This is a genomic window from Pseudarthrobacter sp. IC2-21, from assembly GCF_034048115.1.
Lineage (GTDB): Bacteria > Actinomycetota > Actinomycetes > Actinomycetales > Micrococcaceae > Arthrobacter > Arthrobacter naphthalenicus.
In genome coordinates this window covers 285892-340647 of record NZ_CP139145.1, presented here as the reverse complement: position 1 = coordinate 340647, position 54756 = coordinate 285892, and the positions used below count along the sequence as shown (strand labels likewise).

The following is a 54756-nucleotide window of genomic DNA, read 5'->3' as shown; positions in this document are numbered from 1 at the left end:
GACGTGGAGCATGGATCCTTTGCCGGCACCGAGCGTCATCAGAGCGGTCATGGAGGCGCCGTCAACCCCGTTGATGGTGACGTCGGCGTTCATGGATGACAGCCCGCCGGCAACCTTGGCTGCCGGGCGGGCATGCATGCCGGCCTGGTTGATGAGTTCAAAGTCCCCGGTGAAGTCCGGTCCCGCACCGGTCACCGAGCCTTCCGCGACTTTGCTTACCGGCGATGCACCGGCAGCCCCTGAACCGTAAACATCCTCGGCCGCCTGCTTGACGGCCTGGGCGTCGGCCCCGGCCTGGGCGGCGACTGCGGCAGCCACCAGGCCCTCGACCAACGGCGCATCCGCAAGCAACACGGCGGCCGGGTCCTCCGCGAGTTCCTGTGCCGATTCCGCCGTCATCACGGCAGAGCCCAGATCTGTCAGGACCACCACACCCTCACCGCCGTTGGCCTGGTCCAGCGCGGACATGACCTTCTCCAGGCTTGTGCCGATCCTGCCATCCGAAGTTCCCCCCGCCGCGATCATCACAACGTCGGGCGCCATCTGGGCGGCAAGCTCCACGGCGCCGTCGGCGATCTTTTCGCTATGGGATACCACCACGAGGCGTACCGTCATGCAGCAGCCCCGACGGCGGCCCGGAGGATCAGGGCGCTGGAGGCAGCGCCGGGGTCGCGATGGCCGGCGCTCCGCTCCCCCAGGTAGCTGGCGCGGCCTTTGCGCGCCACCAGCGGGTCGGTCGCCACGGCGCCTGCTTCAGCGGCCTCGGCGGCGGCCACCAGCACAGCCAGAACATTGCCATTCCCGTCCGCGGCTGCCGCCTGGGCGGCTTCGACTGCAGGGGTCCAGGCGTCCACCATGGTTTTGTCGCCTGACTCGGCTTTGCCCCTGGCCACAATGCCGTCCCGGGCGGCCACCAACGCCGCGGCCAGCTTTGCGGGATCAACCTCGAGGGCATCGCCCAGTGCAGTGGCCGCCCGCAGGAAGGCCGTTCCGTACAGGGGGCCGGCCGCCCCGCCCACCTTGGACATCAGCGTCATGGCCGTCAGCTTCAGGGCTGCTCCGGGCGTCTCAGGCGGCGATTCCGCGAGTTTCTCCAGTACGGCCTGAAACCCTCGGTCCATGTTCTCGCCGTGGTCCGAGTCGCCTATGGGGCGATCCAGCTCAATGAGCCAGGCCCTGTTTTCGGCCATCGCCTCCGCGCACAGGGTCAGCCATTTGACGGCCCATTTAACGTCGAGCAGCATCGTTACACGCCCCAACGCAGCGCTGCCGTGTGGACGGGGGCGTCCCACAGTTGCGTCATTTCATCATCGAGCCGGAGCACCGAGATGGAGCAGCCCTGCATTTCCAGGGACGTGATGTAGTTTCCCACCAGCGAACGCTCCACAGTGGCCCCGCGTTCCTTGAGCACCTGCGCGGCGCGGCGGTAGACGATGTACAACTCGCTCAGCGGTGTACCGCCCATGCCGTTGACAAAGAGCAGGACCTTATCGCCACTGGCAAGGCCGAGGTCGCTGAGCACGGGTTCCAGCAGCCGGTCGGTGATTCCGTCCGCGTTCTCCATGGGGATCTTGTGCCGTCCGGGTTCGCCGTGGATCCCGATGCCGATTTCAATTTCATTGTCCGCCAGTTCGAAGCTCGGCGCCCCTGCGTGCGGTACAGTGCAGGCGGACAGGGCGACGCCCATGGTGCGCACATTGCTGTTGACGCGGTCGCCGATTTCAGCCACGGCATCCAGGCTGTCGCCCCGCTCGGCGGCGGCGCCGGCAATCTTCTCCACCAGGACAGTGCCCCCGACGCCGCGGCGTCCGGCGGTGTAGAGCGAATCCTCCACGGCGACGTCGTCGTTGACGAGGACAGTACGGACCTCCACGCCTTCGGCCTGCGCGAGTTCGGCGGCCGTCTCGAAGTTCAGGACGTCACCGGTGTAGTTCTTCACAATGTGGACGACGCCGGCGCCTGAGTTAACCCCGAGCGTCGCCGGAAGGATCTGGTCCGGTGTGGGTGAGGTGAATACCGCCCCCGGCACAGCCGCATCGAGCATTCCCAGCCCGACAAAACCGGCGTGGAGCGGTTCATGGCCGCTGCCTCCGCCGGAAAGGAGCCCGACTTTTCCTGACACAGGCGCGTCTTTGCGCGTGACGTACTTCGGATCGGCATTGACTGTGACGAGGTCAGCGTGGGCCAGGCCGAAGCCCTCCACTGACTCGTCTACTACCGAACGTGGATCATTGATGAGCTTTTTCATGGCAGAACTCCTGGGTGTGGGCTCGTGCTAGAGGATTGCACTTTGACCCTACTACCGCGGCATGTAACTCGGATAGCCTCCGGGTTCGGGCATAGGTAAGGGACAGCCCCCAATGACTGTCCCTTACCTGCAGGCCCCAAACTGCGGCCCGCTCAGTTTATCCATCAAATCGACTAAAACAAGGGTTTTCGTGGTGACATTACGCCGCACGACGCCGGCGGCCCGGCCCGGGTGCGCAGGGAACCACGACTTTGCGGGCGGTGGCCCTTAGAGGAACTTGATCATGCGCGTGTTACCGAGAGTGTTTGGTTTGACCCGTGCCAGGTCCAGGAACTCGGCGACGCCTTCGTCGTGGGAGCGGAGCAGCTCGGAGTAGACCGCCGGATCCACCGCTGACTGGTCCGCCATCACCTCAAAGCCGTGGCGCTTGAAGAAGTCCACCTCGAAGGTGAGGCAGAAGACGCGTGCGACGCCGAGCGCCCGCGCCTCCTCGAGGAGGCTTTCCACGAGGACGTGGCCCACGCCTTTGCCGCGCCAGGCGTCGGAGGCGGCCAGTGTGCGCACCTCGGCCAGGTCTTCCCACATCACGTGCAGGGCGCCGCAGCCGACGACGTCGCCGTCCGCCGATTCTGCGATCTTGAACTCCTGCAGGCTCTCGTAATACGCGACCGTCTCCTTGGCCATGAGGATCCGCTGTTCCGCCAGCGGAGCCACCAGTCTCTTGATGGCGTGGACATCGCCAGTGCGGGCAGGACGGATATGGAAAGTCTCGGAATCGGTCACACCGACAATCCTACGAGGCCAAGCAGCGACACCGGCAGCGATGCGGGTTGGGGCGCTCCCGCACCGGCGCCATTTGCCGCTTGCTGCTCGTACCTCGCTCTGACGCAAGCTACACAAATGACCCCGGCACGCTCGCTTTACAGAAACGCGCACCCGCGCACGAGGCGCCAGGTATCAGGGATTTATGTAGGCGCCGTCAAAGCGACGAAGGAGCAGGCGCCGGGAAATCTCTGATATCTGGCACCGGAATCGGCCACGACTGCCTTAACGCGCGAAGCCCCGCCGCTCCTTTGCGGAGTGACGGGGCTTCGGCGGTTACTGGTTAGACGCTCGGGGCGATTTCCGGGATGCGCGGCTTGGCGTTGCCGGCGAAGGTGAACTTGGCGTCGTCGCCTTCGCCGTCCACATCCACCACCACGATGTCGCCGGCGTGGATGTCGCCGAACAGGATCTTCTCGGAGAGCTGGTCCTCGATCTCGCGCTGGATGGTGCGGCGCAGCGGCCGGGCACCCATGGCGGGGTCGTAACCGCGGGTGGCCAGGAGCACCTTGGCCGCGGGCGTGAGCTCGATGCCCATGTCCTTGTCCTTGAGGCGCTTCTCCAGACGGCCCACGAACATGTCCACGATCTCGATGATCTCGTCCTGGGTCAGCTGCGGGAACACCACAACGTCGTCCACACGGTTCAGGAACTCGGGGCGGAAGTGCTGCTTGAGTTCCTCCGTCACGCGGGCACGCATCCGGTTGTAGCCGGTCTGCGTGTCGGTGCCGGACTGGAAGCCGGTGGCAACACTCTTGGAAATGTCCCGGGTACCGAGGTTCGTGGTCATGATGATCACGGTGTTCTTGAAGTCCACAACGCGGCCCTGGGAGTCGGTCAGGCGGCCGTCCTCCAGGATCTGCAGGAGCGAGTTGAAGAGGTCAGCGTGTGCCTTTTCCACTTCATCGAACAGGACCACGGAGAACGGACGACGGCGGACCTTCTCGGTAAGCTGGCCGCCCTCTTCGTAGCCGACGTAGCCCGGAGGGGCACCGAAAAGCCGCGAAACGGTGTGCTTCTCGGAGTACTCGGACATGTCCAGCGTGATGAGGGCGTCCTCTTCACCGAACAGGAACTCGGCCAGTGCCTTGGCCAGTTCGGTCTTGCCGACGCCGGTGGGGCCGGCGAAGATGAACGAGCCGCCGGGACGCTTGGGGTCCTTCAGGCCTGCACGGGTGCGGCGGATCGCCTGGGAGAGGGCCTTGATGGCCTCGTCCTGGCCCACTACGCGCTTGTGCAGTTCGTCTTCCATCTTCAGCAGGCGCGAGGACTCTTCCTCGGTCAGCTTGAAGACCGGGATGCCGGTGGAGTTGGCCAGCACCTCGGCGATGAGATCCTCATCCACCTCGGAGATGTCGTCCATGCCGCCGGACTTCCAGTGGCGTTCCTTCTCGGCACGCTCGGTGATGAGCTTCTGCTCCTTGTCACGGAGCGATGCGGCACCTTCGAAGTCCTGCGCGTCGATGGCCGATTCCTTCTCCATCTTCAGCTGGGCGATGCGCTCGTCCATGGCCTTCAGTTCCGGCGGGGCAGTCATCCGGCGAATGCGCAGCCGGGCACCGGCCTCATCGATCAGGTCGATGGCCTTGTCCGGCAGGAAGCGGTCCGAAATGTAGCGCTCGGCGAGGCTGGCAGCCGAGGCGAGGGCGCCGTCGGTGATGGTCACGCGGTGGTGCGCCTCGTAGCGGTCACGCAGGCCCTTAAGGATCTCGATCGCGTGCGCGACGGAAGGTTCCTTGACCTGGATCGGCTGGAAGCGGCGCTCCAGCGCGGCGTCCTTCTCGATGTGTTTGCGGTACTCGTCCAGGGTGGTGGCACCGATGGTCTGCAGTTCACCGCGGGCCAGCATGGGCTTCAGGATGGACGCGGCATCAATGGCACCTTCAGCAGCGCCGGCACCCACCAAGGTGTGGATTTCGTCGATGAAGAGGATGATGTCGCCGCGGGTGCGGATTTCCTTGAGGACCTTCTTCAGCCGCTCTTCGAAGTCACCGCGGTACCGGGAGCCTGCCACCAGGGACCCGAGGTCCAGGGTGTAGAGCTGCTTGTCCTTGATGGTCTCGGGGACGTCGCCGCGGACAATCGCCTGGGCGAGGCCTTCGACGACGGCGGTCTTGCCAACGCCGGGCTCACCGATCAGCACGGGGTTGTTCTTGGTACGGCGGGAAAGGACCTGCATGACGCGTTCCATTTCCTGCTCGCGGCCGATCACAGGATCCAGCTTGTTCTCGCGCGCAGCCTGCGTCAGGTTGCGGCCGAACTGGTCCAGTACCACGGACCCTGCGGGGGTGCCTTCGGGCTGGCCGGCCCCGACGCCTGCGCCGGTGGTTTCCTTGCCCTGGTAGCCGGAAAGCAGCTGGATTACCTGCTGGCGGACCCGGTTGAGGTCGGCGCCGAGCTTGACGAGCACCTGGGCAGCCACACCCTCACCCTCGCGGATGAGACCCAGCAGGATGTGCTCCGTGCCGATGTAGTTGTGGCCCAGCTGCAGCGCCTCACGCAGGGAGAGCTCCAGCACCTTTTTGGCACGGGGCGTGAAGGGAATGTGGCCGGACGGAGCCTGCTGGCCCTGACCGATGATCTCCTGCACCTGCTCACGCACGCCGTCGAGCGAAATGCTCAAGGACTCAAGAGCCTTGGCGGCAACGCCTTCACCCTCATGGATCAGACCCAACAGGATGTGTTCGGTACCAATATAGTTATGGTTCAGCATGCGTGCCTCTTCTTGGGCAAGCACAACGACGCGACGGGCACGGTCCGTAAATCGCTCAAACATTTCGCCACACTCCTAGCTACAACGTACTTTGATGCTACGTGCCCGATCCCGTCTTGTGGAGCGTGTTCGCCACAGGGGAAACATGACGCGTTCAACCTCCCGTAACCATGGCCCGCTTCGACCCGCTCAACGCCGTCAGCAAGGGGAACGTCATGGAATTCATCACTGCGCTCATGACCCTGGCGACCGTGACGCTGGCCGGCATCGGCGGTCTCTATTACCCGTACGCATGTTCCGTGATGCCCGGATTGCGTGGCACGGATGCCGGCCACTATTGCCCTTGCCTGTTACACCGCCACGTTGGCCATTACCGCACTCGTGAATATCCCCCTGAATAACAGGGCTTGCCGGCGCGGCGGCCTCGGAACACGCGGCGACCGGCAGGGAATAATTCGAACGACGGTGGACACGCTGCAATATTTACCGGACCTGGTGGTCGCTGGCGGCCCTGGTAGCCCCCTGTATTGCGTTGGCCATGCTTTGACCGGCACTTTAGCCGGGACATCCGTATTTCCGGGCCGAGGTCCGGAGGTGTTATTCAATTGGCAGCAAAGAACCCTGTTCCGCCGCGAGCCGAAACAGGGTTCTTTGCAATCTGAGTCAGGCAGGTTCCTACGAATTCGCCTTCTGGTAGGCTTCCTGGATTTCAGCTTGAATTCGGCCTCGGCTGTTGACCGTGTAGCCGTTGTCACGAGCCCACTGACGGATCTGTGCCGAGTCGTTGCCACGGCCTGTAACGGCGGCTTTGGTGCGTGTAGTGCGGCCGGCCGAAGTTTTGCGGGCGGCAGCAATAAAACGCTCCAGGCTGGAACGCAGTTCGGCTGCATTTGCGGCCGACAGATCGATTTCATAGCTGGCCCCGTCAAGGCCAAACCGGACATTCTCGTCCGCGGATCCCCCATCCAGATCATCTACGAGGATGATGTTTACTTTCTGTGCCATTTAAAGACTTCCTCTTTGAGGTTCGGGGTGTGCAGAAAAGCAGGATGTTTCTACAAAAAGTATGAACCTCATTATGGCACCACGTCAAAGTGACAATAGACCGCTGGGGATAATCACAGAAAGTACAGGTGGTTTACTTATCCGGATCGGCGTCCGGGCCGTCCAATGGCATATCGGTCCGCGCGTCGGCCTCGGCCTGGGCGCGCGCCTCCGCCTGCCGTTCGGACTTATCGGCATTAAAGATCGATTTCATGGCGAACCAAAAGATCAGCCCCACCACTAATGACGGCAGCAGTACAGCTACGTATTCCATAATCAGTGCCCTTCGGGCTTCAGGAGCGGGAAGAGGATGGTTTCCCGGATGCCTGCTCCGGTGAACAGCATGACCAGACGGTCGATTCCCAGCCCGATCCCGCCCATGGGCGGGGCGCCGTATTCGAGGGCGCGGAGGAAGTCCTCATCCAGTTGCATGGCCTCATCATCACCGGCAGCCGCGTGCCGCGACTGCTCGGTGAGCCGCTCACGCTGAATGACGGGGTCGATCAGTTCGGAGAAGGCGGTGCCGCGTTCCATGCCGCCGATGATCAGGTCCCAGGCCTCGATCAGCCGGCCGTCTGTGCGGTGCGGGCGGGCCAGCGGCTGGGCGGAGGGCGGGTAGTCATAGACAAACGTGGGGTTGAGCAGCGTGGGCTCCACGATTTCACCGAAGAGTTCCACGGCCAGTTTCTCGGCGTCCCACTTGGGGTCCACCTTGACCTCGTGCTTGGCGGCAATTTCGCGCAGTACCTCCAGCGAAGTGTCCGGCGTGACCTCCTGGCCAACGGCGTCGGAGAGCCCCGGGTAGACCGAAACCCAAGCCCAGTCGCCGTCGAGGTTGATCTCCCCGGCTTCGGTCTGGAGGGTGCGTCCGGCACCTACGGCGTCGGCGGCGTCGAGGATGATCTCCTTGATGCGGTCAGCCATGACGAACTGGTCCGCCCATGCTTCGTAGCACTCGAGCGTGGTGAATTCGGGGCTGTGGGTGGAGTCCACGCCCTCGTTGCGGAAGACGCGGCCCATGTCGTAGACGCGATCGATCCCGCCCACCACTGCGCGTTTGAGGTACAGCTCGGTGGCGATGCGCAGGGTCATCTTCTGGTCGAACGCGTTCATGTGCGTCTCAAACGGACGCGCCAGGGCGCCGCCGTGGACCAACTGCAGAATGGGAGTTTCCACTTCCACATAGTTGTGGCGGTGGAGGCTTTCGCGGATGGAGCGGGTAATGGCCGCACGGGTATAGACCATTTCGCGGGCTTCATCGCGCACCATCAGGTCCACGTAACGCTGCCGGACCCGGGTTTCCTCGTTCAGTTCCGCGTGCAGCACGGGCAGCGGGCGCAAGGCCTTGGAGGCCATGGACCAGGATTCGGCCATCACGGACAGCTCACCGCGGCGGGAGGAAATCACCTCACCCTTGATGAACACGTGGTCGCCCAGATCCACCAGGGCCTTCCACTCGGCGAGCGCTTCCTCGCCCACGTTAGCGAGGCTGAGCATGGCCTGCAGCCGGGTGCCCTTGCCGTCAAGGCCGCCCTCCTGGAGGGTTGCGAAACAGAGCTTGCCGGTGTTGCGCACAAACACCACGCGGCCGGTGACGCCAACGGTGTCGCCCGTGGTGTCATCCGCTTCGAGGTGCGCGTACTTTTCGCGGATTTCCGTCAGGGAGTGTGTGCGTTCCACGCCCACCGGGTACGCCTCGGTGCCGCGTTCGATCAGCTTGGCGCGCTTTTCCATGCGGATGCGCATCTGCTCGCTGGCATCGAGCGGCTCTGGGGCGTTCTTGGGGGTGGGGGTGTTTTGGGAAGTCACAATCCCCAAGTTTACCGGGAGTTGCGCCAGCCGGGTTCCGGCCGGCGCCCGGGCATAGACTCGGGCTGTGGAGTCCTGGAAACTAGAAACGGCGGACGGCGGACACCTGGAGGTGCATTCGTTCCTCACCCCTGCGGGACAAGACGCGACGACGGCGGGACCTCCCGGCGTCGTCATCGTCCACGGCACGCTGGTCACCGACGCCCTCTACCGCCCCTTTGCCCGGAAACTCAGCCTCCTGCTGGGACGCCCGGTGCACTGCTATAACCGGCGCGGCCGGGCGGGGTCCTCGCCGCAGCCGGACGATTACTCGGCTGATACCGAGATCGGCGACCTCGCTGCGGTGATGGAAAAGACCGGCTCCACGGATGTCGTGGCGCACAGCTACGGCGGTTTTGTAGCCCTCCAGGCTGCGCGGACGTTGCCGATCGGCAGGCTGGTGACCTATGACGCGGCGGTGTCGCTGTCCGGGAACCTCAGCCACCGGTGGCGGCCCGAGCTGGAGGACGCGGTCACCGCCGGCCAGCTGAACCATGCCTGGGCTCACCTGGTCCAGGGCCTGGGCACGGCCGGGCCGCTGTCCTACCTGCCGCTGGGCGCACTGCGGATGCTGAGTATCCTCTCCGCGAGGACAAACCTCGGAACAGAGATGCGGCAGCTGCTGCCCACGGCAGTGAAAGAGATGCGCGCAGTGCTGGCCGCCGACGCCGATCTGGACGATTTTGCGGCCCTCACCACCCCCATCCTGATGCTCAGCGGCGGCTGGAGCCCGGCCTACTTCGCGGAGACCGGGCGGCAGCTGGCGGCTGCGGTCCCGTCCATCGAGTTCCGCATAGTTCCGGGGCAGTTGCACGAAGGACCCATCCGGCCCGGCAAGGGACTTGCCGTGCGGATTGCCCGGTTCATCAATGCCAGCGACGGCCAGATCCAGAGACTGGGCCGGCGCCGGTAACGGGCCCGGACTCAGCCGGCGCCCAGCCGGGGCTCAGGACCGTCCCCCTAGGATGGGAACCGTGAAAGAGCAGGAAGTGCCCACGCACGACGGCGGCCGGCTGGCTTTATACAGCTACGGCACCCCGGACGCGCCGGGAGAACGCCGGGTGGTGGTCATCGGCGGCGCCTTCCTCACCGCGCTCATATACCGGCCGTTCTCCGTCGCCCTGGCCGATGGCCTGGGCGACGGCTGGGCCGTGGACGTTTACGACCGGCGCGGCCGCGGCAAGTCAACCGAACAGCCTCCCGGTTACTCCATGGCCACGGAAATCGCTGACGTCCGCACCATCATGGATGTCACCGGCGCCCGCAACCTGCTGGGCCACAGCCTGGGCGGCTCTGTGGCCCTCAACGCCGTGCAGGAGTTCGCGGGCACTCCGCACGAACCGGACAAGCTGGCGGTTTACGACGCGGCTGTGAACATCGAAGGCAGCATCGACACCTCGTGGCTGGACGATTTCGAAACTGCGGTCAACAGCGGGAAGTTGGGGCATGCCATGGCCCACCTGAAGAAGGGAATGCAGCCGGCCACGCCGTTGTCCAAAATCCCGGAACCTGTCCTGGCCGGACTCATGGCACTGGTGTCCCGGACCAAAGTCAACAAAATGGCGCGGGAGCTGATGCCTACCGGCGTGGGCGAGCTTCGCGCCGCGTACGACGAAGCAGAGCATGCCCGGGACTTCGCCGTGCTGCCCGCCGGCACCCATTTCATGGCGGGCGGCAAGAGCCCCCGTTATTACAAGGTCACGGCCCAGCGCCTTCACGCGGCAGTGCCCGGGAGCACTTTTGAGCTGTCCCCGAAGGGCTACCACGGCTCCATCCCTGCCGCCGTGAAGGAACTGGTCAGCGACATCGCCGGGTACTTCAAGGGCTAAGGCATTCCGCAGGATGCTCGGCTAGGCTCGGATCATGACGCGCGAGACAATTACAACCCCAGACGGCGGCACCTTGGAGCTTTTCACCACGGGTGCGGAACTGGCCTCGGCCGGCTCCGGCGTGGTTGTTGTGCATGCCTCCATGGTGACCGCTGCCGACTACACCCGCTTTGCGCAGAAACTCAGCGCCGCCCTTGGCCGGCCCGTGCACACCTTTAACCGCCGCGGCCGGGGATCCTCCTCGCCGCAGGCTTTGGACTACACCCTGGACGCCGACATCCGGGACCTGGACGCCGTCATGAAGCACACGTCCAGCACGGACGTGTTCGGCCATAGCTTCGGCGGTGCGCTGGCCCTGCACGCGGCCCGGACCCTTCCCGTGGAGCGCCTGGCCGTTTACGACCCCGCCGTTTCCGTGAACCACAGCGTCACGGCCGACTGGACACCGGAATATGAACGCGCAACCGCAGCCGGGGACGACGACCGTGCCCTCGCCGTCCTCACCAAAGGCCTGGAAACCGGCGGCGCCTTCTCCCGGATGCCGCTCTCCATGCTCACCATCGCCAACAAGCTCACCGCAGGCACTCATCTCGGCAAGCAGATGCGCGACATGATGCGCACGGGCGTCCGGGAAATCAAGGCGATCATCGCTGCCGACATGCCGGCGGAACCCTTCCTTGAGTTGCCCCTGGAGACCCTGATCGTGGTGGGCGAAAAGAGCCCGGCCTACTTCGGTGTGGCGTGCGGCCAGATCCACGATGTCCTCTCCGGTTCCAGCTACACCATCCTCCCCGGCTTCGGCCACGACGGCGTGATCAAGGCGCCGGAGAAACTTATCACCGAGCTCAGCGACTTCTTCGCCGGCTGAGCCGGGCAGGTGACGAACGTCCGGGTCTTCGTTGGTGCTGCAGCAATCGCCGCAGCCGCCACGGCGGGCTGGGCAACAGTGCACATCGCGAGATCCCTGGTCACCCCGGCGGGCAGGCATCGGGAACGAATCAGGATCCTGGCTTCCGACGCCGGCACGGTGACCCTCAGCGCCAGCCGCGACACGCTGGCTCCCGGCGTCTTCAGCCTTTACTGGGGCAACCGGACCGGGCACGCACGCATCGGCCGCGTGTTGTCCAGCGAGTCAGAAGCCCGCACCGTCATCCGCCGGGTGGAGGCCATTTATGCGGGCCGGCTGGAGCCGGGCACCTCGGGCTACTGGTCCGGGTACGTTTACCCAAGCCCGGGCGCAGCCGGACTCCCTTATGAGGACGTTACCCTGCCGGGACCCGCGCCGGCCTGGCTCGTTCCCGGCACCCTCCAGCGCTCCTGGGTCATCCACATCCACGGCCTGGGCGGACGCCGGACAACGGGGCTTCGCACGGCGCCGTTCTTTCACGCGCAGGGGCTCACCCAGCTGCTGATCTCGTTCCGGGGAGACGGCGACGCTCCCCCGACAGCCGATGGCAAACACCACCTCGGCGTCAGTGAACTGGCCGACCTTGAAGCGGCCCTGGCGTTTGCGGCGGGGCGGGGCGCAGCGTCCATCATCCTGTCGGGCTGGTCGATGGGCGCAGTCATGGCCCTGGCCGCCGCACACACATCTGAGCACAGGAACCTGATTACGGGCCTCATCCTGACCGCACCTGTCCTGGACTGGAACCGGACCCTGATTTCCAACCTGGCTTCAGCGCGTCTGCCGTCCGTTCTGGCACACGGAGTTTCGCGCATCCTCGGCAGTCCCCTTCACCGGTTCACCGGTTCGCCGGATTGCATCAGCCGCTTGACCTGCGGTCCCTGGTCTTTACCGGGGGTTGCGCCGCCGGTCCCGGTACTCATCCTTCATGGTGATGGCGACGCCAGGACACCCATCCGGATCAGTGAGGACTTCGCCGGCCGTTTTCCGGAGCTTGTGCGGCTGGTCAGGTTTCCCGCCTGCAGGCACACCCAGGAGTGGAACAGCTGGCCGGCGCTCTGGGAGGACTCGGTGGCCGGCTGGCTGCGGGGACTTACCCCAAGTAGGTAGCAGTATGTGTCGTTTTGAGCGCTCAAAACGACACATAGTGCTACCCAGTTGGGTGAGTGCGCTTAGTTGGGTCAGTGGGCGGCGTGACCCGGCGCGGCACCTTCCGTTTTGCGCATCATCGCGGAAAGCACGACGGCGGCAAAGGCTATGACAGTCGCCGTCAGGAAGGCGGCACTCATGCCCGCCACCAGCCCGGAGGACGCCGACACCACCGCAAAGATGGACACCAGCAGCGCCGTACCGGCGGCGCCGGCAACCTGCTGCGAGGTGCTCATGATGGCGGACCCGTGGGAGTAGAGATGCGGCGGGAGCGGATTCAGGCCGGTGGTGAACGCCGGTGTGAACAGCAACGCGAGGCCGAAGCTCAGGACGACGTGCAGGGTCACGATCCACCACACCTCAGTGCCGGCGTCGAGCATGGAGAACTGCCAGAGGGTAACCACCATCAGGACCGAGCCAGTCACGGTCAGCGGCAGCGGGCCCACTTTGTCGAACAGCCGCCCGATGAACGGGCCCAGCAGGCCCATCGCCAGGCCGCCCGGGAGCAGCACGAGGCCCGTCTCCAGCGAACCCAGGCCGCGGACTTCCTGCAGGTACAGCGGCAGCAGGATGACAGTCCCGAACAATGCCATCATGGCCACCACCATGAGCAGCACCGACACCGTGAACATGCGGAAGTTGAAGGCCCTGAGGTCCAGCAGCGGAGCATCCGCCTTCTGCAGTCTGAGTTGGCGGAGCACAAAGACCGCCAGGCTGGCCACGCCGATGGCCAGCGCCGCGATGGCCACTGCGCCGGGGCCGCTCTGGCCGCCGCCGATCTGGCTCAGGCCGTACACGAGTCCGCCGAAAGCGGGGACCGTCAGAAGTACCGAGAGGAAGTCGAGCTTGGTCTTTTCGGTCTCGCCCACGTTCGTCAGGTACTTCGCCCCGATGGCCAAGGCAGCCAGTGCGACCGGAAGGACAAAGACAAACATAAAGCGCCACGTGAAGTGCTCCAGGATCAGCCCGGAGACGGTGGGGCCCATGGCCGGTGCCACGGAGATCGCGATGCTGACGTTACCCATCACTGCGCCCCGCCTGCCCAGCGGGACAAGCGTAAGGATGGTGGTCATCAGCAACGGCAGCATGATGGCGGTGCCGCCGGCCTGGATGATGCGCGCCAGAAGCAGGATTTCAAAGCCTGGTGCCACGGCAGCGAGCGCAGTGCCCGCGGCGAAGAGGCCCATGGCCAGCATAAAGACGGCACGGGTGGACAGGCTCTGCAGGATGAACCCGGTGGTGGGGATGACGACGGCCATGGTGAGCATAAAGCCGGTGGAGAGCCACTGCACGGTGGGCGCGTCCACTCCGAGGTCCACCATCAGCCGCTGCAGCGCAACGTTCATGATGGTCTCGTTCAGGATCACCACGAAGGTCGCCACGAGCAGGGTGGCAATGATGGTCACCGACTCCCGGGACAGCTTCTCCGGCGCGGCGGACTTCGACGCCGAGGCCTGTGCGGGCTCGCCGGTTTGGCCGGACTGCCCGGGCGGGCCCGGCTGACCGGAGGCGTTCGAAGAGACTTCTGTAGACATGGGTGTTCCCTCAGGGAGTAAGAATGAAGTGGCGCGCGAGCATCGTCGCTGCAGATTCCAACACTGTACCCGCCACAGTCATTCCTGCGCACGGGGTTTTTCTTTGCTGCGCGTAGGCTGTTTGGCGTGGACACCCGGAAACTGAAGTATTTCCTGGCCGTTGTTGACCATGACGGATTCAACCGGGCTGCGGAGCACCTGCTGATCGCCCAGCCGTCGCTGTCCCAGACCATCGCCAGCCTGGAAAAGGAACTGGGCGTACCGCTCTTTCACCGGATCGGCCGCCGAGCTGTGCTCAGTGACGCCGGCAAGGAACTGGTGGGGCCGGCCCGCTTGGTCATGCGGGACCTGGACGCCGCACAGTCAGCCGTCCAAGCCCTGCGTGGCGTCCGCAGCGGAAAGCTCGACATCATCACCATGCCGTCCCCCGGCATCGAACCGCTGACGTCCATGATCGCCGGCTTTACCCGGGTTCACCCGTCCGTACGGCTCAACGTCAGCGCTGCCTTCACCCCGGAAGAAGTAATCGAATCGGTCCGGAGCGGAAGCACGGAAATTGGCCTGGCGGGATCCCCCATGCCCATCAGGGTGCCGGGCGTCAACGTCCTGGACCTGGAGCGCCAGCCACTGATCCTGATCGTTAACCCGCAGGCGGACACCTTCCGCCCGGGGCCGGCCATCCAGCGCGAAGACCTGGGCGGTCACCGCCTGATTGCCAGCCAGCGCGGATCGCTGATGCGGTGGCTGGTCGACGACGCCCTGGCGCACGGGGTCCAGGTAGAGATCGTCGTCGAAGTGGCACACCGGACCTCCATCCTGCCGCTGGTGCTGGCTGGCGTCGGACACGCGGTGATGCCCTCGTCCTGGGCGCCCACCGCCCACAAAGCCGGGCTCCGTACGCTGCTGATCGAACCGGTGTCCCATCTGGACGTGGCCATCCTGAGCCGGAAGGACGGCCTGACCCCCGCGGCGCAGGCCTTCCTGAAAGTGGCCGCCGAGCACGTGGACTAGCTCCCCCCATCGATTGCTCCAATATGGCACTTTCGAGTGCTCATAACGGCAGTTACGGAGCAATCGATGAATTTATCGGTAGGTAAAACCTATCTAGCGGATCGGATCTTGGTCTTGGACGCTGCCTGCCCGCCGCCCGTCTACTTGAAGAGGAAGAACAGTGTGACCCGCACAACAGGCTCACTGCTAACAAACTCAACGAGGAGGTAGGCACATGAGCGCCACCCAGAAATTCAGCATTGCATCGATCCCTGCGGACGGTGTGGGCAAGGAAGTTGTTTCGGCCGGCCGCCGCGTCCTTGAGGCCCTTGCAGAGAACTCCAACGGCAAGTTCGCTTTCGACTGGACCGAGTTCCCCTGGGGCTGCGACTACTACCGGAAGACCGGCCAGATGATGGACCCCAAGGGCCTGGAAGCACTCAAGGACTTCGACGCAATCTACTTCGGCGCCGTCGGCTGGGAAAACGTCCCGGACCACATCAGCCTCTGGGGCCTGCGACTGAACATCACGCAGAACTTCGACCAGTGGGCCAACATCCGCCCCGTGAAGTTCCTGCCCGGCATCCAGTCCCCGCTGCGCAAGGCCGACAACACCGAGCTTGACTGGGTTGTGGTCCGCGAAAACAGCGAAGGCGAATACGCCGGCCTGGGCGGCCGCAACCTCAGCGGCCGCGGCCCCGGCAACGAGGTGGCACTGCAGACCGCGCTGTTCACCGAGAAAGGCTGCGAGCGCATCATGCGCTTCGCCTTCGATCTCGCCCGGACCCGCACGGTCAAAAAGGTTTCGTCGGTCACCAAGTCCAACGCCCAGCAGTACGGCATGGTCCTCTGGGACGAAGTCTTCAATCGCGTGGCACTGGATTACCCGGACGTGCAGACCGAAAGTGTCCTGGTGGATGCCATGAGCGCCAAGTTCATCCTCAAGCCCGAAGAGCTCTCCGTGGTGGTCGCATCAAACCTGAACGCGGACATCCTCTCCGACCTCGGTTCCGCCCTGGCCGGCAGCCTGGGCCTGGCGGCGAGCGCCAACCTGAACCCCGAACGCCGCTTCCCGTCCATGTTCGAACCAGTCCACGGCTCCGCTCCGGACATCGCCGGCCAGGGCATCAGCAACCCGATCGGCGCCATCGCCAGCGCCGCGCTCATGCTGGACCACTTCGGCCTGCACGGGGAGGCCCGCCGGGTGGAGGCCGCCATCGAGGCAGCCACCGGCTCCGGCCACCTGACCCGCGACGTCGGCGGCGACGCCCGGACGGACGACGTCACCGAGGCCATCATCAAGGCACTTACTCTCGCACCCGCCGCGGTCTAAAAAGACTTCATTTCCCACGCACCAGAACGTCCGACGGCGGCTGTCCGGCCGCCGTCGGACCCTCCCCGCGGAAGTCCACGCGGCGTCCCACCACCACCTTCCAGCGCCATTCCCCAATGAGGTAGGAATCATGGATTACAGCACCACCACGGGCCCGGCTGCAGCAGCGCCGGCCCCCAAGACACGTTGGTACCGGCAGCTCTACTTCTGGGTACTGACCGCCATTGTTATCGGCATTCTGGTCGGCTGGCTCGCACCCACCGCCGGCATTGCCATGGAACCCATCGGCACCACCTTCGTGAACTCCATGAAGATGCTCATCGGGCCCATCGTGTTCCTGACCATCGTGGGCGGCATCGCCAGCGTCGCCGACCTGAAGAAAGTCGGCATGACGGGCCTGAAAGCCCTGACCTATTTCCAGGTGGGCACCATCTTTGCCCTGATTTTCGGCCTGGTGGCCATCAACATCTTCCGCCTTGGCGAGGGCATGAACGTGGACGCCAGCACCATTAAGACCTCGGATTCCGCCGCCAAGCTGATCGACGCCGGCCAGCACCAGGAGTGGTGGCAGTTCCTCACCCACATCATTCCCAACAGCGTTGTGGGGCCGTTCGTCGAGGGTGACATCCTTCAGATCATCTTCATCGCCGTCGTCTTCGGCATCGCCCTGAACGCCATCGGCAAGGTGGGCGCCCCCGTCCTGGACGGCGTGCAGCGACTCACCGGGGTGATGTTCAAGATCCTGGGCTTCATCATGAAGGCAGCCCCGCTGGGAGCCTTCGGCGCCATGGCCTTCGCGGTGGGCAAGTACGGGGTGTCCTCCCTCACCAGCATGGGCGGGCTGATCGCGCTCTTCTACGTCACCTCAATCCTCTTTGTGGTGGTGGTCCTCGGTTCCGTGATGGCCTTCCTCAAGCTGAACATCTTCACCATGATCCGCCACCTCAAAGAGGAGTACATGCTCATCCTGGGCACCTCCACCGCCGAGCCCGCCCTGCCCGGGCTGATGCGCAAGCTCGAGCACGCCGGCGTCAAAAAAGAAACAGTGGGCCTGGTGGTTCCCACCGGCTACAGCTTCAACCTCGACGGCGCCGCGATCTACCTCTCCCTGGCCGCCCTTTACATCGCGCAGGCCACCAACACGCACCTGAGCATCGGACAGCAGCTCGGCCTGCTCGCGGTCATGCTGCTGACTTCGAAGGGCGCGGCGGGAGTGGCGGGCGGCGGTTTCATCGCCCTGACCGCTACCCTGACGACGCTCGGTACCATCCCCGCGGCCGGCATCATGCTCATTTTCGGCATCGACAAGTTCATGTCCGAGTGCCGGGCGCTGGTGAACTTCACCGGCAACGCGGTGGCCACCCTCTTCATCGCCTGGTGGGACCGCACCCTGGACGCTGATCGGGCCCGCCGGGTCTTTGCCGGAGAATACGTGGAGCCCATGCCGGCAGTGACTGAAGGTCCGGCACCCGCGGCACCCTCCGCCGTCGAGCCTTCCACCGCCCATGATCGCCGCCCGGCCTACTCGGAATCCGTCTGACATGAACAACACCACCGCCCCAAAAAACGTCCGCACCCTCATCGCACCCGACAAGTTCAAAGGCAGCCTCACCGCCGGCGAAGTGGCGGACGCCCTGGCCGCAGGACTCCGGTCAGCAACCGGCGCCGGGACGGTCCACTGCGAAATCCTTCCGCTCGCGGACGGAGGTGACGGCAGCGTGGACGCCGCCGTCGCCTCCGGCTTCACCCGGCGGAGCTACACAGTGGCCGGACCCACCGGCCAGCCGGTCCAGGCGAGCATCGCGTACGACGGCGTCACGGCAGTTGTGGAGGTGGCGAACACCTGCGGCCTGGGTCTCCTGCCCGGCGGACGGCCCGAAGCCATGGCCGCTTCCAGCCGCGGATTCGGCGAAGCGGTCCTGTTCGCCTTAAGCCTGAACCCGGCCACCATAGTGTTGGCGCTCGGCGGCAGTGCCAGCACCGACGGCGGCATGGGGATGCTTACCGCCCTCGGATTCACTTTTCGGGACGCCGATGGACGGCAGCTGAACGGCTCCGGCAGTTCCCTGGCCCGGATCCACTCCGTGGACCGGGCAGCCTTCCCTGAACTCGCCGGCACCAACCTGATCATCGCCAGCGACGTATACAACCCGCTCCTCGGCCCCCAGGGCGCACCGGCCGTTTTTGGGCCGCAAAAGGGAGCCGGACCCGCTGAGATCCTGGCACTCGAGCAAGGTCTCACGCATTTTGTCACGCAGCTGACCGAGGCCGGATTCCCGGGCGCCGGGTTCCCGGGCGCACGGGAATCCGGCCCCGCGACGCTGGCCCGGCATGAGGGCTCAGGCAGCGCCGGCGGCATCGGCTTCGCCTGCCTGCTGCTCGGGGCCCAACAGGTCTCGGGGGCAGACTTCTTCCTGGACCTGCTGGACTTCAACAGCCGTAAGGAGAGCTGCGACGTGGTGATCACCGGCGAGGGAAGCCTTGACGAACAGACCCTGGCCGGAAAGCTGCCGGCCGCCGTCGCCCGCCGGTCCGGAGCCCGGCCGATCATCGCCGTCGCCGGACGCTCCCTGCTCCCGCGCGAGCGCTGGTCCGACCTGGCGCTCACCGGCGTTTACACGCTCGCCCAGTACACGGACCAGGATTCTTCCAAGGATCCCGAACTGTCTGCGGCCCTGCTCCGGCAGATCGGCCGGGACATCGGCGCCAACCTGCTCTAGGCGCCGGGCCCGGCGAGCCGCCGCAACCGGATCCGACGCAGAAGAAGCTGGCCGCCTCAGGCGGCCAGCTTCTTCGGTTGTTTGCGAACGCTCGGACGCTTGGTTGCCGCCACGTCGGTCCGGCGCCGCGGCTGGGCGGCGACGCGGCCGCCGTCGGGCACCCTGCTGTCGGCAGCGAGCCGGGCGCCGTGCCCAATGACGGCACCTGCGCCGATGCGTGAGTGGCTGCCGATGTGCACGCGGTTCCCGATGATTGCTCCGTTGCCCACGCGCACGGCGTCGCCGATAATGGTCCGCTCCCCCACCTGCACCTGGCGGTCGATCCAACTGCCGTGCCCTACCCGGGTGCATGCCCCGATCCGCGCATGCGGCTCCACATACGTCATGGGCCCCAGACGGACGGAGTCGGCCACAACAGCGCCGCGGCCAACGAAGCCACCGCCATTCTGGTGCCGGTGGTAGTACACCACTGCACCGGAATCGTCCTCAAACGATTCAACCTGCCTGGTCATGCCAATCCCTAGTCATCCTCTATCAATAGCCGGGCGGTCCCCCGCTTTAAAAGTGTTAACAGCGGCGGGACGGGGCAGATTCCTTAGGCAGTCTGGCCGGCGTGCTGACCTTCCGAGATTTCCTCCACCAGTTTGCTGTTGAAGGCGGGAAGGTCGTCCGGGTTGCGGCTGGTGACCAGGCCCTGGTCCACCACCACTTCCTCGTCACTCCAGTTGGCGCCCGCGTTCTTCAGGTCCGTCTGGAGCGTGTGGTACGAGGTGACGTTACGGCCGCGGATCACGCCGGCATCGATCAGGAGCCAGGGGCCGTGGCAGATCGAGGCCACGGGCTTGTGCTGTTCAAAGAAGCTGCGCGTGAAATTCTGCGCGTCCTTGTCCACGCGGAGATGGTCGGCATTCACTACCCCGCCCGGAAGAACCAAGGCGTCAAAGTCCGAAGCGTTGGCATCCGCCACAGTGAGGTCGATGTCGAAGGTATCGCCCTTGTCCGTCCCGTTGTAGCCCTGCAGCCGGCCGCTGCCGGGAGCCACCAGCGTCGGCACGCCGCCGGCGTCCTTGACTGCCTGCCAGGGGCTGGTGAGCTCCACCTGCTCCACTCCGTCCGTCAGCAGGAAAGCGACCTTCTTGCCCGTGATGTTGTGTTCTGACATTTTTCCTCCTTTAGCGACGCGGTCCGGGCGCATTGCAGCTACGCTTGACCGCTTCGAGAGTTGTGTGTCTGACAGCATCCAGCCTAGGAAAGCCGCAACTGATAAGCAAGCTGACTATTCGGCGGCTGCTGACTATTCAGCGGCTGTGGTGCTGGATCAACCAGCCGGCCATCTCCTGGGCCCGGCTGGCAGCCTGCGTATCGCCTTCCGAGGCAGAGACAATGGACCCCTTCATCAGGATGTGCCACGACCTGGCAAAATCCTCCGGACGATCAAGGCCTGCCTGCTCCGCAAGCACCTGCACGTGGCCCCTGATCCGGGCGAGATAATCGATGCTCGCCAGGCCCAGCGGATGCGACGGACCCATCTCCAGCAGGATGTTGATGAACGAGCAGGCTTCAAAATCGTCCCGGCGGAACCATTCGCCGAAGACGTCGAAGATGGCCAGCAGTTGCCCGGTGGGCTTGCTGGCCCGCTGCTTCGCCTGACCAACGATCGCGTCCACGGTCCAGAGCTGGTCCCGCAGCTCCAGGAATGCCAATACGAGGGAATCCTTGGAGGGAAAGTGCCGGTAGAACGTTGCCTTGGCCACCCCGGAACGTTCGATCAGTTCGTTGACCCCGACGTCCCGCACTCCCCGGCGGGAGAACAGCTGGTACGCCACCGCGAGGATCCGCTCCCGGGAATCGGCAGGACGGATGGCCGCCGCTGCAATACTTTCCGCCGGCGGCAGGGTGGCTTCTCCATCGGAAATCATCGTGATATCAGTTTACTCCGGGGTGCAGACAGACCGGTCTTCCTACATGTAGTGTCTTTTCAAACGCAAGTGCTTTGACGCTCCGGGGCTTCCCAAGAACCGGCAGCATGGTGCAAGGAGGCCCCAATGTCAGCAGAGCGAATGTTCGAGTTCATCCCCTGTGACGATCCCGATCCGGACCCGTGGGTTGAGTCCGCGGCGGCCACCGCTGAGGTCCGGCAGTTCGCCCGCGAGTCACTGCGGTGGCAGGCACAGGAAATCATCGACGAAGTGCTGGGCGGGACCGATCCCGGCGAGGAGCTGGCCCGGGCCAGACTCCGCCGCTGCGTGGCACAGAATCCCGGCCGGCCCGAACGCGCCCTCCTCCAACAGCTGATGGTCAACCGGGACCACCATGGCGGGTCAACTCTGTAGGAGGCCCGAGCGCGAGGAGTCCCGGGCGCGGCAGGAGTCCCGGGCGCGGCCGCCCGGGACCGCAGAACGCTTTCCGGTGCGGCGGCTTACAGCGTCAGGCTGCGGTCCACGATGCTGCCGGCTGTCACCTGAAGGCTCTGGTTGTTGGCTCGCGCGTAGTTGCGCAGCCGGTTGAACGCCGCGTCCATGTCCACACCCGCTGTGTGGGCGATAACTCCCTTGGCCTGCTCGATCAGCACCCGGGTGTTCAAAGCCCGCTGAAGCTGCTCGTTGACAAGCGCCGCTTCCCTGATGGTGCGCTCCTGCATCAGGCTGATCGTGGCGACATCCGCAAGGGCCTGTCCAATCGCGGTGTCCTCTGCCGTCAGGGGCCCCGCGGTGGAACGGAAGAGTCCCATGGCGCCGATGGCGCGGCCCTGGACCCGCATGGGCACTGCGTGCACGGAGCGGAAGCCCTGAGAGAGCGCGGCCGCACGGAAGTCGGGCCACCGTGTCAGGGCGCTTACATCGGCCACAACCACCGGAACCCCGGATCGGTATGCGTCGACGCACGGACCGGCCCCGGCCTGAAGCTGCAACACCTCTACGAGCCGGCTCTCCTCGCTGGTGGAAGCCACCACTTGGAGTTCTCCCGTGGGATCGGCCAGCACCAACCCGGCGGCCGAGACATCAAGCAGCCCCACGGCCTCCTCCACCAGAGTGTGCAGGAGATCAAGGACGTCATAGTCCGCCACCAGCGTGTCCGTCAGCTTCACGAAAGCCAGGCTGACGCGCTCCGCACGGGTACTCGTTACCATGGCGCCATTTTACTGCAGCGCCGGGCCCGGCTCCCCATCTGACGCGGGGTCGAAACTAAGCCGGCCCGCAAGGACAGCATCGGCCGCGGCCTTCAGGGTGACGTCGTTGGCGAACGCGTAGGCACGCAACAGGAGCAAGGATTCTGCCGCCGTAGCGCCGGACTGCGCGAGGACCATCCCGGTGGCCTGATGGATTTCCCGGCGCGACATCAGCCCCGGCTCCAGAGCGGGATCACCCTCAGCGGAATTGACGCTGAGGACCTTGCGCAGCAGATACCAGGACGTTTGGCCGGCCAACGCTGCGGCTGCGGACTCCGCGGAACGGCTCAAGTTTCCACGCACCGTGTGATACAGCTCCACGACGCCAAGGTCCAGGGCACCCACGGTCAGCGGGAAGACAAATAACGCCGCCGCTGGCGTGCCCTCGATGGCGCGGTGGAACATGGGCCACTCGCCGTCCACGGTGGTCTGCGCATCACCAAGGAGCACCGGGAGCCGGGTCTGCATCGCCCGCCATCGCGGACCTTCCCCCAGGTTGAACTGCAACTCGTCCAGCCGCGCAGCCATTTCATCGCTGGCTGCGACCAGCGTGGCGGCGGCAGTCCCGCCGAAGAGCGATACGGCGACGCCCGTGATGGGCAACTGTGCGAGATAGGGAGCACAGAGGTCCGCTTCACCCGCTGCGTCGGGCCCACTGTCCATGGTCAGCCTCTGATCCCTGATTCATTCCCGCTGCGCAAATGCCGGCTGCAGGCTGAACCGGAACGGCGGAGTCGTCATCCCAACAATACATAGTGGCTATGCCCCGGGCACGGCAACGCATCGGACAGTCCTATTGCCCCGGTTCGGCGTTGACTATTTTCACGGTTTCGCGCAGGTGTTCCAGCAAGGCCATCTCGGGGGCATGCGGGTGGGCGGCAAGGCACCGGGTCAGCCGTTCCTTGACCCCGTCCAAACCAGGGGACGGATCATCAAGGATGGAGACGATGATTTCGTGGGCCTGTCCTTGGAGCGGTGTGGCCCCTGCGTCAAACCTGTGATGCCGCCCGAGTTGCAGCATGCCGTCAGCTCCTGGCACGAGGGTCCTCAGAAGTCCAACCGTTCGTGCGTCTCGCCGAACGGCACAGCCTCACTGACGGCAACCGTATAAGTGTCGTGGGCGTGGCGGGTCACCAGGATCCCGCATAGCCCGGTGGTGGACGCGAACTGTCGCGCCATGTTTACTGCGGAATTCAAGTAGTCGTCAACAACGGCGGCGTTGGGGACTCTAACGAGGTACGACAGACCGTCGTCCACTGTGCGGATCATGGGGTTTGCTCTTCCTGGGGACGCCAAATGGGGCGATGCCAGGGTCCGGGGCACTGAAATAAGCTTAGTCGATCCGAACGGAATCCAACAGACTTTTTGCGCCGCCCACCCGGCACGAGGTCCAGGGATCAGGAACTCAACGGCACATTGTCGATCAGCCGGACCGGGCCCACTTTTGCTGCGATGAGAGCCAGTCCCTCACCCCGGAAGGGAACCTTCCGGCAGTTTTCGGCGAGTGGTTCAAGGGTCCGCGGATCCACCACGTCGAAGTAGTCAAGTTCCACCAATGGCTGGGAGGCCACCATGGCCTGGGCCGAGTCGAGGTCCAGCGGCTCCTGGGCATTGGCGCGCTCCTCAAGAAGCCGCAGGGCCCGCGAGAGCACCAACGCGGCTTCCCGCTCCTGGTCGGACAGGAAGCGGTTGCGGCTGGAGAGGGCAAGGCCGTCGTCGGCACGGACGGTGGGTACCGTCACGATGTCCACGGGAAAGTTGAGGTCGGCCACCATCCGCCGCACGAGTGCCACCTGCTGGGCATCTTTCTGCCCGAAGTAGGCCCGGTAGGTGGGCAGGCCGGCGGTGCTGCCGGAGACGAAGGCCCCGGCGGACGGGAGGCCTGCAGCCGGAGCGCCGTAGTGCAGCAGCTTCGCCACGACGGTGAGGGCCCCGTCGAAATGCCCGGGCCGCGAGGCGCCTTCCCATTTTTCCCCCAGGGTACCGGCGGTGATGCGCACCAGGGGTTCCCCGCCCGGGTAAACATCCTCCACCGAGGGCGCAAACACCAGGTCCACGCCCTGTGCCTCAAGCAGCGCAACGTCGGCTTCGAGCGTCCGCGGGTACCGGTCAAGATCCACGGCATCGCCGAACTGCAGCGGATTCACAAAGATGGAGGCCACCACAACGTCGTTCTGTTCGACGGCGGTCCGTGCCAGCCGGGCGTGCCCCCCGTGCAGTGCGCCCATGGTTGGCACCAGGGCCTGGGAGCGGCCTTCCTTCCCTGTCAAGAGGCGGGCACTGGCCTCGCGCAGTTCCGCCGCCGTCCGTACCACTTGGGTAGCCACGTTATTCTCCTTCTTCCAGGGCCGATCGGATGGCCCCCAGTTGATCCGGTTTAAGTAGGCCGCGGGTTTCCGCCCGCCGCGCGGTGGCACGGGCCATGGCGAGGTAGGCCTCAAGGACATCGCCGTGGGTCCCGGCGTCGTACTCGCGCAGCGCCTCGGCGTGAGCCGCCACGGTGCCCACATCGCCGCGTGCCACCGGCCCTGTCAGGGCTGTCTCGCCGGAGGCCAGCGCATTTTCGAGCGTGGCCCGCAAGAGGGGCCCGAGCATCCGGTCCGGGGCGTCCACCCCCACATCCCGGAGCAGTTGGGAGGCCTGCGCCACGAGGGTGACAAGATGGTTCGAACCGTGGGCAAGGGCTGTGTGATAGAGCGTCCGGTCCGCCTCGGCAATGGCAACTGGCTCGGCGCCCATCTCCACCACCAGGGCCTGCGCGATGGGCAGCATGGCGGCGTCCGCCGTCACCCCGAAGGTGCAGTCGAGCAGGCGGGTCAGGTCCAGGCTCATGCCCGTGAATGTCATGGCGGGGTGCAGGGCCAGCGGGATCGCGCCGGCGGCCCTGACGGGGCGGAGCACACCCACGCCGAATCTGCCCGACGTATGCGCCACCAACTGTCCGGGCTGCCAGGCCCCCAGTTTGGCGAGACCGTCCACCAGGCCGGCCAGGGCGTCATCCGGCACGGCCAGGAGCACCAGTTCGGCGCGTTCCACAATCTCCTGGATTTCCAGCACCGGGACGCCGGGGAGCAGGGCTTCGGCCCGGTCACGGCTGGCCTCGGATACTGCGGAAACCCCGACGACGGCGTGTTCGGCAGCGCGGAGGGCGGCACCGAGTACCGCACCGACTTTCCCGGCGCTGATGATTCCGACGCCAAGGCGCCCCGGTTTAGCCACGGTTGGTGCTCTCCTGCTGGTTGGTGGTGCCGTGTTGGTTGGTGGTGCCGTTCGCCGGCGGTTTCCCCGCGGCAGGTCCACGTGTCGGTGACGGGGCAACCTGCGCCAGCCATTGTTCGCTGGTCTGCCGTTTGCGGGCCAGGCGTGCGCGGGCGGACTGTTCGTCAAAAAGGGTACGCGCCTCGTCCAGGCCGGCCTGCCTCAGACGCGGTGACACCGGCCCGGCAGTGGTGTGGAGGATCAGGTCCGCCAGGCGGAACTGGCGGGCGAGGGGTCCCTGGTGCATGGCCATGGACTGGGTGCGCTGGTGCGGGACCAGCACCAGTTCCCGCCACCACCGGCCCGAGCGGATCAGCAGCGCGGTGTCGGTGGAGGCGAAGCCGTTGCGGCGCCATCCCAGGGGCGCGAGGAACCGGCCGCGGCGCGGTGTGGTGACAAATCCGCCGTCGGAATCGAGTCCGCCAAGCCCCGCCGCGAAAATGCGTCCGGGCTCCGGCGTCCCCGGGTCCGGCAGGACCAGTGCGAGCATGCTCATCACCTCGGGAAGCTTGCCGACGGGCAGGAGCGTGGTCCGGGACGCCGGCTCGCCGTTGCTGCCCGGCGCGCCGTAGCCGGCAACGTTGACCTGGATCCGGTACCAGCCGAAGATGCGCCACAGCGGGGACTGGACCACCTTCAGCGCCTGGATCCTGCCGGGCGGCAGCGTCTGTGCCTGCGTGTCCAGGAGTCCGTAGCGGAGCCGGATCCCGTCCGGGGAGATCGCCGCTGTGAAGTTGTAGCCCTTGTTGAAGGAGCCCCAGTAGCTGGCGGCCAGGCCCAGCGCCGCCGGGATCAGGTAGAAGTAGAAGCTCCGGTTGTCCGTTACGGCGGAGAGGATGACGGACGCGACGCCGCCCAGCACCACACCGACGCTCTGCTCGCTGAGGAGCAGCGAACCCAGAAGGCGCGACGGCGGCACGGACAGTACCGGAAATTCCGGTGCCTCGGGTGGGGCCTCCTGCGGCCGGGCGGGGTCGGGAACCACACCGGCGGCACGTGCCAGGATGGTGGCGCGGAGCTGCCGGGCGTCGTCCATCCGCAGGTAGGCGAGCCTGACGGCGGATTCCCCGGCGTCGGCGACCTCGAACTTGAGTTCCGCCAGGCCAAAAATCCGTGCCAGCAGCGGCTGGACGATGTCGATGGCCTGGACGCGGTCAAGCCGGGCCTGGCGCTGCTGGCGAAAGAGGAAGCCGGAATTGATCCTGACGTAGCCCCCGGAGACCTGGTATTTGGTGAAGTACCAGGTGAGGATGAAGCCCAGGACGGTCAGCACCAGCATGATCCCGCCGCCGGCTACCAGCAAAGGCGCACGGCCTGCGAAATCGTCGTCAATGAGGGGCCGGCCCTGCAACAGCCGTTCGAAGATGTCCCGCCCAAAGAAGAAGCCGATGGCCGCCAGCGCCACCCAGCCTCGAACGAACGGCGAGGCCGGATGCACCCGCAGCCACTCGCCGTCGGACGCTGCCTCCGGCACTCCCCGTTCCGGAAGGTCAGCGGTCACAGCCCTGCCAGCCTGGCTTCGCCCCGGGCGGCGAGCTGTTCACGCAGGCGCGCCCCCTCACCGGCGGGCAGGCCGGGGATGGTGGCGTTCGTGCCGGGCGAGGCGGTGTGGAGTTTCAGCGTGCACAGCCCCAGCCCGCGCTCGACCGGACCCACCCCGATGTCCACGTACTGCATCCGGCCGTAGGGAACCGCCAGGGTGCGCTGGAAGAAAATCCCGCGGCGGATCAGCAGGTCATCGTCCCGTTCGGCGTAGCCGATGGCACGCACCTGGCGCGGAATCAGCACCAGCCGCCAGGCGGCCAAAACCAGGGCGGCCGCCGGCACCAGGATGGCCAGCCATAGCGGCGGCCAGCGCCACCAGCCCAGGAGTACGAGGACCAGGGGCAGGCTCAGCACAATCACCGCGAGCAGGTTGCCGGCGGCCCATTCCACCAGCCGCACGGTGACGTATTTTGGTGACACCCGCTGCCAGGAGATGCCCGCCGGATCAATCGCCTCGGTAGGCATACTCACCCTCCCCCGCGGCTTCCCCGCGGACCCCGTGGCCGGGCTTTCCGTCACCGGCCGCGTCCGTGTCTTCGGGCGGGATCCGGCAGAACCGTTCCACCAGCAGGCCCACGACGATCATCACCAGGCCCCCGCCGGCCACGGCAATGGCTACCCAGGTGATGCCCTGGTCGCTGCGGAGGTTCCAGATGCGCAGTTGGTCCAGGAAGATTCCCACGTGCCACCCCAGCAGGACAGTGCCTGCATAGGCACAAGCCTGGGCGAGTACCAGGGTCCGGGCAGCGAGGATGGGGTCGAGTGCCTTCTTGCGTTTCGTGCTGTTGCGCCAGCGAAGCACCCGGATGCCAAGGATCAGCGTGATCACCACGATGACGGCCATGGTGGCAAGGGCTGTCACCGGAAGCACGGGCGTGGCCAGGCTGTAGCGCGTGGTCACCACGGTGGCTGACCAGCCGGCGACGGTCAGGGCCACGCCGATCAGAAGGAGGCGACCGGGGCTGATGGGTTTCATTGCTATTCCACCGCCCCGGCCGTGGGAACACCGTTGTAGTCGCCGAAGCCGTCGAACGGCACGATGTCGGCGAAGTCTGCTGCCCGCGCAGCAAGGTCACCGATCCGTTCGCCGCCCAGGGTTGCCGCCGGTTCGATCAGGGACCAGGGGTAAAGGACAAAGGCGCGCTCCGCAGCACGGGGATGCGGCAGGGTCAGGTCCGGGTCATCACGGGTGACGTCACCGTAGGTGATGATGTCGACGTCGAGCGTGCGGGGTCCCCAGCGCACGTCGCGGACGCGGAGGTGCTTGTTCTCCACCGCCTGGCAATGCTCCAGCAGGGCTTCCGGGGACAGCATGGTTTCCACGGTCATCACCATGTTCAGGAAGTCGGGCTGCCCGGCCGGGCCACCGACCGGTTTGGTCTGGACCACCGGGGATACGGCCAGCAGGCGCACCTCCGGAGGATCCACCAGGTCTGCCACCGCACCGGAGAGGGTGTCGTTTCGTTCGCCCAGGTTACTGCCGAGGGCCAGGACCGCCTTCGTGTACGCGGTCATGGTCTCTCCCGGTGCACGCTGACGGCCACATCGCCGAACGGCACCTCGATGGGGGCCTGGGGCTTATGGACCGTGACGTCCACGGCCCTGATGCTGAACCGGCCCAGCAGGTCATCGGCGATTCTCACGGCCAGGGCCTCGATCAGGTTCAAGGGCTCCCCCGTGATCCAGTCCTTGATCCGCTCAGCCACCTCGCCGTAATGCGCAGTGTCCCGGACGTCGTCGGATTCCGCGGCTTTGGCGAAGTCCAGGTGCAGGACGGCGTCCACCACAAAGGGCTGGCCCTCGCGGCGTTCAAAATCAAAGACGCCGTGATGGCCGACGGCGGTGACACCGCTCAGCGTAATCCTGTCCATGGGGTCCCCCGGCCCTAGTGAGTGGTGCGGGCAGCCGCCACGCGCGAAGCGACCTTTACAGCGTCAAGGCTGGGCCCGACGTCGTGCACGCGGACGGCCCAGGCGCCGCGGAAGGCGCTGATGGCCGTGATGGCCGCGGTGGCTGCGTCGCGTTCCTCCGGGGCGGCGGACTTGCCGGCCACGGTCAGCAGGGTGCCCAGGAAGCGTTTGCGGGATGCAGCCACCAGGACCCGGTGCCCCAGGCTGTCCAGCTGGTCCAGGTTCTGCAGGAGCTCCCAGTTCTGGGCATCGTTCTTGGCGAAGCCCAGGCCCGGATCAACAATGATCTGGTCCGGGCTGACCCCGGCCGCGAGGAGCTTGTCCCGCACGCCGGCCAGTTCCGACACCACTTCGCCGGCAACGTCCTTGTACTCGGCCAGCGAATTCATGGTGCGGGCATCGCCACGGCGGTGTGTCAGGACGTAGGGCGCTTTGGACGAGGCCACCAGCTCTGCCATTTCCGGCTCCATGGTGAGGCCCGAGACATCGTTGATGATGGCGGCTCCGGCCTTCAGCGCGGCCGCAGCCGTGGACGTGTGTGTGGTGTCGATGGAGACCAGCGCACCCGCCTTGACCAGGGCCTCGATGACGGGGACCACCCTGCGCTGTTCTTCCTCCGGGCTGACATCCAGGGCGCCGGGGCGGGTCGATTCGCCGCCGACGTCGATGATGTCCGCGCCGGCATAAAACATCCGCAGGCCGGCGGCGATGGCGGTGTCCGCCGTGAAGTGCTTGCCGCCGTCGCTAAAGGAGTCAGGGGTGACGTTCAGGATGCCCATGACCAGGGTGCGGCCGGTGGGTAGGTCTGCGAATTTCGCGGCCGGGCGCGGTTTGCGCAGCATGGGCAGCGGGGACGTTGCGGGCCCGGTTCCCGGGGCTGCAGCTAATGAGTCCATGGTTTGTTACTTACCTTCCGAGGATGAGGCTCATGGCCTCGGCACGGGTGGCCGGGTCATGAAGCTGCCCGCGTACCGCGCTGGTGACGGTCTTCGCGCCGGGCTTGCGGACACCGCGCATGGACATGCACATGTGCTCGCATTCAACAACAACAATCGCGCCACGCGGCTTGAGGTGGGTGACCATTGCTTCAACGATCTGGGTGGTGAGCCGTTCCTGCACCTGCGGGCGCCGGGCGTAGATGTCCACGAGCCGCGCCAGCTTGCTCAGGCCGGTTACCTTGCCGTCATGCGAGGGAATGTAGCCCACGTGGGCCACACCGTGGAACGGCACCAGGTGGTGCTCACACGTGGAATAGAACGGGATGTCCTTGACCAGGACCAGTTCCTCGTGGTCCAGGTCAAAAGTGGTGGACAGGACGTCAGCCGGGTCGTGGTGCAGGCCGGCGAACACCTCCGCATAGGCTTTGGCCACCCGTTTGGGAGTGTCCTGGAGCCCGCCCCGGTCCGGGTCCTCGCCGATGGCGAGCAGGATTTCGCGGACCGCGGCTTCAATCCGGGGCCGGTCCACCTTGTCGTGCTTTTTATGGTGGGATCCGTCCTCCGCCGGAAGTCCGGCGGAGGAGAGGTCGTCGTCGTCGTCGAAGTCATTCACAGAAGAAAGCTTAGCCGCGCAGGGCGTCAGGACCCGAGTCGGGGATGCCGCCCTGGAAAGGAGCATCCTCCGGAACACCCTGCGGGTGCGGGGGCTGGGCGTCCAACGGTTCGTCGAGGCGGGCCTTCTTGGCCTCCTCCTGGGCTTCGCGCTCCGCCTTTTCCTGCCGCGATTCCACCGGGCCGGCCTGCTGGACCGGCCGGGTTTCCTTGGACAGCCAGACTTCGCGGAAGTCACGCTTGCGGATGTCGCGGAAGATGTCAGCGATCTCGGCCTGGTTGAGGGTTTCCCGTTCCAGGAGTTCGAGGGCCAGGAAGTCCAGCACGTCGCGGTTCTCGGTAAGGATGGCGTACGCCTCGTCATGGGCCTGATCGATCAGGCGGCGCACTTCCTCATCCACCACGTAGGCGATCTGGTCGGAGTAGTTCCGCTCGTGGCCGGCGTCGCGGCCCAGGAAGGGCTCGCCGCCGCCCTGGCCCAGGCGCACCGCACCCACCCGTTCGCTCATGCCGTATTCGGTGACCATCTTGCGGGCCGTGGCCGTGGCCTTCTCGATGTCGTTGGAGGCGCCGGTGGAGGGGTCGTGGAAGACGATCTCCTCCGCGACGCGCCCGCCCATGGCGTAGGCCATCTGGTCCAGCAGTTCGTTGCGGGTCACGGAGTACTTGTCGTTATCCGGCACCACCATGGTGTAGCCCAGGGCACGGCCGCGGGGCAGGATGGTGATCTTGGTGACCGGCGCCGAGTTGCGCAGGGCAGCAGCCACCAGGGCGTGGCCGCCTTCGTGGTACGCGGTGATTTTGCGCTCGTGTTCCTTCATGACGCGGCTGCGCTTCTGCGGGCCGGCCATGACACGGTCAATGGCCTCGTCCAGGGCGCGGTCGTCAATGAGGTTGGCGTTGGAGCGGGCCGTCAGCAGGGCGGCCTCGTTGAGAACGTTGGCCAGGTCAGCGCCGGTGTAGCCCGGAGTCTTCTTGGCCACGCTCTTGAGGTCAACACCGGGCGCCATCGGCTTGCCCTTGGCGTGGACCTGCAGGATCTGGTCACGGCCGATCAGGTCCGGCGCCTCAACCGTGATCTGCCGGTCGAAGCGGCCGGGGCGGAGCAGTGCGGGGTCCAGGACGTCCGGGCGGTTGGTGGCCGCGATCAGGATGACGTTGGTCTTGACGTCGAAGCCGTCCATCTCCACCAGCAACTGGTTGAGGGTCTGCTCGCGTTCGTCGTTGCCGCCGCCGATGCCGGCGCCGCGGTGGCGGCCGACGGCGTCGATCTCGTCCACGAAGATGATGGCGGGTGAGTTGGCCTTGGCCTGCTCAAAAAGGTCGCGGACACGGGACGCGCCCACGCCGACGAACATTTCCACGAAGTCGGAGCCGGAGATGGAGAAGAACGGCACGCCGGCCTCGCCGGCGACGGCACGGGCGAGGAGGGTCTTACCGGTTCCGGGCGGGCCGTACAGCAGCACGCCCTTGGGGATTTTGGCGCCCACGGCCTGGAATTTGGCGGGCTCCTGCAGGAACTCCTTGATTTCCTGGAGTTCCTCGACTGCCTCGTCGGCTCCGGCAACGTCATTGAAGGTCACCTGGGGCATGTCCTTGTTGACCATCTTGGCCTTGGACTTGCCGAACTGCATGATCTTCGAGCCGCCGCCCTGCATGCGGGTCATCAGGAACCAGAAGAGCGCACCGAGGAGGATGACAGGAATCAGGAGGGAGAGCAGGCCGGAGAACCAGTTGCTTTCGATCGGCTGGTCGGTGTAGCCGTTCGCGGGCTTGGCGTCGGTGACGGCCTTGACGACGTCGGCCGCGCGGGCGTCGACGTAGAAGAACTGGACGCTCTTGCCCTTGTCCTGGCCGTCGATGTTCAGGCTGTCCTTAAGGACCAGGTCAACACGGTTTTCGCCGTCGAAAATCTTTGCCTGCTCAACCTTGCCGTTCGCGGCGAGGAGCTCAAGGCCCTTGTCGGTGTCGATCCGTGCTGCGCCGCCGGGAGCCAGCGTTGCAAAGGCCACGAGGAGCATGGCGATCACAACAACGATCCAGATGCCCGGGCCCTTGAAGAAACTCTTAGCTTTCATCTGTTCGGGGGCTGGCCCCGTCCCTCCTGGTAGTGCTGCACGGCGAGTGGTCTACGCGCGTGTGGTGCTGCATCAGCTACTAGCTATACACCGTCCGGAGTAAATCACGCACGATGCCGCCTAAAAGTTCCCTCTGGGCGTAGCAGCCGCATCCGGCGCGGCCCCGATCCGCGGGCTTCCCGTTACTGGGCGGGCACTTCCGGTGGACCGGCGGCGGGATCAGGGCGGCCAGGTTGGGGAGGGAGGTTAGTGTCCGCGGCTTCCTCGATGGCGTCGATGAGGATCCCGGCCGCGCGGGCAGCGCGGGCGGCCCGTTCGGCTGATTGGTCGACGGCGGCCGGGGCGCCGTCGTCGTGATCTGGTTTTTCCGCCGAGGTGCTGCTGCCGCTGTCAACGGTGACTACCGGCACCACAGGACGGGGGCCGAAGTCAGCGAGGAGACGGCGCCCGGGGTGCCGTGGCGCGTAGAGGATTCCGTCCACCCCACGCCTTAGGAGGGACCCGACGTCGGCCTCCCTGGCCCCGGGGGTCTCCGTCATGGAGGTGGTGATCACCAGCAGGTGGTAGCCGCGGGCGCGGGCTGCCCGGTCGGCGCCGAGAATAAGTTGACCGGCCTGAGGATTGTCCCCGGCGTCTTCGATGATCAGTCCCAGCAACGCGGTCCGGCTGGTCCGCAGCGCACGGGCCACACTGTTGGGCCCGTAGCCCAGCTGGCCGGCCACGGCCCTGACCCTGTCCCGGGTTTCCGGGCTGATCCGGGCCGAGGGAACCTCGTTCAGGACGTGCGAAACAGTGGTCGGCGAGACGCCGGCGGCCGCGGCCACGTCCCTGATGCCGATGTTCCTGCCGCCTTTGTTGTTGCCGGTGTTGTTGCCACCGCTGTTGTTGCCACCGCTGTTGTTGCCGGCGGAAGAGTGTTTACTCGTAGACGTGCGGGGCGAGGGTGCCCACGAAGTCCAGGTTGCGGTACTTTTCTGCATAGTCCAGTCCGTAGCCCACCACGAACTCGTTGGGGATGTCGTAGCCGACGTACTTGACGTCGATTTCCACCTTGGCGGCCGTCGGCTTGCGGAAGGCCGTGCAGATTTCCACGGACGCGGTGCCGCGGGATTCGAGGTTGGTCTTGAGCCAGGAGAGCGTCAGGCCGGAGTCGATGATGTCTTCGACGATCAGGACGTCCTTGCCCATCAGGTCCGTGTCGAGGTCCTTGAGGATGCGGACCACGCCGGAGGACTGGGTGCCTGAGCCGTAGGAGGAGACTGCCATCCAGTCCATCGAGACGTGGCTGTGGAGCGCGCGGGCGAGGTCGGCCATGACCATCACGGCACCCTTGAGAACGCCGACAACGAGGATTTCACGGCCTTCGTAGTCCTTGTCGATTTCGGCAGCGAGCTCGGTGATCCGCTGCTGGATCTGTTCCTTGGTGTAGAGAACGTGTTTTAGGTCTGCCTGGACGTCGTTTGAATCCACCAATGGCTCCTGTGTAGATGCGGGGTGCGACTATTTTTGGGGCGGTTTTTGAGGCCGGAATACAAGCTTCCCACAGCGCGCCGCTTCGCGGGGAACGGAAGTGCCGCCGTCGGGGTCCTCCGCAGTGCGGTGCGGCTGGCCGGCGGCGTCCAGCTCAGCCAGCGACAACCGGTACACGCTCACCGCCCCGGGGAGCTCCACGGGACCGGCCGAACCCTGCCGGCGCAGCAGTGCTTCCGCCGCCAGAAGGCGCTGATAGCTGGGTTGCTGGCCCCCGACGTCGGCCGCTGCCTTGGCGATGACCCGGAACCTGATGGCGGGGGAAAGTTCGCCGAGGGCGGCCTCAGGAAGGCTGATTTCCTGGCCGGATCGCTGCGCCAAATCCACGTATGTGCGTTCCGCCACGTCCTCGAGGTAATCGGCGTCCAGCTGCAGGATCGACGCCGTCCGGGCAAGGGACTCCGCCACACCCGGTCCGAGCTTTTCCTCCAGGAGCGGGAGCACTTCCACCCGGGTACGGGAGCGGGCGAAGGCGGGATCGGAATTGCTGGGATCGTGCCAGGGCTCCAGCTCCTCGACGCGGCAGATCTCCAGGGTGTCCTCGCGGCGGAGGCCCAGGAAAGGCCGGAGCAGCAGGCCCCGGGCGGGCCGCATTCCGGCCAGCGAACGGGTGCCGGAACCGCGGGCCAGGCCCAGGAGGACCTGTTCAGCCTGATCGTCCAAGGTGTGTCCGAGCAGGATCGCGGCTGCGCCCTGTTCGCGTGCTGCTTCGTCCAGGGCGGTGTGCCGGGCGTCCCGGGCTGCCGCCTCCGGCCCCATGCCCGTGGACGCCACATCGACGGTGCGGACCTCAACCGGGGCAAGCCCGAGTTCCTTGAGCGCCTGGGCCGTGGTTGCAGCCACCTGCGCCGAGCCTTCCTGCAGCTGATGGTCCACCACCACGGCGCCCACCGTCAGCGGATGCCCGTCGACGTGGCCGCGGCGGCCAAAGTAGGCTGCCACAGCGGCGAGCGCCAGCGAGTCCGGGCCGCCGCTGCAGGCCACCAGCACATGCGCCGGATAGCCGGCCTCGGCCAGGGCGTTCTGAAGCATTTTGCGCGCTTTGCCGACGACGGGCGCGAGCCTGCCGGGCCGCCGTCGTCCGCTTGCGCGCGGCACTCTGACGTCGTCGGCCGGCGGACCCGGCGTGTGCGGCTGACCCGGCGGGTGGGGGGAAGCCGGCACCTAGAGGCCCATCCGGTCCACCCACAGCTTGGGTTCGTGGATTTCGGGTTCGGTGGGGAGGTTGTCCGCGGATTCCCAGACCCGGTTGAACCCCTCCATCCCGGCGACGTCCACCACCGCCCGGACAAACTTGGCGCCGTCGGAGTACTGGCGCATCTTGGCGTCAAGGCCCAACAGGCTGCGGATGAACTTTTCCAAAACGCCGCGGTCCTTGCCCCGGTCGGTGAAGCGCTGGCGGATGGTCTTGACGGACGGGACAATGCTGGCGTCCACGGCGTCCATCACCACGTTGGCGTGGCCCTCCAACAAGCTCATCACGGCCGTCAGGTGCGAGAGGGATGCCTTCTCCTCGGGGTTCTGCAGCAGATCTAGGATGGCCCCGCGACCGGGGGTGTTGCCCGTGGCGCTGCGGTCTTTAAGCGAGCGGGCCGCAGCTGAGGCGCGTTCCATCAGGGAGTCCACGTTGCCCAGCAGGTGGCCGCTGAGGTTGTCGACCTCGGAAAGCATGTGATGGCGGAGCCAGGGAGCGGCGGCGAACTGCACCCGGTGGGTCTGCTCATGGAGGCACACCCAGAGCCGGAAATCCTCCGGGGTGACGTTCAGTTCCCGCTCCACGGAAACGATGTTGGGGGCCACCAACAGCAGCCGGCCGCCCGCCGGTGCCTTGGAACCCTCGGCGAGGGCAGCGAAAGGATCGTACTGGCCCAGGACCTTGCTCGACAGGAATGCCAGGACGGCGCCGAGCTGGCTTCCGGTGATGGCGCCGCTGACGCTGGCCGCGGCGGGGCTGACGGTCCCGCGCCGGCTTTCGAGCATCTTTTCCATGGCGGGCTTGAGCATCACGGCGAAACTCTGGGTGTTGGCTTTGGCCCAGTTGGCGCGGTCCACCACCAGGACGGTGGAGTCCCGGAGGTCGCGTGCGGCTTCGAGTCCGGTGATCTCGTGGACGTGCGGGACCGACGCGTCCGCGAGGCTGCGGAGGCTGTCCACGGCATCGTTGATTTCCGCCGTGCCGAGCGTTGGCCCCGCGGAAGCCAGCCGCGACGCAGTGGATGCGGCCAGGTCCCAATTGATCATGGCCTGGGCCGGGCTGGATGATGCCGGTGCTGACGAATCACGCGCAGTGGACTCCATGTCCCCATCACATCACAGCGGACACCGGATGGTCCTTAAGTTCGCTGACCGGCGAACGCCCCAGGCCACTGCCGCGATCCCGCGGGGCCGGACCCTCATGCGGGTCCGCGCCGCTTTTGGGCCACCCCCGCTGGTGGCTGGAGGACCGCTGTCCCCTGGCTTACCGGCAGCCGCAGGCCGCAAGTGCCGCCGCGGCCCGGTCCACGGCGTCGCGGTTGCCGGCGGCGCCGGGGGCCAGCCCGTTGCCGATGAAGGAGAAGACCAGGAGCCGCCCGTCAGCGTCAACCACGTAGCCGCTGAGCGCAATGACCGTGTTCAACGTCCCGGTCTTGGCGCGCACCAGGCCGGCACCGCGGGACGTTGCGGCACCCTCGTAGCGGGCGTCCAGGGTTCCGGTCAGTCCCGCCACCGGGAAGCCGTCCAAGGCCTCCCGCAGGCGCTGATCCGTCCCGTCAGTGATGGCACGCACCACCTCGGCCAACTGGCGTGCGGAAACCTGGTTTCCGATAGCCAGTCCGGACACATCAGCGAACCTCATGGTTGGGGTGTCGATGCCCAGTTCGGCCAGTTGGGCCTGGACCGCAGCCGTTGCGCCGTCGTTGCTCGCGGGGCGTCCGGTGGCTGCGGCGGCCATCCGCCCCAGCACCTCGGCCAGGTAGTTGTCAGAGGTCTGCAGCATCAAGTCCACCTGCTCGCCAACCGTGGCGGACTGCACTTCTGCCAACACCGCACTGCCTGCCGTTCCTGCTTCGGCAGGGGTGGAACGCCCGACGCCGGCCGCTACCGTGAGTCCCGCAGCGGCGCCCGCCGCCTTGAGCTGCCCTGCGAACGCCTCCGCAGCGGTCACCGCGGAGTCCTGCGGGCGGGGGCCCGTGGTCACGGCGGGGTTGTAGCGTGCCGAGTTCAGTGCGAGCGGGTACAGCGGCGCCACCTCACCGGCGGCGACGTCCCCGTCCGCCCAGGCGGGGTTGAGGGCAGGCCCGCTGAAGAGCGAATCGTCCACCAGAACCGTCAGCTCCCCGGTTGTTCCCTGGGCTTGGAGGGCGGCCACGGTGGCGGCGGCCAGCGTGCCCAGCCCGGCGTGGCCCATCACCCGGTCCGGCGCAGACCCGCCTGCGTTGAGGAGCACGTCGCCTCCACCGGTGAGCACCACCTGGTTGGCGGTGGTTCCAGCCAGGACCCGGGTGCTGAAGCGATGGTCCGGCCCCAGTGAGCGCAGGGCGGCCGCCGCGGTGAAAAGTTTCATGTTGGAGGCGGGGACACGGTTCTCCGAGCCGCCGCGGTCATAAAGGACATTCCCGGTGAGCGCATCCTGGACAAACCCCGTAAAGCTGCCGTCGCCGTCGGGCTTTAACAGGGTATCCAGCTGCGCCGTGACGGCCGAGGGCAAGGGCACCGGCGCGCTGTCCAGGAGCGGCGTCAGGCCCTGCCGGGCGGAGAGGGTGGCAGGGGGCTGCTGCCAGACCGGTACGGAGGGGGCGGCCGCCGGCGGTAACGGGGAGATGAAGCCGGGCACAACCACCAGGGCAGCAGGTACAGCGAGCGCCAGCAGTAGGGCCAGCAGCCCGGCAAGGGGCCAAGCCCGCCGCACAATGGTTCCGGCGCCGGCCAGCCGGGAAGGCGAAACGTCCTTACGGGCGGTTTTTGACCCGGCAGGGGGCGATGTTTCCTTCATGCTGCTGCTGGTCCTCAAGTCCTGAAATTTCCCCGCAAGTTCCTGAAACCTGGGCCTCTCGCTATATCCTCAATAATAGTCGGCGGCACCGACACTCCTTTTCTGGTTCGTCTCCTGTGCCGCGAACCCCCTGCAATTGCCGAGGAGCATTCCATGAAGCATGACGTGACCATCGAGATCCCCAAGGGATCACGAGTCAAGTACGAAGTTGACCACGAGACCGGCCGGGTCCGCCTGGACCGCGTCCTCTTCACCTCCATGCAGTACCCCACGCACTACGGATTCTTCGAGAACACGCTGGGCGAAGATGGCGACCCGCTGGACGCACTGGTGCTCCTGCAGGACTTCGATCTGCACCCGGGCGTCATCGTTGAGTCCCGCCCCATCGGCGTTTTCAACATGACGGACGACGGCGGCGGCGACGCCAAGGTCCTGTGCGTGCCGGTGGACGCCCGCTTTGACCACATCCAGGAAGTCAGCGACGTCAGCGAATTCCTGATCAAGGAAATCGAGCACTTCTTCACCCGCTACAAGGACCTGGAGCCGGGCAAGTGGGTCAAGGCTGAGGGCTGGGGCGACCGCGCCGCCGCCGAGGCCGAGCTGGAAGCTTCCATCAAGCGTTACGTGCCCGCCGCGCACTAATCCCCCTGGGCCGGTCGCGTGGTGCGGCCTGCTCGACAAATCCCCGTCTCCCGGACAAATCCCCGCGTCATGCGAGGGGGAAAAGTCCGGGCGGCGGGGATTTTCTGTTGCCCCACCACAGTAAATCTGTGGAATCGTTGACCTGTGAGTTCCGAGCTTTCCTTTAATTCCCCCTCTTTTGACCCCCCGTGCGGGCCCACCACCGGTTGGCGGGATGGTGAGGTGTTGCGCGCCACCGGGATCCCGTACGCCACCGCCGGCCGTTTTCAGCCTCCTGTGGCTGCGCCCGACTGGACCGCCCCCTTCGCCGCGACCAGCCTCGCGCCCGCCTGCCCCCAGGGTCCTGTCCCCTTCCTCGACGACGTCCTGGGAACCCGCTACGGCGAGCTTCCCGGCAGCGAGGACTGCCAGCGCCTGTCCATCACCATCCCGTCCGGGCTGGCCGACGGCGAGCGGGTCCCGGTCATGGTGTGGCTCCACGGCGGCTCCTATACGTCCGGCTCCGGGGACCTGGCGATCTTTGATGCTTCCTCACTCGTGGCGGAGAACCGCGTCATCGTGGTCTCGGTGACCTACCGGCTGGGCCTGTTTGGATACCTGGCCACGGGAACCGGCAGGCCCGCCAACCTTGGCCTGCTGGACCAGTTGGAGGCGTTCCGCTGGGTGCAGCGCAACATCGCAGCCTTCGGCGGGGATCCGCGCCGCGTCACGGCCTTCGGCCAGTCAGCCGGCGGCGACTCCGTGGCCCACCTGATGGCCACTCCGGAAGCACCGTCACTGTTCCAGCGGGCCATCATCCAGAGCGCTCCCCTGGGCATCACCCGTGGCCGGCACAAGATGAGCCGGGCAATGGGAATCGCCGCCGAGGCCGTCACCGAGGACACCCCGGCAATGGACGTGGTGGCCATCGAGGACCATGTGTCCCAGGTTTCCCGGAAATACGGGCTGATTGCCGCCATGCCGTTCGGCACGCAGTACGGGCATGCACCGCTGCCGCCGGAAGCCGACATCGAGGACGCCTGGAACGCCACCGCGCCGGGCATCGAGGTGCTGATCGGGCACACGTCCGACGAGGCCAGGCTGTTCATGCCGCGGAGCCGGTTCGCCGCCGGGCTGGGCAAGGTTCCCCTCGTGGGTGCGGCCGCCGTCCGTACCATCAACTGGGCTGTTACCGAGGCGGTGTACGGCAGGGCCGCCCGGAAGTTTGCCCGCCGCCATGCCCGTGCCGGCGGCAAGGCCCACAGTTATGTGCTGTCCTGGGGCGCGCCCGGAAACTTCTACCGAGCCGCCCACACCGTTGACCTTCCGCTGCTGTTCGGGAACCGGCAGACCTGGGCTGCCGCAGGACTCCTTACAGGCGCCAGCTGGGACGAAATCGACGCCGTGGGCCGCGACGTGCGCCGGCTGTGGGCTTCCTTCGCCCGGGGTGACAGCCTCGGCGGGGCAGGCAGCATCCCCGGGGCCCTCGAGTACCACGCCGCCGCATGAGGACACTCGGCGTCGACCTGGCGGCGTCGACCAAAAAGACGGCCGCCGCTGTTCTGGACTGGTCCGCTGGCACGGCCCGTCTGGAGTACCTTGCCCTCGACGTGGGCGACCGGGAAATCGTGGAACTTTTCGGGGCCAGTTCGATGACGGGCATCGACTGCCCCGTTGGCTGGCCGGACGCATTCCTGCCGTTCCTCGCCGGACACCTGAACTTTGATGGGCCTCCGGTCCTGGAGCACGACGGCATCGAGGGGCGCCGGCTGCTGGCCTACCGGGACACGGACCGCTTCGTCACCGCGCACACCGGGCTGATCCCGCTCAGCGTCTCCGCCGACCGGCTCGCCCATCCGGCCATGCGGTGCGCCGTGCTGCAGGCCAAGATCGCAGCTGGGCACGGGCCGCAGGCCAGGGACGGCTCGGGCCGGCTGGCGGAGGTCTATCCCGCCGCTTCCCTGAAGGTCTGGGGGCTCCTGGCCCGCGGATACAAGGGCCGAGGCGCGCCCGAGGCGGATCGTCTTGGTGCGCTCCTGGCAGACCTGTGCGAGGCGGCACCATGGCTGGACCTTGCCGGTCACGAGGACCGGCTGGCCGCCTCCGACGACCTCTTCGATGCGGTCATGGCCTCGTTGACGGCCCGTGCCATTGCCGTAGGCCAGACCCTCCGTCCGCCGGTTTCCCACGCGACAGCGGCCCTGACCGAAGGCTGGATTCATGTCCCGTCCGGTGCGCTTACCGGACTCGCGGCCCCGGCCCCGGGTCCCGCAGGAGCAACGCGGGGTCACTCCTGGTCCGAAAAACCCTGATAATCGGTCGTAAAGTGACCCCGCGTTGCTTGGAGTCAGGCGTTCAAAGTCCAGGTGCGGATATCTTCCAGGTCCTCGCCTTCGGTCCTGGTGTGCTCCCGCGCCTGCATCCTGCGGTCCTGGAGGCGCTGGCGCAGCAACGAATGCTTCTCCGCCATGCCCGGCACCCGGTCGATCGCGTCGATGGCCAACTGGAAGCGGTCGATGCCGTTAAGCATGGCCATATCGAACGGCGTGGTGGTGGTGCCCTCTTCGTTATAGCCCCGAACGTGCAGGCCCTCCTGGTTGGTGCGGCGGTAGGCCAGCCGGTGAATCAGCGCCGGGTAGCCGTGGTACGCGAAAATGACGGGCTTGTCCGGGGTGAAGATTCCGTCAAAGTCGCGCGAGCTCAGGCCGTGCGGGTGCTCGCTCGCGTCCTGGAGCCGCATCAGATCCACCACGTTGACCACGCGGACCTTCAGTCCTGGGGCGCCTTTCTTCAACAGTTCCGCTGCGGCCACGGTCTCGACAGTTGGCACGTCGCCGGCGCAGCCGAGCACAACGTCCGGTTCCTCCCCTGGAACCTCGGACCCTGCAAACTCCCAGATGCCCAGCCCCCGCCGGCAGTGGTCCGCAGCGTCCGCCGGACCCAGCCACGTGGGTGAGGGCTGTTTGCCGCTGACCACGATGTTCACGTAATCCGTCGATGCGAGGCAGTGCTCCATGACCGAGAGCAGGGTGTTCACATCCGGCGGCAGGTAAACCCGGATGACCTCGGCTTTTTTGTTTACCGCATGATCGATGAACCCGGGGTCCTGGTGTGAAAACCCGTTGTGGTCCTGCTGCCACACATGCGAGGAGAGCAGGTAGTTCAGCGAAGGAACAGGCTGGCGCCACGGGAGTTTCCGGTGGACCTTGAGCCATTTGGCGTGCTGGTTGAACATCGAATCCACGATGTGGATGAAGGCCTCGTAGCAGCTGAACACGCCGTGCCTGCCGGTCAGGAGATACCCCTCCAGCCAGCCCTGGCAGAGGTGCTCGCTCAGCACCTCCAGAACCCGGCCGGACCGCGCGAGGTGCTCATCGACGTCGTCAATCCGGTACTGCCAGACCTTGTCCGTCACCTCGTAGACATCCTGGAGCCGGTTGGACGCCGTCTCATCCGGTCCAAAGAGGCGGAAGGTCTCCATATTCAGCGAGATGACGTCGCGCATCCACGAGCCGAGCCTAATCATCGGGCTGATGCGTTCGGTGCCCGGCCGGGCGACCTCGACGGCGTGGGCCGAGTAGGCGGGCAGCTTCAGCGGTTTGCGCAGCAGTCCGCCGTTCGCGTGCGGGGTGGCGCTCATCCGGAAATTCCCGGACGGTGCATTCGTGGCGACGTCGGGCCGGAGTCTCCCGTCGCCGTCGAACAGTTCCTCCGGCCGGTAGGACTGCAGCCACTCCTCCAGCTGCTTCAGATGCCCGCCGTTGGTGCGGACTTCGGACAGCGGGACCTGGTGCGCCCGCCACGTGCCTTCAACCTGTTTCCCGTCCACCGTCCTCGGCCCGGTCCACCCCTTGGGTGAGCGCAGGACGATCATCGGCCAGCTGAGCCCGCCCTCCCCCGGCACTTCCCCGGATGCATCCCGCCGGTGGGCGTCCTGAATGGCCTCGATGTCCGCGAGGCAGCGGTCCAGGACAGCGGCAAAGTCCTGGTGCGCCTGGCCGGTGTTGCCGGGATCCGCCACCGTGACGAAGTACGGCTCGTGGCCGTAGCCGCGGAGCAGCTGTTCCAGCTGTCCCTCCGGCATGCGGGCCAGAATGGTGGGATTGGCGATCTTGTAGCCGTTGAGGTGCAGGATGGGCAGCACGGCCCCGTCGTGGACGGGATCCAGGAAATTGTGCGAGTGCCAGCTTGCCGCGAGCGGTCCGGTTTCCGCTTCGCCGTCGCCAATCACGACGGCGGTGATCAGCTGGGGATTGTCGAAGACAGACCCGTAGGCGTGGGCCAGGGCATACCCCAGTTCGCCGCCCTCGCTGATGGACCCGGGGGTTTCCGGCGCGGCGTGGCTGGGGATGCCGCCGGGGTAGGAGAACTGGCGGAACAGCTCCGCCAGGCCTGCCTCGTCCTGCCCCACAGCACCATAAATTTCGGAGTAGGTCCCCTCAAGCCAGGCGTTGGCCACCACGGCCGGCCCGCCGTGGCCTGGCCCGGCCACGAACAGCATCTCCCGGGAGTCCCTGCGAATGACGCGGTTCAGGTGCGCGTACACGAAATTCAGCCCCGGGGTGGTTCCCCAATGCCCCAGCAACCGGGACTTGGTGTGGCCCGCGGCAAGGCGTTCCCGGAGCAGCGGGTTGGACCGGAGATAGATCTGCCCCACAGAGAGATAATTCGCGGCACGCCACCAGCGGTCCACAGTCTCCAGGTCGTCCGGCGTCACGTCGCCCTGCGTGAATTCGTCCTGCATCAAGTCGTCTTGCGGGCTGCCGGTCATGACCGTCCTCACGTCGCTGCGCGCCGCCCGGAGCGGCCGTCCCTCCATCGCAACATTTTCGGCGCGGCTGCACAACCCCGGGCCCACCCTGACCTGCTGCGGGACCCTGCGTTCACTTGCCCTCGGCATGCTACCTGCGGGTAGTCTGTTTTTCACATGTTCACGTTGACCATCAACCAAATCGATAGCCGGCGCGACGGCGACCGCGTTCCTCAGCTGCTGAAGGACCTGCGGCATATTCCTGCGCGCCTTGATTTTGACCGTTCGGTGGAAGATGAAGTCCAGGGCATCGTGGAGTCACCGCATCAGGCGGTGGAAGCTGCACTGATCGCACTGCGCTGTGGCTCCTGGTATGTCGGCCTGGGCGTGGGACCGGTCAACGAACCGCTGCCCAACCAGATCAAGGACGCGTCCGGCCATGGCCTCGTCTACGCCCGCCGCGCCGTGGACAGGCTTCGCAACGCCAAGGAACGCATTCCGGTGGCCGTGGAGGGTCCGCTCGCCGACGTTGCCCATGAAGCCGAATCGGTCCTGAGGCTGCTCGGCCACATCGTCCGGGACCGTTCCGGAGCGGAGTGGAGGGTCCTTGACCTGATGACTCCCGGGGTCCGCGGGCAGCAAAAAGCCGTGGCCCAGGAACTGGGGATCACCACGCAGGCCGTCAGCAAGGCCGTCGCCAGGGCTCAGTGGACCGAAGAACACGCCGCCCGGCCGGCGGCCGCCCGGCTCCTGTCACTCATCCTCGAGGTGCGCTGACCGCAGGCTGCCCCGGGAAAAGTACCTCCTACCGAAGGAGGCTGAGCAGCACGTGGGCGGCGCCGTCGTCGAACACTGAAGCGGTGACCTCGTCAGCGGCCGCAATGACCTCGTCCGGCGCCTGTCCCATGGCCACCCCCCGACCGGCCCAGCCCAGCATTTCAATGTCGTTCCGGCCGTCGCCAATCGCCACGGTAAGGTGCGGCTCAGTCCCCAAATGGCCGCGGAGTCTTTCCAGCGCACTGGCCTTGGTGACGCCGGCGGCGGCAATGTCCAGCCACGCGGTCCAGCCGACAGAGTAGGTGACGCCGGCCAGGCCGATCTGCTGGATGGTTTCGGAGAACTCCTCCGGCGTGTTCTCGGTGCTGAACACCACCAGGCGGACGGCAGTGGCTTCCAGCAGCGTACGGAAGTCCACGGGGACCGATTCAACGCCGAAGCTGGCGTCATGGAAGCGCTCGGTGGCGAGGAAGTTCCCATCCTCGTCTTCCAGCGCGTACTTCGCAGTGGGCAGGCGGTCGCTGAGGGCGCGCAGAGCGGGGGCCGGATCGAACGTGGACTTGTGGATGATTTCGTAGCCGTCGGCCAGCTCCGGATCCAGCCGTAAAGTCACGCCACCATTGCAGCAGACGGCGTAACCGGTGCTGATGCCGATCTGCTCGATGATGGGCAGGGTGGCGGTCAGGGACCGGCCGGTGGCAATCAGGACGTCGTGGCCGGCAGCCACTACGGCCTGGGCTGCTTCACGGACCGGGGCGGACATGTGGCCATCATGGTCCACCAGGGTGCCGTCCACGTCCAGGGCCACCATGAACTTGTTGTCGGTTGCGTTCCGCTGGTCATCGATGCCAGCGACTGTGGATTCAGTCAAAATAGTCATCCATCAAGTAGACCAGACACCCCCGAAACCGGCTAGGACGCAGGCCACAGCCCCCGGTGAACACGTGGTTAATACTCACGGGGCCGTGGCGTTTCTTGGCCCACCGTTCCCCCGCTGAACGGTCAAATCCCCGCGGGCCGCCGAGGGGAAAAGACCATTCCCGGGGGAATTGCCGGAGTTATCCACATCCGGGCATACGTGGCTGGCGGCGCCCCGGCAGACGGCAAAGTATGGAACCATGAACTCCCCTCCCCCTGCCCTTATCCTGGCCAGTCGCAGGCGTGCCCTTACCGGAAGCAGCCGCAGCCTAAGCCGGGCCTACAGCAAGGGGGAGCTGGTCCGTGTCAGGGCGGGCGCCTACTACAACAAGCCCGCGTGGCTCTCCCTCAAGGCCTGGGAACGCTATTCCGTCACGGTGGCCGCCGTGGCCGCCACCGACCCGTCGGCCACCTTCTGCTACCTGACCGCCCTGCGGATCTGGCACCTGCCGAGCCCGCGGGTTCCCGACCACGTCCATTTGCTCACACCATCGCCGCACAAGGCCGGAAAGCATCCCCCAACCACAACGGCCGCGCAGGATCCGAAGACGGGCTCCTCCGGGCTCGAAGCAGCAAGAGGGTACGGGGTCTCCCGTCATCACTGGCAGGCAAGCGTGGTGCGGCACAGAGGTTTCGGTGTCACTTCCCTAGTGCAGACCGTCCTTGACTGCATCGTTCGGATGGAGTTTCCCGAGGCAACAGCGGTGGCTGACCACGTGCTCGGAGGCCGCCGCGCTGAAGGCGAACGGCTCACCCGGAACGAGATTGAGGAGGCATCCGGCTTTTTCGCGTCGGCTGCTAAGCGCCGTCGTGTCCTTGAAGTACTGGCATTTGCCGACGAAGCTGCAGAAAGCGCCGGAGAATCCCGGAGCCGCGCGCTCATCCATGTCTTAGGCTTCCCGGCCCCGGTACTCCAACAGGCCTTTTACGACAGCCAAGGATTCATTGGGCGCACGGACTTCTTCTGGCCTGAGTTCGGTGTGATTGGCGAGTTCGACGGCGACGCAAAGTATCTCGACGACGACCTCCTTGGGGACCGCACGGCTCGCGAAACCGTGCTGGCCGAAAAGAAGCGCGAGGACAGGCTTCGTGCCCTGGGCTATACGGTGGTCCGCTGGGACTGGAAATCCGTCAAGAAGCCGGACCTCCTGGGACAGAAGCTCGCAGCGGCCGGCCTTCCGCGCAGAAATCCCCGCCGGGTGGACCAAACCCCCTGGCGTTAGCCGGGGAATGGACCTTCAGACGGGGATTTCTTCGGGCAACGCCGGCGGACGGAACCGCCCTAGAGGACCGGGAAGACCTCCAGGCCGCCGAGGTACTTCTGCAGCGCTGCGGGGACGTTGACCGAGCCGTCGGCGTTCTGGTGGTGCTCCAGGATGGCCACGATCCAGCGGGTGGTGGCCAGGGTCCCGTTGAGGGTGGCCACGGCGCGGGTTCCCTTGGCCACGCCTTCGTCATTGATGACGCGCTCACGGATGTTCAGGCGGCGGGCCTGGAACGTGGTGCAGTTCGAGGTTGACGTGAGCTCGCGGTAGGCACCCTGGGTGGGCACCCAGGCTTCGCAGTCAAACTTGCGGGCGGCGGACATGCCAAGGTCCCCGGCGGCCGTGTCGATGACCCGGTAGGGCAGCTCGCACTTGGCCAGCATCTCCTCTTCCCAGGCCAGCAGGCGTTCATGCTCGGCCGCGGCTTCCTCAACAGTGGTGTAAATGAACATCTCCACCTTGTTGAACTGGTGCACGCGGATGATGCCGCGGGTGTCCTTGCCGTGCGAACCGGCCTCGCGGCGGTAGCAGGAACTCTGCCCGGCGAAACGGATGGGACCCGACGCGAAGTCCAGGATTTCGTCCGCGTGATAGCCGGCCAGCGCCACCTCGGAGGTTCCCACGAGGTAAAGGTCATCCTCGGCGAGACGGTAGATCTCGGCGTCGTGCTTGACATCAAAACCGGTGCCCTGCATGGTTTCGGGGCGCACCAAAGTAGGCGTGATCATGGGAACAAAACCTGCCTCGATGGCCTGGTCCATGGCCATCTGCAGCAGCGCCATCTCCAGCCGCGCCCCCACCCCGCGCAGGAAGTAGAAGCGGGAACCGGACACCTTGGCGCCGCGCTCCATGTCAATCGCGCCGATCAGCTCGCCGATTTCCAGGTGGTCCTTGGGCTTGAAATCGGGGAATTCGCGGGGCGTTCCGACGGTCTTGACCACCACGTAGTCGTCCTCGCCGCCCTCGGGAACACCGTCTTCAATGAGGTTCGGGATGGAGCGCAGCAGTTCGTCCTGCTTGGCCTGCACGGCATCGGCCTCGGCGGAGGCTGCCTTGACGCTGTTGGCCAGCTCTTTGACCTCGGCGAGGAGGGCTTTTTTCTCGTCGCCCTTGGCCTGTGCCACCTTCTTGCCGAAGACGTTCTGCTCGGCCCGGAGGTTTTCATACCGGATCAGTGCGGCACGCCGGGCGGAGTCTGCTGCGATGATCGCGTCCACCACTGACTCGTCGGCGCCGCGGGCGCGCTGGCTGGCACGGAACTTGTCCGGGTTTTCGCTGAGGTCTTTTACGTCGATCACCAGACAAGAGTATCTAATCCCGCGCACTGGGCACTGCCGCCGGGATCGCGGAAATGGGGGCACCCCGCCCGGGCTACTGTTGAAGCACGATGAACGACTGGCTTCTCTACCTCCTGAGCGCGGCAGCGCTGGCTTTTGCCGTCTCCAGCTGGTGGGGTGTGCGCAAGCTCAAGGCACTGCATATCCGGAGCGCCGTCAACGAAGCCGCCCACGAAGCCGGGCTCACCCACCAGCGTGTGGCCGTCATCCTCAATCCGGTGAAATCACGGGCGGCCGAGGCGAAAGAAGCCATTCAGCGTGCCTGCCTCACGGCCGGCTGGGAGGACCCCCTCTTTTTGGAGACCACGGCGGAGGACCCCGGCTATTCGCAGGCCAAGGCGGCGCTGGAGTTCAAGGCCGACGTCGTCCTGGTGGGCGGCGGCGACGGTACCGTGCGGGTGGTGGCCGAGTCACTCGCACACACAAATGTAGCCATGGGCATCATCCCGCTGGGAACCGGCAACCTCCTCGCCCGCAATGTGGACCTGGACGTCAATGACCTGCGCGCCAACATCAACGCTGCCCTGTTTGGTCAGCAGCGCTACATCGACACCGCACGGATGACCATCGAAAACTCCCGCACCGGCCACTCCTCCGAACACCTGTTCCTGGTGATCGCCGGCATCGGCATGGACGCGGAAATCCTGGCAGACACCAACGACGGGCTCAAAAAAGCGGTGGGATGGCTCGCCTACACCGAGGCCGGCATGAGGCACCTTCCCGGCCGGCGTCGGAAGGTGTCCGTGTCCCTGGACGAAAGCCCGGAGCAGGCACGAAACATCCGGAGCGTGCTCTTCGCCAACTGCGGGCTGGTGCCGGGCGGCATCGACTTCATCCCCGAAGCCATGATTGACGACGGCATGCTCGACGTGGTGGTGATGAGCCCGCGCAGCGCCTTCGGCTGGCTCGCCATGTACGGAAAGATCGTGTTCAAGCACCGGGGCAACCTCCCCATGATGACCATGTACCGGGCCGGGAAGATCGTCATCAAGTGCCCGGAACCCCTGCCCACCCAGGTCGACGGCGACCCATCGGGCCTGGCCACAAAGGTCACCGTCCAGGTGGCGCCCCGGTCACTCCTGATCCGGGTGAAGTCGCAGCCGGTCTAAGCCGGCCCGCCTTCAGGCGGTAGCTTTCTTTGCAGCTTCCTCGGCGGCGGCCTTGGCGGCACGCGCCTCAGACTGCTCGCGGATCATGGCCTGTTCCTCTTCGAAGCGCAGCCGATCAGCGCGGTCAGCTTCATCGCCGTCCCAGTCCTGGTTGTCGGCGGTCGGTTTGGGGTTAACGATCATGCCCTGGCCGTCATTATCTGTACTGCTGGTGCTCATGACCCGCTCCCTTCGTTAGGGGCCGTCCCCCCAAGTTGATCAAGCAAGCATACGCACAGTAACCAGCACGCGGAAGTACCTCTCGTACGCTGTGGGCGAAGCCTAGGAAGCCGTCTCCGGCAGGCCCGGCCGCGGCTGAAGAATCCCGTCCACCCATTGATGCGCTGCATGGAATGCTTCGTCCGACGTGTGCGGAGCCACGACGACTTTCTGCGCGTCGGCCCGCCCGTAGGAACCCAGGAACCGGGTGGCCGGGCTGATGCGGTGAAGCCCGGCCAGGGCATCGGCAACCCGGGCATCCTGGACATGGCCGTCAGCGTCGATGCTGAAAAAGTAGTGGCCGAGGTACTGCCCGGTGGGCCGGGATTCGATCCGGCTGAGGTTCACGCCCCGGGTGGCAAACTGGTCAAGGATTTCCATGAGCGCGCCCGGCCGGTCCTCGGGCAACGGAACCACCACCGTGGTCTTGTCCGCCCCGGTCCGCTGCGGCAGTTCGCCGGGCCGGCTCACCATGATGAACCGCGTCACGGCACCCGGGTTGTCTCCGATGTTCTCCGCAAGCACAGACAGTCCGGGCTGCTCCTGAGCCACGATGGGCGCACAGATCGCCGCATCGTAGTGGGCGCCGTCCGCCAGCAGGCCCAGGGCGGCGGCCGCCGTGGAGGAACCGGGAACGTATTCCGCACCCGGTATATTTGTCTCCACCCACAGGCGGCACTGCGCCCAGGCGTGGCCGTGCGTGGAGATACGGCGGATATCGGCGAGGGCCACGCCCGGCCGGGCCACCAGCACAAAGCTGATGGGGACCAGCACCTCCCGCGTGATCCGGAGTTCCGGGCCGCCGGCGATGGCGTCCAGGGTGGCGGTGACGCCGCCCTCCACGGAGTTCTCGATCGGGACCATGGCGGCATGTACGGAGCCGTCCCGGACCATGTCCAGCGCGGCGTTGACGTTGGAGGCCGGGACGCGGGTGGCCTCGGCAGCCCCGGGAACCTGCATCAGCGCGGCTTCGGTGAAAGTTCCCTTAGGTCCAAGGAAAGTGTAGATAGCGGCTGGTGCGGGCATGGCGGATTCCTTCAGGACTTTGGATTCAGGGAAAGTCGCGGCTTAGAGGACCAGCGGCTTGAGCCCGTTATCGGATACCAGCGGCTTGCCTGATTCCAGCCACTGGTCCATTCCGCCGGCGACGTTGATGGCTGCATAGCCTTGGCCCGTGAGCCACTGCGCAGCGCGGAAGGAACGGCCGCCGGTCCTGCAGATGACGTACAGGTCCTGGTCCGGGTCCAGCTCGTCCAAGCGCGCGGGAAGCTGATCCAGCGGAATGTGGAGGGCGCCTTCGGCATGCCCGGCCACCCACTCGTAGTCTTCCCGAACGTCCAGAAGGGCCGCGTCGGCGGGAACGTCGTTGACAGGCACGGACTCGAAATCACTCACGGGATTCCCTTTCAGATGACGATGGTCTCCTCCCAGCCTAACGCCGGGAAGATACCCTCCCGGCCGGGAACGGGCAGGTTACGCTTCTACGAGATCCCGAGGAGGACCCATGCCCACCGAGCAGCCCACCGCTTCCCCGCACGAGCTGCATGAGATGTCCGCCGTCCAGTTGCGGGACTCCCTGCGTTCCGGTGAGCTCTCGGCCCGTGAAACGACGGCGTACTTCCTGGCCCGGATCACCGAATGCAACCCCTTGCTGGGCGCTTTCATTACCGTCACCGCAGAACAGGCCATGGCCGATGCAGCCGCTGCCGACGACCGCTACTCCCGGTTTCGGCGGAGTTCGGCGGCGCCTGCAGACGGTGCCGCGGCGGACGGCCTGCCGCTCCTGCACGGCATACCCACCGCGTTCAAGGACCTGACTGATGTGGCCGGCGTGGTGACCACCCACGGCAGCGCGGCCCTGGACCACAAACCTGCGCCCACTGACGGAGCCCTTGCCGCGGTACTGAAGGCCGCCGGCGTGATCTCGCTGGGCAAAACGCAGGTTCCGGAGTTCGGGCTGACGGCCTACAGCGAAAACCGCATCGCGCCGCCGTCGCGCAATCCGCACGCCCCCAGCCGCAGTTCCGGCGGCTCCTCCGGCGGCAGCGCAGCCGCGGTGGCGGCCGGCCTGATTCCTGTCGCTCCCGGGAGCGACGGCGGCGGCTCCATTCGGATCCCCGCGGCGGCCTGCGGACTGGTGGGACTCAAACCGGGCCGGGGTCTGGTGCCCTCGGGCGAGAGCGCAGCTGATCCCGCCGGGCTGGTGGTGGCCGGCCCGCTGGCCCGGAGCGCCGCCGACGCTGCGCTGCTCATGGACGCTCTGGTGCCCTCGCCCGCGACCTGCTACCTCGACGCCGTGGCCCGCGAACCACGTCCGCTGCGGATCGGCGTGAGCCTGGCCAGTCCGTGGTCCGGTGCCTTCCCGTTCACACCCGGGCCGGAAGCCCTCGCGGCCCTGCAGGCGGGCCGCGAGATGCTCGAACACGCCGGACACGCCGTGTCTGAAGCGGACATCCGCTACGACAACCGCTACCCGGACGCCTTCACGACGGCCTGGACTGCCGCCGTCGGCACGGCCCGGATCAGCCCGCAGCGTGAAGCATTGCTGACCCCGCTCACCAGGACGTTCCGGCGCAGGGCCCAGCAGCGCAGCACCTCCAAACTGGACGAATCCCTGGCGTTCCTCCGGCGGTTCACCCGTGACACCATCACCCAATACGCCGCATGGGACCTGATGCTGATGCCTGCCCTGGCTCAGACGCCACGTCCGGTGGGCTGGTTTACCGGTGCCAGCCACGGCGACGCGCGCTGGCCTGCCGCAGCCTGGGCGGGCGACGCCGATGAGGACTACCGCCGGCAATGCCAATTCGCGCCGTGGTCCTCCATGGTGAACGTTTGCGGCCTGCCGGCCGTGACGGTTCCCGTGCACTGGACCGGCGGACAACCAGGCGAGGGGCTCCCCATGGGGATCCAGCTGATCGGTCCGGAAGGGTCCGAGTTACTGCTGCTGCAGGTGGCGTCCCAGCTGGGATTCTGACCCGTGGATGAACGGCCCGGGGTGTCGACTCTGCGGCCAAATGGGTGGACGATTAAAAGGCAGTCACCTAAAGGAGGCCTGTGATGTGCTATTCATCAAGCAAGGATTTCGGGTGGGGCATCAAGAAGGACACCACCCGTGAACCCGAAGCGCGCCAGCAGACACCGCCTGACCGCACGGAGCCGCATTTCACGGCGAAGGACTTCACTTTCTGGGCCTTCCCGCGTCGGCGGAAGACCCTTGAAGCCGAGGAACCTGCTGCTGAGCGCACCAGCGAGCGGGTCTGACCTGTTGGCCAAGCCTGCTTAAGGAAAGGCCCCGTCCGGGGCCTTTCCCCTGCCCGGTATGACACCGCCGTCCTGGCACGGCCGCCACAGCGGCGCGCTACCGGGAATCCATGCAGAACACCCCAAAGACCATCATGAAGTGGAGTCCTTCCATGCGCGGACAATACGTTCATCAAGCAACAGTGCTCATGGCTGCCGGATCCGATCCCAGTGCACCCGGAGCCGCGATCACCCTGGAACTTTGCGGCAGCTGGGAGCATGAGCCGCCCTGCCCGCTGGCTCCGCACCACACGGACTATGCCCGGAACGGCAACGACGTCACCCTCAGGATCGTGTTCGCCGCAGAACCCGAGAAAGAGGGGGAAGTGCGGCGCCGGATAGAAAGGGCCCTGGCCGGCGAGTCGCTCACCAAACCGGGCGGGGTGAAGACGAACTGGACCTATCGTGGCGGCGGACCCGCCGTGCTGAGTGCAGCAGAACAGGAACAGGCCAGGCGGATCGCCGCAGCTTAGGACCCGCTGGCCTGGTACGGCGGGCGCTTGGTAAACGCTTGGTAAAACGGACGAGGGCCTAGTACCCGGCCTAGTACCCGTATGAGGATGAGCGGTAGGCCGTCAGACCGACCAAAAGGAACAGCCAAAAGGCACCGTATCCCAGCAGGCACAGGTAGCCCAGAACCAGCCCGGTAATGGACATGGCCCTGCCTGAGCGTTCGCGGCCCAGTGCCAGGTGGCCGGTGATGATCGCGGCGAGCTGCGGAATGAGGAACCACCCCAGCAGGACCGAGGAAATACCACAGATCATGCTCGTGATGCTGAGGCCCTTCGGCTCGGCGGCGGGTTGGCCGTAGTACGCCGGCTGGCCGTAAGGGCTGTTCTGGTAAGGGCTGGGCTGGCCGTAAGGGCTGGGCTGGCCGTAATTGTCCGGCGGACCGTAGGGGCTTCCCGGCTGCGTGTAGCCCCCTCCGTGTTGCCCGCCTGGCTGGCTGTAGGCATCTGCTCCGGGCTGGCTGTAAGCGCCTTCGCCGTACTGTTCTGCCCCGGGTCCGCCTTTGCTCCAGTCGTAGAGGGGCGGCGCGGGAATGTCCTTGCCCTGTGGCGGCACAAACTGTGGAGGCTCGTAGCCGGCCGGCGACTCGCTTGCTCCTTGAGCGCCCGGCCCATGGGAATCGGGGCGCGGCGTGGTCTGGTCACTCATGGTTTTCCCCGTTCGAAGTCTTGGTTCTTCAGCGTACCGTCAGGCCCCCAGTCCTATCGTCCCAAATATGGCAGCACGTAGACAGCAAAAACCACGAAGGCCGCCAGACACAACAACCGGCCCATCCCCGCAGTGGTCTGCTGCTGAGCATTCGCTTTCCGGTGTCCGTATCCGCTGCGCACTCCGGCGCTGACGGACCGCTGGTGGCGCGGACCCGGCCCGGCGCCGCGCCCGTTCGCTGGCGCCGCGAGGTGCCGGGACTCTGCAGGCCGGTCTGCTGCCCCGGACCCTGGCAACACCTCACGCCGCGGGGACGCCTCGGGCCCCGGCGACCACTCCCGCCCCGGCGACAGCTCCGGCCGCTTGCCGGTCAACGACCTGAGGGCGGCACTTTCCGTAGCCGGTTCCTGCGTGAGCTGGTGGCTAAGGTGCGTGTACAGGCCCGCCACCTCCCGCTGGTCAAGCAAGGTGGGCAAGGACAGCACGGCCTCAACAACGCGTTCGGCCCCTGCCACGGCCACGTCGGCATTCGTGATCGCGAAGAGGTCCGGCTGGCCTGCGAGGCAGATCAAGGGGCGGACCAGGCGGCGATGCGGCGGCGCCATGACCGAGGTGACGGCGGCGCATTGCGCCAGGGCCCCTTCCACCGACTGCGTCCTGGCGAACCGGCCCTGCCAGAGGACACCGGCGGAAACGCGGACCTCGCCCGTCCAGTTCTTGGCATTCACAACCACCACGCCGCCCGGACCCACCAGCACGTGGTCGAGGCTGGCCGTGGGCCTGCCGGGCCAGTGCACGTCATGGAGTAGAAGCCAGCCGTGCGGGACGAGAAGGCTGAGCTGTTCAGCAATAGTCCCGTCGCCCACGGCGCCCTCGTCCCAGGACCTGGTGGCGCGTTCGGCTTGGTCCAGGCGGCGTTTTAGCTGCTGAACGCGCTCCGCTGCGAGCCGTGACTGCTCGGCTGCGCCGTCCCCTGTCCCCATGACCGGTCCCTTACTTTAGTGGCAGCTTTACTGCCGCACGCACGACGGCGGGGCTGCCGCCGTCGTGCTTTCCATGCTGACTTTCCCGAACGTAACAGCGGCGCCGGGAGCCGGTATATAGGTACTTTT

At 66.2% G+C, this 54756-nt stretch carries 58 protein-coding genes (1 of these 58 only partly in view); 19 read left to right on the top strand and 39 right to left on the bottom strand.

Features of this window, described 5'->3' with window-relative positions:
- From dhaM to SBP01_RS01545, 5 genes are all read right to left on the bottom strand, one after another.
- Positions 1-615 carry the 5' portion of a dihydroxyacetone kinase phosphoryl donor subunit DhaM gene (gene dhaM, locus SBP01_RS01565; protein ID WP_275213886.1) on the bottom strand. It extends 78 nt beyond the left edge of the window, so the window shows 615 of its 693 coding nt (coding positions 1-615); the start codon lies at positions 613-615; its stop codon lies off the left edge, out of view.
- Entirely contained in the window at positions 612-1244 is a 633-nt protein-coding gene (gene dhaL, locus SBP01_RS01560; protein ID WP_275213885.1) for a dihydroxyacetone kinase subunit DhaL, read from the bottom strand. Before dhaL ends, dhaM begins: the two co-directional genes overlap by 4 nt.
- A 2-nt stretch (positions 1245-1246) precedes the next feature.
- Entirely contained in the window at positions 1247-2248 is a 1002-nt protein-coding gene (dhaK, locus tag SBP01_RS01555; RefSeq protein ID WP_320537263.1) for a dihydroxyacetone kinase subunit DhaK, read from the bottom strand.
- A 267-nt stretch (positions 2249-2515) separates the two neighbouring features.
- Positions 2516-3031 carry an amino-acid N-acetyltransferase gene (locus tag SBP01_RS01550; protein WP_275213883.1) on the bottom strand — a complete coding sequence of 172 codons (516 nt, stop codon included), beginning with the start codon at positions 3029-3031 and terminating at the stop codon, positions 2516-2518.
- 322 nt (positions 3032-3353) lie between these two features.
- Positions 3354-5846, bottom strand: a complete 2493-nt coding sequence (locus SBP01_RS01545; RefSeq protein ID WP_255769186.1) for an ATP-dependent Clp protease ATP-binding subunit — start codon at positions 5844-5846, stop codon at positions 3354-3356.
- Between the two features lie 107 nt (positions 5847-5953).
- Here SBP01_RS01545 and SBP01_RS01540 point away from each other — a divergent pair, with 107 nt between their 5' ends.
- The gene (locus tag SBP01_RS01540; RefSeq protein ID WP_320537262.1) at positions 5954-6184 is read left to right on the top strand and encodes a hypothetical protein; all 231 of its coding nucleotides are present in this window, start codon (positions 5954-5956) and stop codon (positions 6182-6184) included.
- Positions 6185-6458: 274 nt separating this feature from the next.
- On the opposite strand, the gene SBP01_RS01535 is transcribed toward SBP01_RS01540, so the two are convergent.
- From SBP01_RS01535 to lysS, 3 genes are all read right to left on the bottom strand, one after another.
- Entirely contained in the window at positions 6459-6788 is a 330-nt protein-coding gene (locus SBP01_RS01535) for a histone-like nucleoid-structuring protein Lsr2 (protein WP_275213881.1), read from the bottom strand.
- Between the two features lie 133 nt (positions 6789-6921).
- Positions 6922-7101: a hypothetical protein gene (locus tag SBP01_RS01530; RefSeq protein WP_275213880.1), complete on the bottom strand. Its 180-nt coding sequence runs from the start codon at positions 7099-7101 to the stop codon at positions 6922-6924.
- A 2-nt stretch (positions 7102-7103) separates the two neighbouring features.
- Positions 7104-8636: a lysine--tRNA ligase gene (lysS, locus tag SBP01_RS01525; protein ID WP_320537261.1), complete on the bottom strand. Its 1533-nt coding sequence runs from the start codon at positions 8634-8636 to the stop codon at positions 7104-7106.
- Between the two features lie 67 nt (positions 8637-8703).
- Between lysS and SBP01_RS01520 the strand changes: the two genes are divergently transcribed.
- The 4 genes from SBP01_RS01520 to SBP01_RS01505 are packed head-to-tail and all read left to right on the top strand — an operon-like array spanning position 8704 to position 12518.
- Complete coding sequence (locus tag SBP01_RS01520) at positions 8704-9588, top strand: alpha/beta hydrolase (RefSeq protein ID WP_320537260.1); 885 nt, start codon at positions 8704-8706, stop codon at positions 9586-9588.
- Positions 9589-9640: 52 nt separating this feature from the next.
- The gene (locus SBP01_RS01515) at positions 9641-10504 is read left to right on the top strand and encodes an alpha/beta hydrolase (protein WP_414004252.1); all 864 of its coding nucleotides are present in this window, start codon (positions 9641-9643) and stop codon (positions 10502-10504) included.
- 34 nt (positions 10505-10538) lie between these two features.
- Positions 10539-11372 (top strand): alpha/beta fold hydrolase, encoded by an 834-nt coding sequence (locus tag SBP01_RS01510; protein WP_275213876.1) that lies wholly within the window; start codon positions 10539-10541, stop codon positions 11370-11372.
- Positions 11373-11381: 9 nt separating this feature from the next.
- Entirely contained in the window at positions 11382-12518 is a 1137-nt protein-coding gene (locus SBP01_RS01505; protein ID WP_320537259.1) for an alpha/beta hydrolase family protein, read from the top strand.
- Between the two features lie 71 nt (positions 12519-12589).
- Here SBP01_RS01505 and SBP01_RS01500 read toward each other — a convergent pair whose 3' ends face one another.
- The gene (locus SBP01_RS01500; RefSeq protein ID WP_275213874.1) at positions 12590-14092 is read right to left on the bottom strand and encodes a DHA2 family efflux MFS transporter permease subunit; all 1503 of its coding nucleotides are present in this window, start codon (positions 14090-14092) and stop codon (positions 12590-12592) included.
- Positions 14093-14218: 126 nt separating this feature from the next.
- Between SBP01_RS01500 and SBP01_RS01495 the strand changes: the two genes are divergently transcribed.
- The 4 genes from SBP01_RS01495 to SBP01_RS01480 all read left to right on the top strand — a co-directional run bounded on the left by SBP01_RS01495 (position 14219) and on the right by SBP01_RS01480 (position 19135).
- The gene (locus tag SBP01_RS01495; RefSeq protein ID WP_275213873.1) at positions 14219-15103 is read left to right on the top strand and encodes a LysR family transcriptional regulator; all 885 of its coding nucleotides are present in this window, start codon (positions 14219-14221) and stop codon (positions 15101-15103) included.
- 214 nt (positions 15104-15317) lie between these two features.
- Positions 15318-16415 carry a tartrate dehydrogenase gene (locus SBP01_RS01490; RefSeq protein WP_275213872.1) on the top strand — a complete coding sequence of 366 codons (1098 nt, stop codon included), beginning with the start codon at positions 15318-15320 and terminating at the stop codon, positions 16413-16415.
- A 130-nt stretch (positions 16416-16545) separates the two neighbouring features.
- Positions 16546-17955, top strand: coding sequence for a C4-dicarboxylate transporter DctA (gene dctA, locus SBP01_RS01485; RefSeq protein ID WP_320537258.1), 1410 nt, complete (start codon positions 16546-16548; stop codon positions 17953-17955).
- Between the two features lies 1 nt (position 17956).
- Positions 17957-19135 (top strand): glycerate kinase, encoded by a 1179-nt coding sequence (locus SBP01_RS01480; RefSeq protein WP_320537257.1) that lies wholly within the window; start codon positions 17957-17959, stop codon positions 19133-19135.
- A 56-nt stretch (positions 19136-19191) separates the two neighbouring features.
- Here the strand turns inward: SBP01_RS01480 and SBP01_RS01475 are convergent, their stop codons facing one another.
- From SBP01_RS01475 to SBP01_RS01465, 3 genes are all read right to left on the bottom strand, one after another.
- Positions 19192-19647 carry a transferase gene (locus tag SBP01_RS01475; RefSeq protein WP_320537256.1) on the bottom strand — a complete coding sequence of 152 codons (456 nt, stop codon included), beginning with the start codon at positions 19645-19647 and terminating at the stop codon, positions 19192-19194.
- Between the two features lie 83 nt (positions 19648-19730).
- The gene (locus tag SBP01_RS01470) at positions 19731-20297 is read right to left on the bottom strand and encodes a type 1 glutamine amidotransferase domain-containing protein (RefSeq protein ID WP_275213868.1); all 567 of its coding nucleotides are present in this window, start codon (positions 20295-20297) and stop codon (positions 19731-19733) included.
- A 136-nt stretch (positions 20298-20433) separates the two neighbouring features.
- Positions 20434-21054 carry a helix-turn-helix domain-containing protein gene (locus SBP01_RS01465; protein WP_320537254.1) on the bottom strand — a complete coding sequence of 207 codons (621 nt, stop codon included), beginning with the start codon at positions 21052-21054 and terminating at the stop codon, positions 20434-20436.
- 126 nt (positions 21055-21180) lie between these two features.
- Here SBP01_RS01465 and SBP01_RS01460 point away from each other — a divergent pair, with 126 nt between their 5' ends.
- On the top strand, positions 21181-21468 hold the full coding sequence (locus SBP01_RS01460; RefSeq protein ID WP_275213866.1) for a hypothetical protein: 288 nt from the start codon (positions 21181-21183) through the stop codon (positions 21466-21468).
- 86 nt (positions 21469-21554) lie between these two features.
- On the opposite strand, the gene SBP01_RS01455 is transcribed toward SBP01_RS01460, so the two are convergent.
- From SBP01_RS01455 to dacB, 19 genes are all read right to left on the bottom strand, one after another.
- On the bottom strand, positions 21555-22265 hold the full coding sequence (locus tag SBP01_RS01455) for a GAF and ANTAR domain-containing protein (protein WP_275213865.1): 711 nt from the start codon (positions 22263-22265) through the stop codon (positions 21555-21557).
- Positions 22266-22274: 9 nt separating this feature from the next.
- Complete coding sequence (locus tag SBP01_RS01450) at positions 22275-22967, bottom strand: GAF and ANTAR domain-containing protein (RefSeq protein ID WP_320537253.1); 693 nt, start codon at positions 22965-22967, stop codon at positions 22275-22277.
- A 130-nt stretch (positions 22968-23097) separates the two neighbouring features.
- Positions 23098-23325: a hypothetical protein gene (locus tag SBP01_RS01445; RefSeq protein ID WP_320537252.1), complete on the bottom strand. Its 228-nt coding sequence runs from the start codon at positions 23323-23325 to the stop codon at positions 23098-23100.
- Positions 23326-23351: 26 nt separating this feature from the next.
- Positions 23352-23573, bottom strand: coding sequence for a hypothetical protein (locus tag SBP01_RS01440; protein WP_275213862.1), 222 nt, complete (start codon positions 23571-23573; stop codon positions 23352-23354).
- Between the two features lie 128 nt (positions 23574-23701).
- A complete protein-coding gene (locus tag SBP01_RS01435; RefSeq protein ID WP_320537251.1) occupies positions 23702-24631 on the bottom strand; it encodes a pantoate--beta-alanine ligase in 930 nt (309 codons plus the stop codon).
- A gap of 1 nt (position 24632) precedes the next feature.
- Positions 24633-25523, bottom strand: a complete 891-nt coding sequence (locus SBP01_RS01430) for a Rossmann-like and DUF2520 domain-containing protein (protein WP_320537250.1) — start codon at positions 25521-25523, stop codon at positions 24633-24635.
- Positions 25516-27063, bottom strand: coding sequence for a PH domain-containing protein (locus SBP01_RS01425; protein WP_320537249.1), 1548 nt, complete (start codon positions 27061-27063; stop codon positions 25516-25518). Before SBP01_RS01425 ends, SBP01_RS01430 begins: the two co-directional genes overlap by 8 nt.
- Positions 27060-27572 (bottom strand): PH domain-containing protein, encoded by a 513-nt coding sequence (locus tag SBP01_RS01420; protein WP_320537248.1) that lies wholly within the window; start codon positions 27570-27572, stop codon positions 27060-27062. The genes SBP01_RS01425 and SBP01_RS01420 overlap by 4 nt, the downstream gene beginning before the upstream one ends.
- Positions 27553-28083: a DUF3180 domain-containing protein gene (locus tag SBP01_RS01415; protein ID WP_320537247.1), complete on the bottom strand. Its 531-nt coding sequence runs from the start codon at positions 28081-28083 to the stop codon at positions 27553-27555. Before SBP01_RS01415 ends, SBP01_RS01420 begins: the two co-directional genes overlap by 20 nt.
- Positions 28084-28085: 2 nt before the next feature.
- A complete protein-coding gene (gene folK / locus SBP01_RS01410; RefSeq protein ID WP_320537246.1) occupies positions 28086-28622 on the bottom strand; it encodes a 2-amino-4-hydroxy-6-hydroxymethyldihydropteridine diphosphokinase in 537 nt (178 codons plus the stop codon).
- Complete coding sequence (folB, locus tag SBP01_RS01405) at positions 28619-28978, bottom strand: dihydroneopterin aldolase (protein WP_320537245.1); 360 nt, start codon at positions 28976-28978, stop codon at positions 28619-28621. The genes folK and folB overlap by 4 nt, the downstream gene beginning before the upstream one ends.
- A 14-nt stretch (positions 28979-28992) precedes the next feature.
- Positions 28993-29913 (bottom strand): dihydropteroate synthase, encoded by a 921-nt coding sequence (gene folP, locus SBP01_RS01400; protein WP_275213853.1) that lies wholly within the window; start codon positions 29911-29913, stop codon positions 28993-28995.
- A gap of 10 nt (positions 29914-29923) precedes the next feature.
- Positions 29924-30568: a GTP cyclohydrolase I FolE gene (gene folE / locus SBP01_RS01395; RefSeq protein ID WP_275213852.1), complete on the bottom strand. Its 645-nt coding sequence runs from the start codon at positions 30566-30568 to the stop codon at positions 29924-29926.
- A 10-nt stretch (positions 30569-30578) separates the two neighbouring features.
- Entirely contained in the window at positions 30579-32645 is a 2067-nt protein-coding gene (gene ftsH / locus SBP01_RS01390) for an ATP-dependent zinc metalloprotease FtsH (RefSeq protein ID WP_320537244.1), read from the bottom strand.
- A gap of 182 nt (positions 32646-32827) precedes the next feature.
- Entirely contained in the window at positions 32828-33625 is a 798-nt protein-coding gene (locus SBP01_RS01385) for a LacI family DNA-binding transcriptional regulator (protein ID WP_320537243.1), read from the bottom strand.
- Entirely contained in the window at positions 33564-34115 is a 552-nt protein-coding gene (gene hpt, locus SBP01_RS01380; RefSeq protein WP_255769214.1) for a hypoxanthine phosphoribosyltransferase, read from the bottom strand. Before hpt ends, SBP01_RS01385 begins: the two co-directional genes overlap by 62 nt.
- A 30-nt stretch (positions 34116-34145) precedes the next feature.
- Positions 34146-35207, bottom strand: a complete 1062-nt coding sequence (gene tilS, locus SBP01_RS01375; protein WP_320537242.1) for a tRNA lysidine(34) synthetase TilS — start codon at positions 35205-35207, stop codon at positions 34146-34148.
- A gap of 132 nt (positions 35208-35339) precedes the next feature.
- Positions 35340-36473, bottom strand: a complete 1134-nt coding sequence (locus tag SBP01_RS01370; protein WP_320537240.1) for a zinc-dependent metalloprotease — start codon at positions 36471-36473, stop codon at positions 35340-35342.
- 160 nt (positions 36474-36633) lie between these two features.
- A complete protein-coding gene (gene dacB, locus SBP01_RS01365; protein ID WP_320537239.1) occupies positions 36634-38148 on the bottom strand; it encodes a D-alanyl-D-alanine carboxypeptidase/D-alanyl-D-alanine-endopeptidase in 1515 nt (504 codons plus the stop codon).
- A gap of 153 nt (positions 38149-38301) precedes the next feature.
- On the opposite strand from dacB, the gene SBP01_RS01360 reads away from it, so the two are divergent.
- The 3 genes from SBP01_RS01360 (at position 38302) to SBP01_RS01350 (ending at position 41081) form a co-directional block, all read left to right on the top strand.
- On the top strand, positions 38302-38790 hold the full coding sequence (locus SBP01_RS01360; protein ID WP_024818962.1) for an inorganic diphosphatase: 489 nt from the start codon (positions 38302-38304) through the stop codon (positions 38788-38790).
- A gap of 222 nt (positions 38791-39012) precedes the next feature.
- Entirely contained in the window at positions 39013-40278 is a 1266-nt protein-coding gene (locus tag SBP01_RS01355; protein ID WP_414004251.1) for a carboxylesterase family protein, read from the top strand.
- Positions 40275-41081 carry a DUF429 domain-containing protein gene (locus SBP01_RS01350; protein ID WP_320537237.1) on the top strand — a complete coding sequence of 269 codons (807 nt, stop codon included), beginning with the start codon at positions 40275-40277 and terminating at the stop codon, positions 41079-41081. The genes SBP01_RS01355 and SBP01_RS01350 overlap by 4 nt, the downstream gene beginning before the upstream one ends.
- Positions 41082-41116: 35 nt before the next feature.
- Here the strand turns inward: SBP01_RS01350 and SBP01_RS01345 are convergent, their stop codons facing one another.
- Positions 41117-43540 carry a phosphoketolase gene (locus SBP01_RS01345; RefSeq protein WP_414004313.1) on the bottom strand — a complete coding sequence of 808 codons (2424 nt, stop codon included), beginning with the start codon at positions 43538-43540 and terminating at the stop codon, positions 41117-41119.
- Between the two features lie 156 nt (positions 43541-43696).
- Here SBP01_RS01345 and SBP01_RS01340 point away from each other — a divergent pair, with 156 nt between their 5' ends.
- The gene (locus SBP01_RS01340; protein ID WP_320537236.1) at positions 43697-44296 is read left to right on the top strand and encodes a hypothetical protein; all 600 of its coding nucleotides are present in this window, start codon (positions 43697-43699) and stop codon (positions 44294-44296) included.
- A 28-nt stretch (positions 44297-44324) separates the two neighbouring features.
- Here the strand turns inward: SBP01_RS01340 and SBP01_RS01335 are convergent, their stop codons facing one another.
- Positions 44325-45176 carry an HAD family hydrolase gene (locus SBP01_RS01335; protein ID WP_275213839.1) on the bottom strand — a complete coding sequence of 284 codons (852 nt, stop codon included), beginning with the start codon at positions 45174-45176 and terminating at the stop codon, positions 44325-44327.
- A 238-nt stretch (positions 45177-45414) separates the two neighbouring features.
- Between SBP01_RS01335 and SBP01_RS01330 the strand changes: the two genes are divergently transcribed.
- Entirely contained in the window at positions 45415-46437 is a 1023-nt protein-coding gene (locus tag SBP01_RS01330) for a hypothetical protein (RefSeq protein ID WP_320537235.1), read from the top strand.
- Positions 46438-46496: 59 nt separating this feature from the next.
- On the opposite strand, the gene serS is transcribed toward SBP01_RS01330, so the two are convergent.
- Complete coding sequence (gene serS, locus SBP01_RS01325; RefSeq protein ID WP_275213836.1) at positions 46497-47777, bottom strand: serine--tRNA ligase; 1281 nt, start codon at positions 47775-47777, stop codon at positions 46497-46499.
- A gap of 89 nt (positions 47778-47866) precedes the next feature.
- Between serS and SBP01_RS01320 the strand changes: the two genes are divergently transcribed.
- Positions 47867-48925, top strand: a complete 1059-nt coding sequence (locus SBP01_RS01320; RefSeq protein ID WP_320537234.1) for a diacylglycerol/lipid kinase family protein — start codon at positions 47867-47869, stop codon at positions 48923-48925.
- A gap of 12 nt (positions 48926-48937) precedes the next feature.
- On the opposite strand, the gene SBP01_RS01315 is transcribed toward SBP01_RS01320, so the two are convergent.
- The 3 genes from SBP01_RS01315 to SBP01_RS01305 all read right to left on the bottom strand — a co-directional run bounded on the left by SBP01_RS01315 (position 48938) and on the right by SBP01_RS01305 (position 50578).
- Positions 48938-49144: a hypothetical protein gene (locus tag SBP01_RS01315; RefSeq protein ID WP_275213833.1), complete on the bottom strand. Its 207-nt coding sequence runs from the start codon at positions 49142-49144 to the stop codon at positions 48938-48940.
- Positions 49145-49246: 102 nt separating this feature from the next.
- Positions 49247-50209: a prephenate dehydratase gene (pheA, locus tag SBP01_RS01310; RefSeq protein WP_320537233.1), complete on the bottom strand. Its 963-nt coding sequence runs from the start codon at positions 50207-50209 to the stop codon at positions 49247-49249.
- A 42-nt stretch (positions 50210-50251) separates the two neighbouring features.
- Positions 50252-50578: a rhodanese-like domain-containing protein gene (locus tag SBP01_RS01305; protein WP_275213831.1), complete on the bottom strand. Its 327-nt coding sequence runs from the start codon at positions 50576-50578 to the stop codon at positions 50252-50254.
- 109 nt (positions 50579-50687) lie between these two features.
- Here SBP01_RS01305 and SBP01_RS01300 point away from each other — a divergent pair, with 109 nt between their 5' ends.
- The 3 genes from SBP01_RS01300 to SBP01_RS01290 all read left to right on the top strand — a co-directional run bounded on the left by SBP01_RS01300 (position 50688) and on the right by SBP01_RS01290 (position 52959).
- On the top strand, positions 50688-52160 hold the full coding sequence (locus tag SBP01_RS01300) for an amidase (protein ID WP_320537232.1): 1473 nt from the start codon (positions 50688-50690) through the stop codon (positions 52158-52160).
- An 83-nt stretch (positions 52161-52243) separates the two neighbouring features.
- On the top strand, positions 52244-52447 hold the full coding sequence (locus SBP01_RS01295; RefSeq protein ID WP_320537231.1) for a hypothetical protein: 204 nt from the start codon (positions 52244-52246) through the stop codon (positions 52445-52447).
- Between the two features lie 110 nt (positions 52448-52557).
- Positions 52558-52959, top strand: coding sequence for a hypothetical protein (locus tag SBP01_RS01290; protein WP_320537230.1), 402 nt, complete (start codon positions 52558-52560; stop codon positions 52957-52959).
- A gap of 70 nt (positions 52960-53029) precedes the next feature.
- Here SBP01_RS01290 and SBP01_RS01285 read toward each other — a convergent pair whose 3' ends face one another.
- Both SBP01_RS01285 and SBP01_RS01280 read right to left on the bottom strand, forming a co-directional pair.
- Entirely contained in the window at positions 53030-53644 is a 615-nt protein-coding gene (locus SBP01_RS01285; RefSeq protein WP_320537229.1) for a DUF4190 domain-containing protein, read from the bottom strand.
- 53 nt (positions 53645-53697) lie between these two features.
- Positions 53698-54627 (bottom strand): NERD domain-containing protein, encoded by a 930-nt coding sequence (locus tag SBP01_RS01280; RefSeq protein WP_320537228.1) that lies wholly within the window; start codon positions 54625-54627, stop codon positions 53698-53700.
- Positions 54628-54756: the final 129 nt, after the last annotated feature.

Coding starts and splice junctions, on each gene's coding strand:
- dhaL (WP_275213885.1), bottom strand. CDS start 1,244: ATGCTGCTCGACGTTAAATGGGCCGTCAAATGGCTGACCCTGTGCGCG.
- dhaK (WP_320537263.1), bottom strand. CDS start 2,248: ATGAAAAAGCTCATCAATGATCCACGTTCGGTAGTAGACGAGTCAGTG.
- SBP01_RS01545 (WP_255769186.1), bottom strand. CDS start 5,846: ATGTTTGAGCGATTTACGGACCGTGCCCGTCGCGTCGTTGTGCTTGCC.
- SBP01_RS01540 (WP_320537262.1), top strand. CDS start 5,954: ATGGCCCGCTTCGACCCGCTCAACGCCGTCAGCAAGGGGAACGTCATG.
- SBP01_RS01535 (WP_275213881.1), bottom strand. CDS start 6,788: ATGGCACAGAAAGTAAACATCATCCTCGTAGATGATCTGGATGGGGGA.
- SBP01_RS01530 (WP_275213880.1), bottom strand. CDS start 7,101: ATGGAATACGTAGCTGTACTGCTGCCGTCATTAGTGGTGGGGCTGATC.
- SBP01_RS01515 (WP_414004252.1), top strand. CDS start 9,641: ATGGGAACCGTGAAAGAGCAGGAAGTGCCCACGCACGACGGCGGCCGG.
- SBP01_RS01510 (WP_275213876.1), top strand. CDS start 10,539: ATGACGCGCGAGACAATTACAACCCCAGACGGCGGCACCTTGGAGCTT.
- SBP01_RS01500 (WP_275213874.1), bottom strand. CDS start 14,092: ATGTCTACAGAAGTCTCTTCGAACGCCTCCGGTCAGCCGGGCCCGCCC.
- SBP01_RS01490 (WP_275213872.1), top strand. CDS start 15,318: ATGAGCGCCACCCAGAAATTCAGCATTGCATCGATCCCTGCGGACGGT.
- dctA (WP_320537258.1), top strand. CDS start 16,546: ATGGATTACAGCACCACCACGGGCCCGGCTGCAGCAGCGCCGGCCCCC.
- SBP01_RS01480 (WP_320537257.1), top strand. CDS start 17,957: ATGAACAACACCACCGCCCCAAAAAACGTCCGCACCCTCATCGCACCC.
- SBP01_RS01475 (WP_320537256.1), bottom strand. CDS start 19,647: ATGACCAGGCAGGTTGAATCGTTTGAGGACGATTCCGGTGCAGTGGTG.
- SBP01_RS01470 (WP_275213868.1), bottom strand. CDS start 20,297: ATGTCAGAACACAACATCACGGGCAAGAAGGTCGCTTTCCTGCTGACG.
- SBP01_RS01465 (WP_320537254.1), bottom strand. CDS start 21,054: ATGATTTCCGATGGAGAAGCCACCCTGCCGCCGGCGGAAAGTATTGCA.
- SBP01_RS01460 (WP_275213866.1), top strand. CDS start 21,181: ATGTCAGCAGAGCGAATGTTCGAGTTCATCCCCTGTGACGATCCCGAT.
- SBP01_RS01455 (WP_275213865.1), bottom strand. CDS start 22,265: ATGGTAACGAGTACCCGTGCGGAGCGCGTCAGCCTGGCTTTCGTGAAG.
- SBP01_RS01450 (WP_320537253.1), bottom strand. CDS start 22,967: ATGGACAGTGGGCCCGACGCAGCGGGTGAAGCGGACCTCTGTGCTCCC.
- SBP01_RS01445 (WP_320537252.1), bottom strand. CDS start 23,325: ATGCTGCAACTCGGGCGGCATCACAGGTTTGACGCAGGGGCCACACCG.
- SBP01_RS01440 (WP_275213862.1), bottom strand. CDS start 23,573: ATGATCCGCACAGTGGACGACGGTCTGTCGTACCTCGTTAGAGTCCCC.
- SBP01_RS01420 (WP_320537248.1), bottom strand. CDS start 27,572: ATGCCTACCGAGGCGATTGATCCGGCGGGCATCTCCTGGCAGCGGGTG.
- SBP01_RS01415 (WP_320537247.1), bottom strand. CDS start 28,083: ATGAAACCCATCAGCCCCGGTCGCCTCCTTCTGATCGGCGTGGCCCTG.
- folK (WP_320537246.1), bottom strand. CDS start 28,622: ATGACCGCGTACACGAAGGCGGTCCTGGCCCTCGGCAGTAACCTGGGC.
- folB (WP_320537245.1), bottom strand. CDS start 28,978: ATGGACAGGATTACGCTGAGCGGTGTCACCGCCGTCGGCCATCACGGC.
- folP (WP_275213853.1), bottom strand. CDS start 29,913: ATGGACTCATTAGCTGCAGCCCCGGGAACCGGGCCCGCAACGTCCCCG.
- ftsH (WP_320537244.1), bottom strand. CDS start 32,645: ATGAAAGCTAAGAGTTTCTTCAAGGGCCCGGGCATCTGGATCGTTGTT.
- SBP01_RS01385 (WP_320537243.1), bottom strand. CDS start 33,625: ATGCAGAAAAGTACCGCAACCTGGACTTCGTGGGCACCCTCGCCCCGC.
- tilS (WP_320537242.1), bottom strand. CDS start 35,207: ATGCTTCAGAACGCCCTGGCCGAGGCCGGCTATCCGGCGCATGTGCTG.
- SBP01_RS01370 (WP_320537240.1), bottom strand. CDS start 36,473: ATGGAGTCCACTGCGCGTGATTCGTCAGCACCGGCATCATCCAGCCCG.
- dacB (WP_320537239.1), bottom strand. CDS start 38,148: ATGAAGGAAACATCGCCCCCTGCCGGGTCAAAAACCGCCCGTAAGGAC.
- SBP01_RS01360 (WP_024818962.1), top strand. CDS start 38,302: ATGAAGCATGACGTGACCATCGAGATCCCCAAGGGATCACGAGTCAAG.
- SBP01_RS01350 (WP_320537237.1), top strand. CDS start 40,275: ATGAGGACACTCGGCGTCGACCTGGCGGCGTCGACCAAAAAGACGGCC.
- SBP01_RS01345 (WP_414004313.1), bottom strand. CDS start 43,540: ATGACCGGCAGCCCGCAAGACGACTTGATGCAGGACGAATTCACGCAG.
- SBP01_RS01340 (WP_320537236.1), top strand. CDS start 43,697: ATGTTCACGTTGACCATCAACCAAATCGATAGCCGGCGCGACGGCGAC.
- SBP01_RS01335 (WP_275213839.1), bottom strand. CDS start 45,176: ATGACTATTTTGACTGAATCCACAGTCGCTGGCATCGATGACCAGCGG.
- SBP01_RS01330 (WP_320537235.1), top strand. CDS start 45,415: ATGAACTCCCCTCCCCCTGCCCTTATCCTGGCCAGTCGCAGGCGTGCC.
- SBP01_RS01320 (WP_320537234.1), top strand. CDS start 47,867: ATGAACGACTGGCTTCTCTACCTCCTGAGCGCGGCAGCGCTGGCTTTT.
- SBP01_RS01315 (WP_275213833.1), bottom strand. CDS start 49,144: ATGAGCACCAGCAGTACAGATAATGACGGCCAGGGCATGATCGTTAAC.
- pheA (WP_320537233.1), bottom strand. CDS start 50,209: ATGCCCGCACCAGCCGCTATCTACACTTTCCTTGGACCTAAGGGAACT.
- SBP01_RS01300 (WP_320537232.1), top strand. CDS start 50,688: ATGCCCACCGAGCAGCCCACCGCTTCCCCGCACGAGCTGCATGAGATG.
- SBP01_RS01295 (WP_320537231.1), top strand. CDS start 52,244: ATGTGCTATTCATCAAGCAAGGATTTCGGGTGGGGCATCAAGAAGGAC.
- SBP01_RS01290 (WP_320537230.1), top strand. CDS start 52,558: ATGCAGAACACCCCAAAGACCATCATGAAGTGGAGTCCTTCCATGCGC.
- SBP01_RS01285 (WP_320537229.1), bottom strand. CDS start 53,644: ATGAGTGACCAGACCACGCCGCGCCCCGATTCCCATGGGCCGGGCGCT.
- SBP01_RS01280 (WP_320537228.1), bottom strand. CDS start 54,627: ATGGGGACAGGGGACGGCGCAGCCGAGCAGTCACGGCTCGCAGCGGAG.